This is a genomic window from Streptomyces sp. NPDC001858 (assembly GCF_053594615.1).
This window is the reverse complement of the sequence record NZ_JBSFEV010000009.1, coordinates 55,085-111,629: the sequence shown is the minus strand read 5'-3', so window position 1 is coordinate 111,629 and position 56,545 is coordinate 55,085. Positions and strand designations below refer to the sequence as shown.

51 protein-coding genes and 1 pseudogene (2 of these 52 cut by a window edge) are annotated in these 56,545 nt (G+C 71.9%); 18 read left to right on the top strand and 34 right to left on the bottom strand.

The genetic code is table 11. The features are described from left to right. A protein-coding gene (locus ACWCPF_RS15590) for an SLATT domain-containing protein (protein WP_451045719.1) crosses the window boundary here: on the top strand, positions 1-487 show its 3' portion. It extends 245 nt beyond the left edge of the window; only the last 487 of its 732 coding nucleotides appear in the window; its start codon lies beyond the left edge, outside the window; it ends in the stop codon at positions 485-487. A gap of 39 nt (positions 488-526) precedes the next feature. Here ACWCPF_RS15590 and ACWCPF_RS15585 read toward each other — a convergent pair whose 3' ends face one another. The 5 genes from ACWCPF_RS15585 to ACWCPF_RS15565 all read right to left on the bottom strand — a co-directional run bounded on the left by ACWCPF_RS15585 (position 527) and on the right by ACWCPF_RS15565 (position 5,687). Further along, a complete protein-coding gene (locus ACWCPF_RS15585) occupies positions 527-2,068 on the bottom strand; it encodes a substrate-binding domain-containing protein (protein ID WP_451045555.1) in 1,542 nt (513 codons plus the stop codon). 98 nt (positions 2,069-2,166) lie between these two features. Beyond that, a complete protein-coding gene (locus ACWCPF_RS15580; RefSeq protein ID WP_451045554.1) occupies positions 2,167-4,056 on the bottom strand; it encodes a protein kinase domain-containing protein in 1,890 nt (629 codons plus the stop codon). A gap of 94 nt (positions 4,057-4,150) precedes the next feature. Beyond that, positions 4,151-4,462 (bottom strand): hypothetical protein, encoded by a 312-nt coding sequence (locus ACWCPF_RS15575; RefSeq protein ID WP_451045553.1) that lies wholly within the window; start codon positions 4,460-4,462, stop codon positions 4,151-4,153. A gap of 92 nt (positions 4,463-4,554) precedes the next feature. Further along, on the bottom strand, positions 4,555-5,043 hold the full coding sequence (locus ACWCPF_RS15570; protein ID WP_451045552.1) for a MarR family winged helix-turn-helix transcriptional regulator: 489 nt from the start codon (positions 5,041-5,043) through the stop codon (positions 4,555-4,557). Further along, positions 5,040-5,687 carry a type 1 glutamine amidotransferase family protein gene (locus ACWCPF_RS15565; RefSeq protein ID WP_451045551.1) on the bottom strand — a complete coding sequence of 216 codons (648 nt, stop codon included), beginning with the start codon at positions 5,685-5,687 and terminating at the stop codon, positions 5,040-5,042. Before ACWCPF_RS15565 ends, ACWCPF_RS15570 begins: the two co-directional genes overlap by 4 nt. 169 nt (positions 5,688-5,856) lie before the next feature. Between ACWCPF_RS15565 and ACWCPF_RS15560 the strand changes: the two genes are divergently transcribed. The 4 genes from ACWCPF_RS15560 to ACWCPF_RS15545 all read left to right on the top strand — a co-directional run bounded on the left by ACWCPF_RS15560 (position 5,857) and on the right by ACWCPF_RS15545 (position 11,307). After that, positions 5,857-7,212: an aminotransferase class III-fold pyridoxal phosphate-dependent enzyme gene (locus ACWCPF_RS15560; RefSeq protein WP_451045550.1), complete on the top strand. Its 1,356-nt coding sequence runs from the start codon at positions 5,857-5,859 to the stop codon at positions 7,210-7,212. 211 nt (positions 7,213-7,423) lie between these two features. Then, positions 7,424-8,125, top strand: coding sequence for a GntR family transcriptional regulator (locus ACWCPF_RS15555; RefSeq protein ID WP_451045549.1), 702 nt, complete (start codon positions 7,424-7,426; stop codon positions 8,123-8,125). After that, positions 8,122-10,581 carry a glycosyltransferase gene (locus tag ACWCPF_RS15550; protein ID WP_451045548.1) on the top strand — a complete coding sequence of 820 codons (2,460 nt, stop codon included), beginning with the start codon at positions 8,122-8,124 and terminating at the stop codon, positions 10,579-10,581. The genes ACWCPF_RS15555 and ACWCPF_RS15550 overlap by 4 nt, the downstream gene beginning before the upstream one ends. Positions 10,582-10,656: 75 nt before the next feature. Then, positions 10,657-11,307, top strand: coding sequence for a hypothetical protein (locus ACWCPF_RS15545; protein WP_351910298.1), 651 nt, complete (start codon positions 10,657-10,659; stop codon positions 11,305-11,307). 53 nt (positions 11,308-11,360) lie between these two features. Here ACWCPF_RS15545 and ACWCPF_RS15540 read toward each other — a convergent pair whose 3' ends face one another. Together ACWCPF_RS15540 and ACWCPF_RS15535 are read right to left on the bottom strand one after the other, a co-directional pair. Continuing rightward, complete coding sequence (locus tag ACWCPF_RS15540; protein WP_451045547.1) at positions 11,361-11,654, bottom strand: hypothetical protein; 294 nt, start codon at positions 11,652-11,654, stop codon at positions 11,361-11,363. Positions 11,655-11,783: 129 nt separating this feature from the next. After that, entirely contained in the window at positions 11,784-13,067 is a 1,284-nt protein-coding gene (locus ACWCPF_RS15535) for an adenylosuccinate synthase (protein ID WP_451045546.1), read from the bottom strand. Positions 13,068-13,276: 209 nt separating this feature from the next. On the opposite strand from ACWCPF_RS15535, the gene ACWCPF_RS15530 reads away from it, so the two are divergent. Beyond that, the gene (locus tag ACWCPF_RS15530) at positions 13,277-14,158 is read left to right on the top strand and encodes a diacylglycerol kinase family protein (protein WP_451045545.1); all 882 of its coding nucleotides are present in this window, start codon (positions 13,277-13,279) and stop codon (positions 14,156-14,158) included. Between the two features lie 190 nt (positions 14,159-14,348). Then, positions 14,349-15,857 (top strand): APC family permease, encoded by a 1,509-nt coding sequence (locus tag ACWCPF_RS15525; protein ID WP_451045544.1) that lies wholly within the window; start codon positions 14,349-14,351, stop codon positions 15,855-15,857. A 58-nt stretch (positions 15,858-15,915) separates the two neighbouring features. On the opposite strand, the gene ACWCPF_RS15520 is transcribed toward ACWCPF_RS15525, so the two are convergent. Beyond that, entirely contained in the window at positions 15,916-16,452 is a 537-nt protein-coding gene (locus tag ACWCPF_RS15520; protein WP_451045543.1) for a GbsR/MarR family transcriptional regulator, read from the bottom strand. 73 nt (positions 16,453-16,525) lie between these two features. Between ACWCPF_RS15520 and ACWCPF_RS15515 the strand changes: the two genes are divergently transcribed. The 3 genes from ACWCPF_RS15515 (at position 16,526) to ACWCPF_RS15505 (ending at position 19,347) form a co-directional block, all read left to right on the top strand. Further along, complete coding sequence (locus ACWCPF_RS15515; RefSeq protein ID WP_451045542.1) at positions 16,526-17,410, top strand: ABC transporter ATP-binding protein; 885 nt, start codon at positions 16,526-16,528, stop codon at positions 17,408-17,410. Further along, positions 17,410-18,978: an ABC transporter permease gene (locus ACWCPF_RS15510; protein WP_451045541.1), complete on the top strand. Its 1,569-nt coding sequence runs from the start codon at positions 17,410-17,412 to the stop codon at positions 18,976-18,978. Before ACWCPF_RS15515 ends, ACWCPF_RS15510 begins: the two co-directional genes overlap by 1 nt. A gap of 63 nt (positions 18,979-19,041) precedes the next feature. After that, positions 19,042-19,347 (top strand): hypothetical protein, encoded by a 306-nt coding sequence (locus tag ACWCPF_RS15505; protein WP_451045540.1) that lies wholly within the window; start codon positions 19,042-19,044, stop codon positions 19,345-19,347. Between the two features lie 21 nt (positions 19,348-19,368). Here the strand turns inward: ACWCPF_RS15505 and ACWCPF_RS15500 are convergent, their stop codons facing one another. Beyond that, positions 19,369-20,586, bottom strand: a complete 1,218-nt coding sequence (locus ACWCPF_RS15500; RefSeq protein WP_451045539.1) for a cytochrome P450 — start codon at positions 20,584-20,586, stop codon at positions 19,369-19,371. A gap of 165 nt (positions 20,587-20,751) precedes the next feature. Here ACWCPF_RS15500 and ACWCPF_RS15495 point away from each other — a divergent pair, with 165 nt between their 5' ends. After that, the gene (locus tag ACWCPF_RS15495; RefSeq protein ID WP_451045538.1) at positions 20,752-21,273 is read left to right on the top strand and encodes a GNAT family N-acetyltransferase; all 522 of its coding nucleotides are present in this window, start codon (positions 20,752-20,754) and stop codon (positions 21,271-21,273) included. 48 nt (positions 21,274-21,321) lie between these two features. Here the strand turns inward: ACWCPF_RS15495 and ACWCPF_RS15490 are convergent, their stop codons facing one another. From ACWCPF_RS15490 to ACWCPF_RS15405, 18 genes are all read right to left on the bottom strand, one after another. Next, on the bottom strand, positions 21,322-21,990 hold the full coding sequence (locus tag ACWCPF_RS15490; RefSeq protein ID WP_451045537.1) for a response regulator: 669 nt from the start codon (positions 21,988-21,990) through the stop codon (positions 21,322-21,324). After that, on the bottom strand, positions 21,987-23,390 hold the full coding sequence (locus ACWCPF_RS15485; RefSeq protein WP_451045536.1) for a histidine kinase: 1,404 nt from the start codon (positions 23,388-23,390) through the stop codon (positions 21,987-21,989). The genes ACWCPF_RS15490 and ACWCPF_RS15485 overlap by 4 nt, the downstream gene beginning before the upstream one ends. A 157-nt stretch (positions 23,391-23,547) precedes the next feature. Then, positions 23,548-24,225, bottom strand: coding sequence for a response regulator (locus ACWCPF_RS15480; protein ID WP_451045535.1), 678 nt, complete (start codon positions 24,223-24,225; stop codon positions 23,548-23,550). Further along, entirely contained in the window at positions 24,222-25,685 is a 1,464-nt protein-coding gene (locus tag ACWCPF_RS15475) for a sensor histidine kinase (protein WP_451045534.1), read from the bottom strand. The genes ACWCPF_RS15480 and ACWCPF_RS15475 overlap by 4 nt, the downstream gene beginning before the upstream one ends. Positions 25,686-25,695: 10 nt before the next feature. Continuing rightward, a complete protein-coding gene (locus ACWCPF_RS15470; protein WP_451045533.1) occupies positions 25,696-26,934 on the bottom strand; it encodes an acyltransferase family protein in 1,239 nt (412 codons plus the stop codon). Beyond that, the gene (locus tag ACWCPF_RS15465) at positions 26,927-27,979 is read right to left on the bottom strand and encodes an alpha/beta hydrolase (RefSeq protein ID WP_451045718.1); all 1,053 of its coding nucleotides are present in this window, start codon (positions 27,977-27,979) and stop codon (positions 26,927-26,929) included. The genes ACWCPF_RS15470 and ACWCPF_RS15465 overlap by 8 nt, the downstream gene beginning before the upstream one ends. 438 nt (positions 27,980-28,417) lie before the next feature. Further along, positions 28,418-29,326 carry an alpha/beta hydrolase gene (locus tag ACWCPF_RS15460; RefSeq protein WP_451045532.1) on the bottom strand — a complete coding sequence of 303 codons (909 nt, stop codon included), beginning with the start codon at positions 29,324-29,326 and terminating at the stop codon, positions 28,418-28,420. Positions 29,327-29,697: 371 nt separating this feature from the next. Further along, positions 29,698-30,915, bottom strand: a complete 1,218-nt coding sequence (gene kynU / locus ACWCPF_RS15455) for a kynureninase (RefSeq protein ID WP_451045531.1) — start codon at positions 30,913-30,915, stop codon at positions 29,698-29,700. After that, on the bottom strand, positions 30,908-31,753 hold the full coding sequence (locus tag ACWCPF_RS15450) for a tryptophan 2,3-dioxygenase family protein (RefSeq protein ID WP_451045530.1): 846 nt from the start codon (positions 31,751-31,753) through the stop codon (positions 30,908-30,910). The genes kynU and ACWCPF_RS15450 overlap by 8 nt, the downstream gene beginning before the upstream one ends. 161 nt (positions 31,754-31,914) lie before the next feature. Further along, positions 31,915-32,328 (bottom strand): DUF3151 domain-containing protein, encoded by a 414-nt coding sequence (locus ACWCPF_RS15445; RefSeq protein ID WP_351910245.1) that lies wholly within the window; start codon positions 32,326-32,328, stop codon positions 31,915-31,917. A 134-nt stretch (positions 32,329-32,462) separates the two neighbouring features. Continuing rightward, positions 32,463-33,929 carry an MFS transporter gene (locus tag ACWCPF_RS15440; protein WP_451045529.1) on the bottom strand — a complete coding sequence of 489 codons (1,467 nt, stop codon included), beginning with the start codon at positions 33,927-33,929 and terminating at the stop codon, positions 32,463-32,465. Positions 33,930-34,033: 104 nt separating this feature from the next. Beyond that, positions 34,034-35,065: a class II fructose-bisphosphate aldolase gene (gene fbaA / locus ACWCPF_RS15435; protein WP_451045528.1), complete on the bottom strand. Its 1,032-nt coding sequence runs from the start codon at positions 35,063-35,065 to the stop codon at positions 34,034-34,036. A gap of 150 nt (positions 35,066-35,215) precedes the next feature. Further along, positions 35,216-35,770 carry an orotate phosphoribosyltransferase gene (pyrE, locus tag ACWCPF_RS15430; protein ID WP_451045527.1) on the bottom strand — a complete coding sequence of 185 codons (555 nt, stop codon included), beginning with the start codon at positions 35,768-35,770 and terminating at the stop codon, positions 35,216-35,218. A 10-nt stretch (positions 35,771-35,780) separates the two neighbouring features. Further along, a complete protein-coding gene (locus ACWCPF_RS15425; protein WP_451045526.1) occupies positions 35,781-36,578 on the bottom strand; it encodes an aldose epimerase family protein in 798 nt (265 codons plus the stop codon). Positions 36,579-36,774: 196 nt separating this feature from the next. Continuing rightward, a complete protein-coding gene (locus tag ACWCPF_RS15420; RefSeq protein ID WP_451045525.1) occupies positions 36,775-37,539 on the bottom strand; it encodes an SRPBCC domain-containing protein in 765 nt (254 codons plus the stop codon). 183 nt (positions 37,540-37,722) lie between these two features. Next, positions 37,723-39,369 carry a polyamine aminopropyltransferase gene (locus ACWCPF_RS15415; protein ID WP_451045524.1) on the bottom strand — a complete coding sequence of 549 codons (1,647 nt, stop codon included), beginning with the start codon at positions 39,367-39,369 and terminating at the stop codon, positions 37,723-37,725. Positions 39,370-39,431: 62 nt separating this feature from the next. Continuing rightward, positions 39,432-39,962 (bottom strand): DUF2617 family protein, encoded by a 531-nt coding sequence (locus ACWCPF_RS15410; protein ID WP_451045523.1) that lies wholly within the window; start codon positions 39,960-39,962, stop codon positions 39,432-39,434. Between the two features lie 470 nt (positions 39,963-40,432). Further along, on the bottom strand, positions 40,433-40,705 hold the full coding sequence (locus ACWCPF_RS15405) for a hypothetical protein (RefSeq protein ID WP_451045522.1): 273 nt from the start codon (positions 40,703-40,705) through the stop codon (positions 40,433-40,435). A 141-nt stretch (positions 40,706-40,846) separates the two neighbouring features. Here ACWCPF_RS15405 and ACWCPF_RS15400 point away from each other — a divergent pair, with 141 nt between their 5' ends. Together ACWCPF_RS15400 and ACWCPF_RS15395 are read left to right on the top strand one after the other, a co-directional pair. Continuing rightward, positions 40,847-42,043 carry a pyridoxal phosphate-dependent aminotransferase gene (locus ACWCPF_RS15400; RefSeq protein WP_451045521.1) on the top strand — a complete coding sequence of 399 codons (1,197 nt, stop codon included), beginning with the start codon at positions 40,847-40,849 and terminating at the stop codon, positions 42,041-42,043. 184 nt (positions 42,044-42,227) lie between these two features. Beyond that, the gene (locus ACWCPF_RS15395) at positions 42,228-43,142 is read left to right on the top strand and encodes an aromatic prenyltransferase (RefSeq protein ID WP_451045520.1); all 915 of its coding nucleotides are present in this window, start codon (positions 42,228-42,230) and stop codon (positions 43,140-43,142) included. 126 nt (positions 43,143-43,268) lie between these two features. Here ACWCPF_RS15395 and ACWCPF_RS15390 read toward each other — a convergent pair whose 3' ends face one another. Then, positions 43,269-44,333, bottom strand: coding sequence for an alkene reductase (locus ACWCPF_RS15390; protein WP_451045519.1), 1,065 nt, complete (start codon positions 44,331-44,333; stop codon positions 43,269-43,271). 268 nt (positions 44,334-44,601) lie between these two features. Further along, positions 44,602-45,150 (bottom strand): YbjN domain-containing protein, encoded by a 549-nt coding sequence (locus ACWCPF_RS15385; protein WP_451045518.1) that lies wholly within the window; start codon positions 45,148-45,150, stop codon positions 44,602-44,604. A 142-nt stretch (positions 45,151-45,292) separates the two neighbouring features. Between ACWCPF_RS15385 and ACWCPF_RS15380 the strand changes: the two genes are divergently transcribed. Next, positions 45,293-45,505 (top strand): hypothetical protein, encoded by a 213-nt coding sequence (locus tag ACWCPF_RS15380; protein ID WP_451045517.1) that lies wholly within the window; start codon positions 45,293-45,295, stop codon positions 45,503-45,505. A 93-nt stretch (positions 45,506-45,598) separates the two neighbouring features. Here the strand turns inward: ACWCPF_RS15380 and clpB are convergent, their stop codons facing one another. Next, a complete protein-coding gene (gene clpB, locus ACWCPF_RS15375) occupies positions 45,599-48,220 on the bottom strand; it encodes an ATP-dependent chaperone ClpB (protein WP_451045516.1) in 2,622 nt (873 codons plus the stop codon). A 217-nt stretch (positions 48,221-48,437) separates the two neighbouring features. Here clpB and ACWCPF_RS15370 point away from each other — a divergent pair, with 217 nt between their 5' ends. Beyond that, complete coding sequence (locus ACWCPF_RS15370) at positions 48,438-48,851, top strand: pyridoxamine 5'-phosphate oxidase family protein (protein ID WP_451045515.1); 414 nt, start codon at positions 48,438-48,440, stop codon at positions 48,849-48,851. A 196-nt stretch (positions 48,852-49,047) separates the two neighbouring features. On the opposite strand, the gene ACWCPF_RS15365 is transcribed toward ACWCPF_RS15370, so the two are convergent. Together ACWCPF_RS15365 and ACWCPF_RS15360 are read right to left on the bottom strand one after the other, a co-directional pair. Next, positions 49,048-49,383, bottom strand: a complete 336-nt coding sequence (locus tag ACWCPF_RS15365; protein ID WP_069768324.1) for a Rieske (2Fe-2S) protein — start codon at positions 49,381-49,383, stop codon at positions 49,048-49,050. After that, positions 49,380-49,640, bottom strand: coding sequence for a hypothetical protein (locus ACWCPF_RS15360; RefSeq protein ID WP_451045514.1), 261 nt, complete (start codon positions 49,638-49,640; stop codon positions 49,380-49,382). Before ACWCPF_RS15360 ends, ACWCPF_RS15365 begins: the two co-directional genes overlap by 4 nt. Before the next feature lie 277 nt (positions 49,641-49,917). Between ACWCPF_RS15360 and ACWCPF_RS15355 the strand changes: the two genes are divergently transcribed. Together ACWCPF_RS15355 and ACWCPF_RS15350 are read left to right on the top strand one after the other, a co-directional pair. After that, positions 49,918-50,766: a helix-turn-helix transcriptional regulator gene (locus ACWCPF_RS15355; RefSeq protein ID WP_451045513.1), complete on the top strand. Its 849-nt coding sequence runs from the start codon at positions 49,918-49,920 to the stop codon at positions 50,764-50,766. Between the two features lie 70 nt (positions 50,767-50,836). Then, positions 50,837-51,925 carry a helix-turn-helix transcriptional regulator gene (locus ACWCPF_RS15350; RefSeq protein WP_451045512.1) on the top strand — a complete coding sequence of 363 codons (1,089 nt, stop codon included), beginning with the start codon at positions 50,837-50,839 and terminating at the stop codon, positions 51,923-51,925. A gap of 496 nt (positions 51,926-52,421) precedes the next feature. On the opposite strand, the pseudogene ACWCPF_RS15345 reads toward ACWCPF_RS15350, so the two are convergent. Both ACWCPF_RS15345 and ACWCPF_RS15340 read right to left on the bottom strand, forming a co-directional pair. Beyond that, a pseudogene (locus ACWCPF_RS15345) lies at positions 52,422-53,402 on the bottom strand (LuxR C-terminal-related transcriptional regulator); the annotation flags it as partial. Between the two features lie 305 nt (positions 53,403-53,707). Further along, positions 53,708-54,817 (bottom strand): sugar ABC transporter substrate-binding protein, encoded by a 1,110-nt coding sequence (locus tag ACWCPF_RS15340; RefSeq protein ID WP_451045511.1) that lies wholly within the window; start codon positions 54,815-54,817, stop codon positions 53,708-53,710. Positions 54,818-55,345: 528 nt separating this feature from the next. On the opposite strand from ACWCPF_RS15340, the gene ACWCPF_RS15335 reads away from it, so the two are divergent. Then, positions 55,346-56,545: the 5' portion of a hypothetical protein gene (locus ACWCPF_RS15335; RefSeq protein ID WP_451045510.1), read on the top strand. Its footprint extends 78 nt past the window's final position; the window shows 1,200 of its 1,278 coding nt (coding positions 1-1,200); its start codon is at positions 55,346-55,348; its stop codon lies beyond the right edge, outside the window.

Here is a 56,545-nt window from a genome sequence, read left to right as displayed (position 1 = left end):
CGCGGCGGCGCTGCCGTTGCTGGACCTCACCCGGGTGCTGGGCGGGGTCGCCCCCTGGGGGTATCTGGCGCTGCTGCTGGCGGTGGCCTGTGTGGGGGCGGACCGGTTCTTCGGCGTGACGTCCGGCTGGATAAGGGACGTGGCCACCGCGCAGGCCGTGCAGCGCCGGCTCCAGGTGCTCCAGTTCGACTGGGCGTCGGAGAGCGTCCGGGAGGTGCTGGGCCCGGCCGACGGCACGGCGAGCGAGGCGGCCGAGCGGTGTTTGGCGGTGCTGCGGCGGTTCTCGGAGGACGTCACGGACCTGGTGCGCACGGAGACCGCCGACTGGATGGTGGAGTTCCGGACCGGGCCCACGCCCATGGGGATCCAGGCGGCGGTCGCCTCCGGCGTCCGCGCGGACGGCTCGGGCTCGGGCCGCTTCCCGATGCCCCCCGGGGTGAACGCCCGCCCGAACATGCCCAGGCAGCGCCCGCCGGAGCCGAGGTGACGCCGGTCGCCCCGGCCCGCCCGTCACACGGTCACGCCGTCACGGGCGCGCCTCGTCGGCGCACAGCCGTAGGCCTTCCGACGTCCAGCACGGTAGATGGCCGTGGGTGCGGATCACGTCCTGGCCGTTGCCCCGGGTGAGATAGGTCAGCAGGCTGGAGGCCAGGGAGTCGGCCGGGGGGCGGCCGTAGGTGTAGGCGTACTCGATCTCGCGGTACGGGTAGGCGCTCGTGCCGTGTTCGATGGCGTCCGCGGAGGGCGCCTCGCCGTCGAGGTCGACCGGGTGCAGTCCCTTGGCGTCGTCGGCCAGGTTTAGCTCGCTGTAGCCGATCGCGCCCGGGGTGGCGGCGACCATCGACAGCACCTGGTCGGTGGAGTCGAGTTCGCAGCGCACGACGGGGGCCGTCGGATCGTCCTTGCGGCGGCAGTCGACGGACGAGTTCGCGATCTCGCCCCGGCCGCCCAGCACCCGCCGCTGGAACACCTGCCGGGTCCCGGAGTTGGCGTCCCGGCTGACCAGGACCACCGGCAGACGCGGGCCGCCCACCTCGATCCAGTCGGTGATCTCACCGCGATACAGCCGCCGCACGTCCGCCGTGGAGAGGTTCGTCAGCTTGATGCCGTCGTGGACGACCAGCGCGAACACGGACACCGCGACACGGTTCTCGCTCAGCTCGTCGACCCCGATCGGCTTGGGGCCGTCGGAGAGGGCGACGACCGGCGGCGAGCCCTTCTTCCGCTCGGCGCCCGCCGCGACGAGTTCGCGGATGCCGGCCGTCGAGCCGTGCGGGTCCACGGTGAGGTGCGCGCCCTCGCAGTCGCGTTCGTACTTGGCCGCGACCTCCCGGATCACCGGGGCGAACGCGGTCGAGCCGGTGACCGTGAGCGTGCCGCGCGCGCAGCCGATCGGCGGCGGGTCGTCCCGGACGACGACGATCGCCGCGAGGGTGACCACGCAGACCGTGAGCAGGATGGAGATCAGCCGGGACGCGCGGCTGAACAGCGGCGGGGTGTCGTCCGGGGTCGCGCTCCGGTTGGGGTGCACCTCGCCGTCGCGCAGACCGCCGTAGAGCCGGATGCCGCGGCCCACGTCGCCGCCGGACAGCAGCACCAGCAGCTTGAAGTGATCGCGGGGGTTGAGCGGGACGCGCGGGATGCGCAGGGTGTCGCCGTCGTAGCCGAAGCCGCGCTCCGCGATGAAGTGGTCCATCAGATGGCCGGACTCTGTGGGCTGGGTGACCGACACCCCGCGGATGGTGCGGTCGGTGAACACGGCGGTCAGGCCGTGGAGTTCGGGGCCGGTGTAGTCGTCGCGGGCGATGCCCTGCGAGCCGTCGTTCTCGATGCGCAGCAGGACGAGCGTCGCGTCCGACATGCCCGGCGCCTCGTCGAAGAGGCCGAGCCTGCGGTTGGGCCGGCCGGATCTGACGTCGTCGCCCACCGGGTTGTCCATCTGCACCCGGTAGCCCACCCTCTTGCGCCGCGGTGTCCGGCGCTCGAACCAGACCATGATCCCGGACGCGACGATGCCGACGAAGGCCGTTCCCACGGCCACGATGTTCTCCGCGTTCAGCCAGTCCACTGTGGGTGCCCCCGCAATTCCCGACAGTCGGTCGTGAGTTCACCGTACGGGTGTTCCAGTGCGGGGGTCGGCGAGGTCGTCGGACGTTCGCGGAACGTTCATCCGCGGCGGTAGGTGAGCTTCTCCCCCGTGCCGGTGTTGACGCGTTGCAGCCGGCCGTCGGCGAGCAGGGTGACCTCGGAGGCGGCGCCGGGGCTGCACGAGGAGAGGGGCTCGCCGGCGGTGACCTTGGAGGGGCCGATCGCCAACGGGCCCTGGCCGCCGGGCCGTTGGGACAGGGTCGCGCTGAACTCGCAGTGGTAGGCGTCCCCGTCGGCGACGAGCACGAGCACGGCGTCGCCGACCTGGCCCTGCGAGATGGTCAGCCGGCGGGTGTTCGAACCGGTCTCGTTCTCGATGGTGGTCGTCCAGACGCCGAGATAGCGCGCCGGGACGACCCCGTCCGTCGCCGAGGCGGAGGCCGACGCGGAGGGCGAGGCGGACTCGGACCCGCCCGGGGTGGGCAGCGCCGAGGCCTTCGGCGAGGAGGACGTCGACGGTCCGGGCGCCGGGTTCGCGGTGGGGTCGCCGTCGCCGTTCATGAACGCGTACACCGAGCCGCCGGCGGCGATCGCGACCACCAGGGCGACCAGGACCAGCAGGGCGGTCGCCCGGCCGCTGCGGCGCGGCGGCTCCTCGGGGTCGACCGGACCGGCGGGTCCGGCGGGCCCGGCGGGCTGCCCGTAGGGGTCGTAGGGGTCGTAGGGCGGGGTGCCCCCGGCGGCGTACGGGTTGTAGGGCACCGGCCCGCCCGCCGGCTGCTGCTGCTGCTGCTGCGGGTAGCCGTAGCCCGGGGTCCGGGCCTGGGCCTGGGTCGCGGCCGGATGCGGCTGGGGGTGGCCGTACGCCGGATGGGCCGGGCCGACGTCCGCGCCCGGCGGGGGCGGCTGCGACGGGATGCGGCCGAACCCGGCGACCAGCGTGGGGCGGTGGTCCGGCGCGAGCGCGTCGCCGCGCGGGCCGGAGTGCTCCGGCGCGGCCTCGGGGGAAGCCTCCGGGTACCCGGCGGGGTACCGCTCCGCGCCCTCGGGGTCCTCCACCTCCAGCAGCCGCACGGCGTGCCGACCGAGCTGGGCCACCAGCGCGCCGGGCAGCCAGGGGTCGCGGGAGCGGCCGTCGGAGACGGTGTCGTCGACGCCCGTCAGCTCCAGGATCCGGTCGAGGGAGGGCCGGGCGGCCGGGTCTTTGCGCAGGCACGCGCGGACCAGGTCGGCGATGCCCTCGGGGACGCCCGACAGCTCGGGCTCCTCCTCTGCAATGCGGAACATCAGCGCGTGCACCCCGCTGTCGGCGGAGCCGAAGGGCAGGGTGCCGGTGGCGGCGTAGGCGATGACCGAGCCGAGGCAGAAGACATCGCTGGCCGGGGTGATCCCGTCGCCGCGCAGCTGCTCGGGGGCCATGAAGCCGGGCGAGCCGACCACCGCGCCGGCCTCGGTCAGCGGGCCCTCGCCGGTCACGCTCTCCAGCGCCCGCGCGACGCCGAAGTCGATCACCCGGGGTCCCTCGATGGTGACCATCACATTGGACGGCTTGAGGTCGCGGTGGACGATCCCGGCCGCGTGGATGTTGGCGAGCGCGTGCGCGAGCCCGGCGGCGAGGATGCGCACCGACCGCTCGGGCAGCGGACCGTGGTCCTGGCCGACCACCTGCTGGAGGCTCGGCCCGGCGACATAGCCGGTGGCGACCCAGGGCACGGCGGCCTCGGTGTCGGCGTCCAGGACGGGCGCGGTCCAGAACCCGCCGACCCGCTGCGCGCTGCGCACCTCCTGCCGGAACCGCGCCCGGAACTCCTCGCGTGCGGCCAGCTCCCGCCGGACCAGCTTCACGGCGACCGTGCGCCCCCGGTCCGAGCGGGCCAGGTAGACCTGTCCCATGCCGCCCGCCCCGAGCCGCGCGAGCAGCCGGTAGCCGCCGATGCGCTGCGGGTCCCCCGGGCCCAGCTTCTCCATCGCAGCGCCGCCTTTCCCCCACATGTGTGATCGAGACATGTGTATTTCCAGCCGAGAATAATCCGGCCGTTCGGGGAGTAGGGCCGCACGGTGTCTACGGTTCCGTAACGGGCCCATCCCCGACGAGCCGCTCCGCGGCAGGCGGTTCCTCGGCAGGCCGTTCCTCGGCCGTCGGTTCCGCGGCAGGCCGTTCCATGGCAGGCGGTTCCGGGGCGGACGGCTCCTCGGCCGTCGGTCCCTCGGCGGGCCGTTCCTCGGCCGTCGGTCCCTCGACGGGCCGTTCCATGGCAGGCCGTTCCTCGGCAGGCCGTTCCGGGGCAGGCGGTTCCGGGGCGGACGGTTCCTCGGCCGTCGGTCCCTCGGCGGGCCGTTCCTCGGCCGTCGGTTCCTCGACGGGCCGTTCCATGGCAGGCCGTTCCGGGCCGACGATTCCTCGGCAGGCCGTTTCGTGGCGGACAGTTCCTCGGCCGACGGTTCCTCGGCAGGCCGTTCCGCGGCCTACGGTTCCTCGGCGGGCCGTTCCGTGGCCGTCGGTTCCTCGGCGAGAGCCGCGAGGTTGTCCAGGGCCTTGGACAGGCGTTCCAGTAGGCGGACTGCCTCGGCGAGCTCCGCCTCGCCGAACTCCTGCGCCAGCCGGTCGGCGAAGGCCGTGTGCCCGGGGTCGATGCGGGCGATCGCGGCCCGCCCCTGCACAGTGGGCGCGAGCAGCTTGGCGCGCCGGTGGGCGGGGTTGGGCCGGTACTCGGCGAGACCGCGCTCCACCAGCACGTCGGCTATGCGCTGCACGCTCTGCCGGGTGATGCCCATGGCGCGGGCGATGCCGGACACCGGCAGCGGATCGCCCAGCACCGCGCCGAGCACCTGCCACCGGGCGGCCGAGAGCCCGGCGGGCCCGGCGAGCTCCTCCGCGACGGCGAGGAACTGGCCGTTCAGCCGGAAGACCCCGAGGGCGCTGCGGCTGAGCAGGTCCTGACGTTCCCGGCTCACTGGACCCCGGCCTTCGCCAGCACCTCGTACGCCTCCGCGTCGGAGTCGTGGAACAGCCGGTACCAGGCGTCCAACACCTCGCCCTCGTACACGCCGAGGAGCCGGAGGATCTCGCGCGCGAAGGCGACCGGCTCGGTCGGACCCGCGGTGATCAGACCCCGATCGGTGACGGCGTCCGCGTCGACGTACCGCTCGCCGCCCGCGTAGCCGGTGGCGGCGAGATAGAAGGAGACGGCACTGGTGTGGTCGCGGTCGTCCAGCAGGCCCTCGCGGGCGAGGCCGGCGGTGGCCCCGCAGATCGCGGCGACGGGCGTCCCGGCGTCGAGGAACGCGCGCGCGGTGCGGGCGAAGGGGGCCAGGTCGTCGGAGGTGTCCCAGAGGTCGCCGCCCGGCAGGATCAGCAGCCGGGCGTCCTCGGGGCGGACGTCGGCCAGGGCCAGGTCGGGCCGGATGCGCAGACCGCCGACGCTGACGACGGGTTCGCGGGTGGGGCCCACGGTCCGGATCTCGTGTCCGGCACGGGCGAGGTACGCCGTGGCGTGGCCCGTCTCCCAGTCGGCGAGGGCGTCGTACACGGCCAGGTACACCGGCTTGCGGTCCCCGTCGTGGCCGCGGTCGTCGTGGGCGTTGTAGGCGCTGTTCATGGCTCCTCCTCGGACGGCAATCTCTATGACAGCATGCTGTCACTTAGGCAGCATGCTGTCAATGCCTTCCCGGCTCCTCCCATGCCCGACAACCTGTCGCGGAATCGCCCCCGCCACCGCACAGGACGCCGATATCCCTTCCGCATCGCGGACTTCTACGCTCGCCGGCATGACCCCTCAGACCGACTCCCGGACCGGCGCCGCCGTGAAGGCCGCGGACCGCGCGCACGTCTTCCACCCCTGGTCCGCCCAGGAGCTCATCGACCCGCTCGCCGTGGCCGGCGCGGAGGGGTCCTACTTCTGGGACCACGACGGCAACCGGTACCTCGACCTGACCAGCGGGCTCGTCTACGCCAACATCGGCTACCGGCACCCGAAGGTCGTCGCCGCGATCCAGGAGCAGGCCGCGACGCTGGCCACCTTCGCGCCCGCCTTCGCGATCGAGGCCCGCTCCGAGGCCGCCCGGCTGATCGCCGAGCGGACCCCCGGCGACCTGGACAAGATCTTCTTCACCAACGGCGGGGCGGACGCCGTCGAGCACGCCGTGCGCATGGCCCGGCTGCACACCGGGCGCGCCAAGGTGCTCGCCGCCTACCGCTCGTACCACGGCGGCACCCAGCAGGCCGTGAACATCACCGGCGACCCGCGCCGCTGGGCCTCCGACACCGCGACGGCCGGGGTCGTGCACTTCTGGGCCCCGTACCTGTACCGCTCCCGTTTCTACGCGCGGACCGAGGAAGAGGAGTGCGCCCGCGCGCTGGAGCACCTGGAGACGACGATCGCGTTCGAGGGGCCGGGGACGATCGCCGCGATCATCCTGGAGACCGTGCCGGGCACCGCCGGGATCATGGTCCCGCCGCCCGGCTACCTCGCCGGGGTCCGCGCCCTGTGCGACCGGCACGGCATCGTCTTCGTCCTGGACGAGGTGATGGCCGGGTTCGGCCGCACCGGCGAGTGGTTCGCGGCCGACCTCTTCGACGTCACGCCCGACCTGATGACCTTCGCCAAGGGCGTGAACTCCGGATATGTGCCGCTGGGCGGCGTCGCGATCTCCGGCGCGATCGCGGACACCTTCGCCAAGCGGCCCTACCCGGGCGGTCTGACGTACTCCGGGCACCCGCTGGCCTGCGCGGCCGCCGTCGCGACGATCGGCGTCATGGCCGAGGAGGGCATCGTCGACCACGCCAGGAACCTCGGCGCGTCCGTCGTCGGACCGGGGCTGCGGGCGCTGGCCGAGCGGCACCCGTGCGTCGGCGAGGTGCGCGGGGTCGGCATGTTCTGGGCCCTGGAGCTGGTGCGGAACCGGGAGACGCGCGAGCCGCTCGTGCCCTACAACGCGGCCGGCGAGGCCAACGCGGCCATGGTCGCCTTCGGCGCGGCCGCCAGGAAGGCCGGGGTGTGGCCGTTCGTCAACATGAACCGCACCCACTTCGTGCCGCCGCTCAACGCCTCCGAGTCCGAGGTGAAGGAGGGCCTCGCGGCCCTGGACACGGCGCTCTCGGCAGCCGACGAGCACACCGGGTGAGGGGTACCTCAGGCACTGATCTGTCCCTGATCTGTCCCTGATTTTGTCCCTGATCTGTCCGTGATCAAGGACTGATCAGGGACAGATCAGGGGCGACTCCGGGCCGTTACGCGTACAAGGCCTTGATTTCGTCGAACGCGTAAGGTGGCGTGCTCGTACATACCGACGAGCAGGTCACTTTCCCGCCCCCGACGATGGAGACGCCCCGACGATGCCCGGCAGCACCGGCAACGGAGCCGTGACGCGCAGCACCCTGCGACAGCAGATCGCCGACGCGTTGCGCGACGAGGTGCTGGCCGGGCGGCTGCAACCGGGCCAGGAGTTCACGGTGAAGGAGATCGCCGAGCAGTACGGCGTCTCCGCGACCCCCGTCCGCGAGGCCCTCGTCGACCTCTCCGCCCAGGGCCTCCTGGAGGCCGACCAGCACCGGGGCTTCCGCGTCCACGAGTACTCCGTCGCGGACTACAAGGGCATGATCGAGGCGCGCAGCCTGATCATCGAGGGGATGTTCCTCGCCCTGGAGCAGGGCCGCCATCGCCAGCGCAACTTCCAGGAGCCGCGCACGGCGGCCGCCATCGCAGGCGTGCGGCGGCGCGGCGACGAGGCGCAGCGGGCCGCGTCCGCCGGCGACCTCACCGTCCTGATCGGCTACGACCTGCGGTTCTGGCGCGAGCTGAGCGCCCTGTTCGGCAACCCCTATCTCGCCGACTTCCTGCACCGGCTGCGCGTGCAGTCCTGGGTGTGCACGGTGCAGCACCTGCGCCGGCTGACCGACCTGCGCGGCTCGCTGTGGTCCGGCCACACCGAACTGGCCGACGCCCTGTACGCCCGCGACACCGCCGCCGCCCGCGTGATCCTCGCCGCGTACAACGACGACTCCATAGCCCTGCTCGAACGACTGGCGGCGGAATGAGGGCGGACGCCCCCACCGCTTCCGTGGAGCTGTCCGTCGTGATCCCGGCCTACAACGAGGAGCGCCGGCTCGGCCCCACCCTGGACGCGGTCGGCCGCCACCTCGACGCGACCGGGAGCCACTGGCGGACCTGGGAGATCCTGGTCGCCGACGACGGTTCCACCGACGCCACCCGCGAACTCGTCACCGTCCGCCGCGACCCCCGCATCCGGCTCGTCACCGGCGCCGGCGCGGGCAACCGGGGCAAGGGCCACGCCCTGCGCCTCGGCGTCGCCGCCAGCCGGGGCCGCCATGTCCTGGTCATGGACGCCGATCTCGCCACCCCCGTCGAGGAGCTGGAGCACCTGGAGAAGGCGCTCGCCGACGGACACGCGGCGGCGATCGGATCGCGGGCCGTGCCCGGCGCGACCCTCGGCAGCCGCCAGCACCGCATCCGCGAACTCCTCGGCACCGCCGGCAATCTGCTCATACGCCGGACGACCCTGCGCGGGATACGCGACACCCAGTGCGGGTTCAAACTGTTCGAGGGCGACAAGGCCCGCGCCGCGTTCGCCGCCTCCCGCCTCAACGGCTGGGCCATCGACGTCGAGGTGCTGCGCCACTTCCAGCGCGTGGGCTGGCCGGTCGCCGAGGTGCCCGTGCACTGGTCGCACCAGCCCGGCTCGAAGATCCGCCCCGGGGACTACCCGCGGATGCTGCGCGACCTGGTCCGGCTGCGGATACCGGTGCCCGGACCCGTGGACGTCCTCGCCGTCGTCCTCTTCCTCGCGATGGCCGTGACGCTCTACTCCGGCCGCTTCTTCGACCCGGACCACCGCTACCTCACCGACTCCCTCCAGGACCAGAACCAGTGGGAGTGGTTCTTCGCGGTGACCGCCGACAACATCGCCCACCTGCGCAATCCGCTGTTCACCGACCTCCAGGGCTTCCCCGACGGCGTGAACCTGATGGCCAACACGACGATGCTCGGCCTGTCGGTGCCGCTCACACCCCTCACCCTGCTCCTCGGCCCGGCCCTCGTCCTCAGCCTGGTGATGACGCTCGGCCTCGCCGCCACGGCCGTCGCCTGGTACCGGCTGATCGTGCGGCGGCTGGTCCGCCAGCGCGGGGCCGCCTTCGCCGGGGCCGCGTTCGCCGCGTTCGCGCCGCCGATGGTCAGCCACGCCAACGCCCACCCCAACTTCGTCGTGCTGTTCATGATCCCGCCGATCATCGAGCGCGCCCTGCGGCTCACCACCGGCAGGCGGGTCACCCACGACGCCGTCGTCCTCGGCCTGATGACGGCCTACCAGTTCTTCCTCGGCGAGGAGCCGCTGCTGCTCGCCGCGATGGGCATGGCCCTGTTCGCCGTCGCCTACGCCGCCGTGCGCCCCGACGTCGCACGCAGCGCTGCCCGTCCGCTGCTGAACGGTCTGGCGATCGCCGCCGCCGTCTGTCTCCCGCTCGTCGTCTACCCGCTGGCCTGGCAGTTCTCCGGCCCGCAGAGCTATGCCGGCATCGACCACGGCAGCGCGCCCGGCGTCGCCAACTCCGTGCGCGCGCTGTTCTCCTTCGCCGAACGCTCGGCGATCGCGGGCGACGCCGACACCGCCGACGCCCTCTCCCTCAACCCGACCGAACAGAACGCGTTCTACGGCTGGCCGCTGGCCCTGCTCGCCTTCGCGATCACCGTCCGGCTGTGGCGGCAGCCGGCGGTCAGGGCGCTGGCCTGCACGGCGACGGCCGCGGCGGTGCTGTCCCTGGGCCCGCGCATCCCGCTGCCCCTCACCGACACGACCTTCCCCGGCCCCTGGTCCCTGCTCGCCGGCCTCCCGCTCTTCGAGTCCGTCATCGAGAGCCGGATCGCGCTGGTCTGCGCCCCGCCGCTGGGCATGCTGCTGGCCCTGGCGATCGGCGGGCTGGCGCACAGCCGCCGGCTCCTGACCCAGTACGCCGCACTGCTGGCCATGTGCGCGGCGCTCCTCCCCGTCGTCCCGGCCCCCCTGAAGTCCGAACCGCGCGCCGAGACGCCCGCCTTCTTCACCGACGGCGTCTGGAAGACGTACGTGCGCGACGGCGAGACCCTGGTCCCGGTCCCCCTGGCCGAACCCGAGGACGCCGAGGCCCTGCACTGGCAGACGGCAACCGACCTCGGCTTCGAGATGCCCGGCGGCTACTTCAACGGCCCTCTCGGCGAGGGCGACCGCACCGGCGTCTACGGCGTCCCGCTGCGCTTCACGGCGAGTCTGCTGCGCGACGTGCGGCAGACGGGCGTCGTCCCGGTGATCGACCCCGCCGCCCGGGCCGAGGCCCGCGCGGACCTCGCGTACTGGCGGGCGGGCGCCCTGGTGCTGGCCCCACAGCGGTACGCGGACCGGCTGCGTGAGACGGTGGACAAGCTCGTGGGCCTGCCGGGTAGGCGGGTGGCCGGAGTATGGGTATGGGACCTGCACCAGGGAACGCAGGAGGGGAGCTGACGTGAGCCACACCGATTACCCTTCCCCTTACCCTGCCCCACGGGACCGAGCAACGCGCTGAGTGAGGAGCTCTCTTTGGCCTGTGACCTGTGGCTGGTGCCGCTCGTCGACGTGTTGTGCCACACCCCCGACAACCCCTTCGCCGACGAACTCGCCCAGTACAACAAGGTGCTGGCCGAGGCGGGGCTCCCGCCCGTGCCGGTGTACCAGTACATGCCGGGCCTGTCCGGCGAGGTCGCCCCGGTGGCGGGCTTCGACTACGACGCGCTGCACTTCCTGCGCCGCGCCTACCTGCTCCAGGTGTGCCAGCTGCCGGTGACTCCGGTGGACGAACTGGGCGGTGACTACGAGCAGCTCCTGGAGATGTTCGAGGCGACGGCCCAGCAGTCCCACCTGGTCTGGCACTACGACCACGCGGGCGCGTACGTGCCGGTGGACTTCCCGCAGCCGCTCTCCAACGACGATCTGCTCGCGGGCGGCGGACCCCTCGGCTCCTCCCAGTCCCTCCTGCGGGAACTGGAGTTCGTGGCCCCGTCCCTCGGCATCGATCCGGCCAATCCGCCGACGGCACCGCAACCGCCCGCCGGTCCCACGGAGTTGGAGGAACCGGCCAATCCCGCGCCGTACGATCCCAGCCCCTTCGCCCGCGAACGGCACGTGTGGCTCGGCCTGCACGCGGCGGCGACGCGGAGCCTGGCGCAGGGTTCGATGATCGTGTTCAGCTGACCGGACCGACTGTCCGCGACGCCGGCACGGCGACGCCTACACGGCGACGGCGGTCAACGGCCCAGCTGGGCGAGCCCCTTCTGTACGTCCTCCATGTCCATCACCGGCGTGTAGGTGATCTCCGCCCCGAGGTTGAGGAAGAACGGCTCGCTCAGCGCGGGCATCTCCCAGCTGTCCGTCATGTCGAAGAACACATAGGCGGTCCGCCGGCCGTGATCGGTGGTGAAGTAGGCCGCTTCGGGCTTGATCTGCTCCATCGACTCCTGGATCAGCTTCCCGAGCGTCCCGTTCCGGATGGCCTCGTTGGCCTTCTCGGTGTCCATGGACGCCTTGAGCATGACGCGCATCGCACTCACCTTCTTCTGGTCGACGCACGCATACGTACTACTTCAGGATATGTCCGACCACGGGCCGGTCAAGGATGTCCAAGACCGGCCCGAGCCGACGTGCTGTGCCTGTGCGGCTTACAGGGCGGTTTACAGGAACGAGTTGATCTCGATCGTCTCGTCCCGGCCCGGGCCCACGCCGATCGCGGAGATCGGGGCGCCGGACATCTCCTCCAGGGCCTTCACATAGGCCTGGGCGTTCTTCGGGAGGTCGGAGAACGACTTCGCCTTGGTGATGTCCTCGGACCAGCCCGGGAGGGTCTCGTAGATCGGCTTCGCATGGTGGAAGTCCGTCTGCGAGTACGGGAGTTCCTCGACGCGCCTGCCGTCGATCTCGTACGCGACGCAGACCGGGATCTCCTCCCAGCCGGTCAGGACGTCCAGCTTGGTGAGGAAGAAGTCCGTGAGGCCGTTGACCCTGGTCGCGTAGCGCGCGATGACCGCGTCGAACCAGCCGCAGCGGCGGTCGCGGCCGGTGGTGACGCCCCGCTCGCCGCCGATGCGGCGCAGCGCCTCGCCGTCCGCGTCGAAGAGCTCGGTCGGGAAGGGGCCCGAGCCGACGCGGGTCGTGTAGGCCTTCAGGATGCCGATGACCCGGCTGATCTTCGTCGGGCCCACGCCCGCGCCCGTGCAGGCGCCGCCCGCGGTCGGGTTCGACGAGGTGACGAAGGGGTACGTGCCGTGGTCGATGTCGAGGAGGGTGCCTTGACCGCCCTCGAAGAGGACGACCTTGTTCTGCTCCAGGGCCTGGTTGAGGACCAGGACGGTGTCGGTGACGTACGGAGCGAGCTTCTCCGCGTAACCGAGCAGTTCCTCGACGACCTGGTCGACCGCGATCGCGCGGCGGTTGTACAGCTTGGTGAGCAGCTGGTTCTTGGCGTCGAGCGCCGCCTCGACCTTCTGCGTGAGGATCGACTCGTCGTAGAGATCCTGGACGCGGATGCCGACCCGGTTGATCTTGTCCGCATATGTCGGACCGATACCCCGGCCGGTCGTGCCGATCTTGCGCTTTCCGAGGAAGCGTTCCGTCACCTTGTCGACAGTGACGTTGTAGGGCGTGATGATGTGCGCGTTGCCGCTGATCAGCAGCTTCGACGTATCGACGCCGCGCTCGTTCAGACCGCTCAGCTCGGAGAGCAGGACCGACGGGTCGACGACGACACCGTTACCGATGACCGGCGTACAGCCGGGGGACAGGATTCCGGAAGGGAGCAGGTGGAGTGCGTACTTCTGGTCGCCCACGACGACCGTGTGACCGGCGTTGTTGCCGCCCTGATAGCGCACTACGTAGTCCACCGAGCCACCGAGCAGGTCGGTGGCCTTTCCCTTGCCTTCGTCACCCCACTGAGCACCGAGCAGCACAAGTGCGGGCACGCGCGTACACCCCTTCCGGGTGGGGCATGTCCAAGGTCAGGGGCGTACACGGTGGCTCTTTCCACCGCGTGCACCACCGCACGCACGGCGACCGCCGTTGGTCGCCGCTTGTCGGACCCGGATGCCCCGGAATAGACCAAGCCCCTGGCGCAATAGCGCAAGGGGCTCTTGCACAAAGATGCTACCCGAGGAAGCGAGGCAGGACCGAGGTGGCGACTTCTCCGACGTCCGATCAGCTGCTGGTGATCATCGATCCGGTCGCCCTGCGCACGGACGGGGAGTCCGTACGAATCGCGAAAGACGTGCTCAGCGCGGGTGCGGCGAGCACCAAGGTGTGTCTGCCGCAGGACCCCGAGGAATTCGCCCGGGTGCTGTCCCGGCGGGGCTCGCGGCGGCCGGTGGTGATCGGCGACGACCGTGCGCTGACCCGGGCGGTGGCCCTGCTGCACCGGCAGCGGGCCCTGGCCGAATGTGTGCTGTCGGTGGTGCCGGTGGGCTCGATGCTGGGCGTCGCGCAGGCCCTGGGGGTGCCCACGGGGGCCGTGGCGGCGGCCCGTGCGGTCCTGGACGGCGCCGAACGCCGGCTGGACGTCCTGGTGGACGACAGCGACGGAGTGGTGCTGGGCGCGCTGCGGATCCCGCCCGTGCCGCTCGCCCCGCAGGACGCCGGGGACGAGGCGAACGGGGTGGACGGGGCGGAGGCCGGCGGCCGGCTCTGGCTGCGGACGGCCCAGTCGCTGGTGCGGACCCTGGTGCCCGCACGGCCGTCCCGGATCTCCCCCGCCACCGCCCCGCCCGGTCCCGCCCGGCTGCGCATCGAGGTCGACGGCGTGACGCTGATCGACCTCGACCAGCCGGTGGAGGCGGTGTCGGTGACCCCCGGCACGGGCGCGTCCGGCACCGCGTCCGTCGAGGTGCGGCCGCTGTCCCTGGGCGCGGAGGCGGCTCCCCTTCAGGCCCGGGGGCGGACGGTGACCGTCTCGGGCGCGGACTTCCGCTACCGGTCGGACACGGCGATCGCGGGGCCGGTGCGGCGGCGGACGTGGACCGTGCGGGAGGGGGCGCTGGGGCTGATGCTGCCGGGGCGGTGAGCCCGGAATCCCGTCCAGGCGCCGTCGCCCGTGGACCCGCCCCGGGCTGCCGTTCGCCCCGATGTTCTAAAGGTCTGGTTGACAAATATTTAACCGGTCCGGCCCCTTGAACGACTCATTGCGGCTGCACCATCCTCCTGCATCAGGGCGTCGATCCGACGCGCGCGGCGGCAACGGAAGGGGCCACCCGATGGCAGTGCAGGAGGACGTCGCCCCCGAGGCGGGCACGGGCGGCGACGAGACCGTTCACCGGCTCAAACCCAACGCCATCGGGTTGCTCGGCGTGGTCTTCATGGCCGTCGCGACGGCCGCGCCGATCACCGCGATGACGGGCAACGTGCCCTTCATGGTGTCGTCGGGCAACGGCGTCGGGGCCCCGGCGAGCTACCTCGTCGCAATGGTCGTCCTGGCGATCTTTTCCGTCGGCTTCACGTCGATGGCGAAGCACATCACCTCGACGGGCGCCTTCTACGGCTTCATCTCCTACGGCCTCGGCCGCTCCGTCGGCCTCGCCTCGGGCCTGCTCGCGACCTTCGCCTACGTGGTGTTCGAGCCGGCGCTGATCGGCATCTTCTCGTCGTTCGCCACCACGACCCTCAAGGACCAGACGGGCCTGGACATCCCGTGGTGGGCGTTCGCGGCGCTGATGCTCGCCGTCAACGCGACGGGCACCTGGTTCGGCGTGTCCGTCGCCGAGAAACTGCTGGTCGTGCTGCTCGCGACCGAGGTGACGGTCCTCGCGGCGATGGCGATCTCGGTCGCGCTCCACGGCGGCGGCCCGGACGGCTTCGGCCTCGACCCGGTCAACCCGGTCAACGCGTTCAAGGGGACCAGCGCCGGGCTGGGGCTGTTCTTCGCCTTCTGGTCGTGGGTCGGCTTCGAGTCGACGGCGATGTACGGCGAGGAGTCCCGCAACCCGAAGAAGATCATCCCCAAGGCGACGATGATCTCGGTGCTGGGCGTCGGCGTCTTCTACGTCTTCGTCTCCTGGATGGCCATCTCCGGCACCGGCGAGTCGCAGGCCGTGAAGGTCGCCACCGACAACCCGCTGGGCCTGTTCTTCGGCCCCACCGAGCGGTACGTCGGCCACTGGGCGGTCGACGTCATGCAGTGGCTGATGATCACCGGGTCGCTCGCCTGCGGCATGGCCTTCCACAACTGCGCCGCCCGCTACCTGTACGCGCTGGGCCGCGAGGGCGTCCTGCCCTCCCTGCAGCGCAGCATCGGCCGCACGCACGCCCGGCACGGCTCCCCGCACATCGCCGGCCTGGTCCAGACGGCCGTCTCCGCCGTCCTGATCGGCGCGTTCTGGGCGGCCGGCAAGGACCCGTACACCGGGACGTACGTGCTGCTCGCGATCCTCGGCACGATGGCGATCCTGGTGGTGCAGGCGGTGTGCTCGTTCGCGGTGCTGGTGTACTTCCGCTCCCACCACCCCGAGAGCCGGCACTGGTTCCGGACCTTCACCGCGCCGCTCCTCGGCGGGGTCGCGATGCTCGCCGTGGTGGCGCTGCTGGTGTCCAACATGGCCGTCGCGGCGGGCCCGGAGTCCGGCTCCCTGGTCCTGAAGGCCACCCCGTGGCTCGTCGCACTGATCGCGGCGGCCGGTCTGGGCTGTGCCCAGTACCTCAAGCGACGGTCCCCGCAGCGGTATCTGCTGCTGGGGCGGACGGTGCTGGAGGAGACGAAGGAACGCTGACCCACGTCAGGCCACTGACCCACGTCAGGCCACCGGCCCGGGCCGGTCCTGGCGCGGGTCAGGGGCCGAAGGTCTTGGCGCGGTGCTCCCGCCAGCGTTCCATCAGCCGGGTCAGCTCGCCCTCCAGGTACTCGAAGAAGGCGAGCGTCTCGGCGATCCGCTGGCCGCCGGGCGTCGCCACGCCGAGGCTTTCGACGCCCTCGCGCAGGGTCTTGCCCCACCGTGTGAGCACGGCGTCCCGGTTGGTCAGCGCCTCGTACCACTGATCGCTGTGCACCCGGTAGCGCTCGCGCCGCGAACCGGGTTCGCGCTCGCGCGAGACCATGTGCACCTGCGAGAGATAGCGCACCGCCCCGGAGACGGCGGCCGGGCTGACCTGGAGCTGCTCGCCGAGTTCGGCGGAGGTCATGGCCCCGGCGTCGGAGGCGAGCAGCGCGGCGAACACCCGGGCGGCCATCCGCTGCATCCCGGCCTCGACGAGCTGCGCCGCGAACGACTCGACAAACCTCGACAGGGCCTCGGCGTCCCGCCCTGTCGCCGCGGCGTTCCGCCCCGTCTCCTGGGCGTCCCGGCCGGCCTCGGGTGATTCCGTCATGCGTTCATCCTATCCGGGCTTCATACGCTTCCTTAACTTCACAAATTTCTGAAAGAAGCGTACGTTCTGAAGCATGACGAAGGCCATCACGGTGTCCGGACTGCACAAGTCCTTCGGCCGCACCCACGCGCTCGACGGCCTCGACCTGGAGGTCGAGACCGGTGAGGTGCACGGCTTCCTCGGCCCCAACGGCGCCGGCAAGTCCACGGCCATCCGCGTCCTGCTCGGCCTGCTGCGCGCCGACTCCGGCGCCGCGCAGATCCTCGGCCGCGACCCGTGGACCGACGCGGTCGAGGCCCACCGCCGGATCGCCTACGTACCGGGCGACGTGACCCTGTGGCGCAACCTCTCCGGCGGCGAGGTCATCGACCTGTACGGGCGACTGCGCGGCGGTCTGGACACGGCCCGCCGCGCCGCGCTCATCGACCGCTTCGAGCTGGACCCGACGAAAAAAGGCCGCACGTACTCCAAGGGCAACCGGCAAAAAGTCGCCCTGGTCGCCGCGTTCGCCTCGGACGTCGACCTGCTCATCCTCGACGAGCCGACCTCGGGCCTGGACCCCCTGATGGAGGAGGTCTTCCAGGCCTGCGTGGAGGAGGAACGCGACCGCGGCCGGACGATCCTGCTGTCCTCGCACATCCTCAGCGAGGTCGAGGAGCTGTGCGACCGCGTCAGCATCATCCGCAAGGGCCGCACCGTGGAGACGGGCTCGCTGGCCGACCTGCGCCATCTGACCCGCACCAGCGTCACGGCCGAACTGGCGAGCGCGCCCAACGGGTTGGCGCACCTGCCGGGCGTCCACGACCTCGACGTACAGGGCCGTCGCGTCCGCCTCCAGGTCGACACGGACAAACTCGACGCCGTGCTGCGGTCGTTGACCGGCTCGGGGGTGCGCTCGCTCACCTCGACGCCGCCGACGCTGGAGGAACTGTTCCTGCGCCACTACCAGGAGGCGTGATGACCTCCCTCGTGGGCACGGGAGTGCTGCTGCGCTTCAACCTCCGCCGCGACCGGGTCATGATCCCGGTGTGGGTGGCGGTGAACACCCTCATGGTCCTGTCCATGCCGGGCACCCTCAAAGGCCTCTACGCCACCGACGCCGAGCGCGCCGACCTGCTGCACCAGGTCGCCGCCAACTCCTCCCTCCGCGCCCTGATCGGGCCCGTCTTCGACGACTCCCTCGGCGCCCTCACCGCCTGGCGCGTCGGCGTCTACGCGGGCCTGCTCGCCGCCGTCACCGGCCTCCTCGTCGTCGTACGGCACACCCGGGACGAGGAGGAGAGCGGCCGGCACGAGCTGATCGTCTCCGGCATGGTCGGGCGTCGCGCCTCCCCGACGGCGGCCCTGCTGGCGGCCGGCGTCGCCGGCGGCGCACTGGCGCTGCTGGTCACGGCGGGCCTGGCGGGACAGGGGGCGGCCGGGGCGCTGGCCCTGGGCCTCGGCCTCGCCGGGGTGGGGATGCTGTTCGCCACCATGGCGGCGATCGTCGCGCAGCTCACGGAGAGCGCGCGGCTGGCGCGCGGTCTGACGGCCGCCCTGCTGGGCGCCGCGTTCGTGCTGCGGGCGGCCGGCGACTCGTCGAGCGACGGCGGCACGTCCGTGCTGACCTGGCTCTCCCCGCTCGGCTGGCTGGAGAACCTGCGGCCCTACGCCGACGAACGCTGGTGGGTGCTGCTGCTGTTCGCGGCGGCGATCGTGGCGCAGGGCGCGCTGGCCTACGCGCTGACCGGCCGCCGGGATCTGGGACTGAGCTTCCTGTCGACCCGCCCGGGACCGCCCACCGGACGGCTGGGCACCGCCTTCGCCCTGGCCTGGCGGCTCCAGCGGGGCAGCGTGCTGGGCTGGAGCATCGGCTTCTTCCTCGCGGGCGTCGTCTACGGCGGCCTGACGGAGGGCGCGGCCGACCTGGTCGGCGACAACGACCGCGCGCGCGAGATCTTCGAGCGGATGGGCGGCCAGTCGGGGCTGACGGACGCGTTCCTCGCCTCGATGATCGGCGTGCTCGGCCTGATCGCCGCGCTCTACGTCGTCGCCTCCGTGCTGCGGCTGCACGGCGAGGAGACCTCCGGGCGCGCGGAACCGGTGCTGGCCAACGCCGTGGGCCGGCTGCGCTGGGCCGCCGGGCATCTGGCGATCGCCTTCGGCGGCGCCGTGCTGATCATGCTGCTCGCCGGACTGGGCTTCGCCCTCGGCTACGGCCGCGAGCTCGGCCCGATCCTGGGCGCGTGCCTGGTGCAGGTGGCCGGCGTCTGGGCCGTCGGCGCGCTGGCAGTGCTGCTGTACGGGCTCGTCCCCCGGGCGGCGCCGGCGGCCTGGGCGGCGGCCGGGGCCGTCCTGCTGATCGGCTGGATCGGCCCCGCGCTGGACGCTCCCCAGGCAGTCCTGGACCTCTCCCCCTTCGGCCACCTCCCCAAGCTGCCGGGCGGGGAGATGGAGTGGGGGCCTGTGCTGGTGCTGGTGCTGGTGGCGGCGGCGATGGTGGGGGCGGGGCTGGCCGGACTGCGACGGCGTGACGTGACGACGTGAGGCGGGGTGAGGTGAGGCGGGGTGACGTGAGGCGGGGTGACGTGACGTATCGGGGAGCACTCGGTGGACCGGCCGGTGAACCGGGTGCGGGCAGGACTCGTCTCCCCTCACATGAACCGGAATGCGGTGACGTGCGGTGGCTGTGTGCTGTCGGTGGCGGGCGCGCTGACGGCCACGTCCGTGTGGCTCTCCTCGGCGCCCACCCGGATCCGGCTGGGCCGCGGCTTCGAGAGCGAGGGCATGGACCTCACCGTCCTGTTCACCCAACTCCCGCTGGTGTTCCTCGCGGGAGCCGCCGTCCCGGCCGTCGCGTACGCGACGGTCACCCGCCTGCTGGGCGGCAGACGGACCCAGGACGACGACGCATGACACCTCAGAAGCTTCAGGCTGTCAGACGGTGACGGCGAGGCCCTCCAGCCCCCGGATCACGAAGTTGGGCTTCCGTTGGGGCTCCGCCGCCAGCGCCAGCGTCGGGGCCTTCTCCAGCAGCGCCGTCATGGAGGCCGCCAGCTCGATCCGGGCCAGGGGCGCGCCGATGCAGTAGTGGATGCCCGCGCTGAACGAGATGTGCGGGTTGTCCTGACGGCTCAGATCGAGCCGCGCGGGGTCCCGGAAGACCTCCCCGTCATGGTTCGCGGACCCGAAGAGCAGCGCGATCTCCGCACCCCTCGGGATCGTGGTCCCGGCGATCTCGATCTCGTCCAGCACCCACCGCTCGAAGAGCTGGAGCGGGGTGTCGTAGCGCATCAGCTCCTCCACGGCGGTGGGGACGAGGGAGTGGTCCGCGCGCAGGGACGCCAACTGGTCGGGGTTGCGGAAGAGGGCGTACCAGCCATTGACCGTGGCGTTCACCGTGGCCTCGTGGCCCGCGTTCAGCAGCAGCACGCAGGTCGAGATCATCTCCTGCTCGGTGAGCCGGTCGCCCTCGTCGTGCGCGGCGATCAGACCCGAGATCAGGTCCTCCCCGGGCTCCTTGCGCCGCGCGGCGATCAGCTCCCGCAGATACTCCGAGAACTCCACCGACGCCCGCACGGCCCGCGCCGCCGTCTCCTCGCCGGGGTTCAGCTCGTACATCCCGCAGATGTCCGCGGACCAGGGCCGCAGCGGCGCCCGGTCCGACTCCGGGATCCCCAGCATCTCCGCGATGACGGCGACGGGCAGCGGCTCGGCGACATCGCTCAGCAGATCGCCCCCGCCCGCCGCCACCAGCCGGTCCACCAGCTCCCCGGCCAGCCGCCGCACATACGGCTTCAGCTGCTCCACCGTGCGCGGGGTGAACGCCTTCGACACCAGTCGCCGGATCCGGGTGTGGTCCGGCGGCTCCAGGTCGAGCATCCCGTGATCGTTGAGCGTGTGGAACGGCTCCTGCTCGGCGGGCGGCGCGGTCCGCCCGAAGTCCTCGTGCGTGAACCGGTGCTGATACGTCCGCCCCAGCCGCCGTTCCCGCAAGAGCGCGGACACATCCGCGTGCCGCGGCACGAGCCACTGGTCGGTCGGCTCGTAGTAGATCACCCGCCCCCGCCCCCGAAGCTCGGCGTACGCCGGATACGGCTCCGCCACGAACGCGGGATCCCAAGGATCGAAGGACAGGTCATCAACAAAAGCCATAAACGGACGCTAGCCCGCCACACGGCGTCCTGACCAGGGGGGCCTGGCAAGACGACGAGCCGCCCGCCGATGCCCAGGTCGAGAATCCGGAATCCGGGATCGGGGATCGGGGATCGGGAATCGGGAATCGGGGATCGGGGATCCGGGATCGGGAAGGATCACTGCATGAGCACCCAACCCTTTTCCGTCGAACGGCTCCCTCACTACACCCAGACCGAGCGGGACGAGATCACCGGCGGTGTCGACGACCCCGCCGGGGTTGGCGGGACCGGGCTTGTCTGGCGGGGCAAGGATCTTCACTTCGGGGTTCGGCAGGACGGTCGGCTCGTCGCGCACGCCGGGCTCATAGAGGCGGTGGTGTCGGTCGGGGGCCGCTCGCTGCCGGTGGTCGGGCTCGGGGGTGTCGTCGTGGCGCCCGGGCTGCGGGGCAGCGGGCTGGCGCGGCTGGTCGTGACGGCCGCGATGGACCACGCCCGTGGCACGGACGCCGAACTCGGGCTCCTCTTCTGCTGGCCCCGCCTGATCCCGCTCTACGAACGCCTCGGCTGGCGGGCCCTGGACGGCGAGATCGAGGCCGAACAGCCCGACGGTCCGGTCACCATGCCCCTGCGCCACATGTGGACCCCGCTGACCGAGGACGCCCACTGGCCGGCCGGCCCCGCGCGGCTGCTCTCGCTGCCGATGTGACGCTCCGGTGCGCCAGGGGCCCGCAAGTCACACTCCCCTGGCGCAGCCCTAGCCCGGGGTCACCAGTCTTGCCTCGTAGGCGAACACCGCCGCCTGGGTGCGGTCCCGCAGGCCCAGTTTCACCAGGATGCGGCTCACATGGGTCTTGATGGTCGACTCCGCCACCACCAGCCGCTCGGCTATCTCCGCGTTCGACAGGCCATGGGCGATCAGGACCAGTACCTCCGTCTCCCGTTCGGTCAGGTCGCCGTAGGACGCCTGGGCGGCCGTGCGCGACAGGCTCGGGGTGTCCGTGAGCTTGGCGAACTCCGTGATCAGACGCTTGGTGACGGAGGGCGCCAACAGGGCCTCGCCCGCCGCCACCACACGCACCCCGTCGGCCAGTTGGCGGGCCGAGGCGTCCTTCAGCAGAAAGCCCGAGGCTCCCGCGCGCAGCGCCTGGTAGACGTATTCGTCCAGGTCGAACGTGGTGAGCACCAGCACCTTCGCCGTGCCCTGCGCCGCGACGATCTCCCTGGTCGCCTCGATGCCGTTCAGCTCCGGCATGCGGATGTCCATCAGGACGACGTCGGGAGTCAGTTCGCGGACCCGGTCCACCGCCTCCCGGCCGTTGACCGCCTCGCCCACGACCTCGATGTCCGGCATCGCGTTCAGCAGGACCGAGAAGCCCTCGCGCACCATCATCTGGTCGTCGGCGATCAGTACCTTGATCGTCATGCCCCATCCTCATCGGCGGCACGCGCGGGAGCGGACGGGCCGGCGGAGGGCACGGCGACCATCGGGACCGGCAGGAACACCGTCACCTCGTAGCCTCCCTCCCGCGTCGGTTCCGCCGTCATCTCGCCGTTCAGCATCGTGACCCGCTCCCGCATTCCGGTGATGCCGTGACCGGCGCCGGGTGAGGGCTTGATCAGGCTCGGGTTGGGCGGGGCCCCGTTGACTATGCGCAGGCCCAGACCGCCGAGGACGTACCCGACCTCCACCCGCGCGGACGCCCCGGGCGCGTGGCGGAGCGTATTGCTCAGCGCCTCCTGGACTATTCGGTAGGCCGACAGCTCCACACCCTGCGGCAGTTCGCGCACCGCGCCGGTGACCCCCTTCTCCACGTCCAGGCCGGCCTCCCGCACGTTGGCGAGCAGCCCGTCCAGCTCGGCGAGCGTGGGCTGCGGGGCGTCCGGGACCTCGTAGTCCTCGGCGCGGACCACGCCCAGCACCCGGCGCAGCTCCGTGAGGGCCGCCACCGCGTTCTCGCGGATCGTCGCGAAGGCCTTCTCCAGCTCCGGCGGCGGGTTCTGCACCCGGTAGGGAGCGGCCTCCGCCTGGATGGCGACCACCGACATGTGGTGCGCGACCACGTCGTGCAGTTCGCGGGCGATCGTGGTGCGCTCCTCCAGCAGGGTGCGTCGGGACCGCTCGTGCGCCGTCACCGTCTCCTGGGCCGTCACCTTCTCCTCTGCCTGGAGGCGGATGTGCCAGACCGTGATCGTGAGGAGGATGATCGCGGAGAAGACGAGCATGGGCGCGGTGTTGGTGGTGTAGTGGCCCCACCCGAAGGCCGTCTCGGCGACGAAGCCGTAGGCCGCCGTCAACAGCCACATCCACGCCGCCGTGCGGGGACGGGTGCGTATCGCCACGACCGTCAGGACCATCAGGTGGGAGGCGAAGCTGCCGGGGAGCCACGGCCATTCGCCGTAGGTCTCGCCGACCAGGGCCACCACCGTGGTCGCGGCGAGGGACAGCCAGAACGCGCCGATCGGCCGCACCAGCGTCATCAGCACCGGCGCCAGGGCGAGCAGCCCGAGCACGGCGGACAGACTCCCTCCCCCGTTGTCGACCGAGGCGATCATCATCGCCAGGACGCCGCCCGCCCCGACCACCGCGTGCCGGGACCAGGTCGCGTACTCCCGCCTGCGGCCCTTCAGCCGGCCCAGGACGGCGCCGGTGGGCTCCTTGCGGGGCAGCGGGCGGTAGGCGAAGGCGTCGTGGATCAGGTCCTGTCGCAGGCCGCGCAGGGCTTCCGCGGCCGCCCGGAACTCCGGGCTGCGCGGCCGATAGGCCTCGAAGGAGTCGCCCGGGTCCTCCGGGTGCGCGGTGTGCGTCTGCGTCGTCTCGGTCACGTTCAAAACCGTAGGCGCAGCCGGGGGTCGCGGTCGTCACCAGTGAGAGGGGTTCCCGTGCATCCCTCTCAAGTACTACGGGTCGCACGGGGGACCCCCGGAGCAGGGCCGCTCGGTAACCCGCCGCTCAGTACCCGGGTACTTGGTCCCCCGCCGCTCAGTACCCGGCCGGTCGCACCAGCCCCGACTCGTAGGCGAACACCGCCGCCTGGGTGCGGTCCCGCAGGCCCAGTTTCACGAGGATGCGGCCCACATGCGTCTTCACCGTCTGCTCGGCGACGAAGAGGTGGCTCGCGATCTCCGTGTTGGACAGGCCCTGGGCGATGAGGGTGAGCACCTCCGTCTCGCGTTCCGTGAGGTCGCCGACGCGTTCCTTCAGCGGAGCCCTGGGCTTGCCGTCGAGACGGGAGAACTCGGCGATCAGCTTGCGGGTGATGCCGGGGGCGAGCAGGGCGTCGCCGGCCGCGACCACCCGGACCGCCTCGGCCAGTTGGTCCGCGGAGGCGTCCTTCAGCAGGAACCCGGACGCGCCGGCCCGCAGCGCGTCGTACACATACTCGTCGAGATCGAAGGTGGTGAGCACCAGCACCTTGATCTGGGGGTGGTCGAGGGTGATGCGGTGCGTGGCGTCGATGCCGCCGAGCACGGGCATGCGGATGTCCATCAGGACGACGTCCGGGGTGAGTTCGGCGACCTTCGCGATCGCCTCCAGGCCGTCCACCGCGTCCCCGATCACCTCGATGCCGGGGTGCGCGTTGAGAAGCACGGTGAAGCCCTGCCGGACCATCTGCTGGTCGTCGGCGATCAGTACGCGGATGGTGCCGCCGGTCGTCATCGGTTTCCTTCGCGGGTCGGGGGCGGACGGTCCGGGCCGTCGGGGTCGATCCGGAAGACGACTTCCGGGCCCTCCGGGAAGAAGAGTGTCAGGCCCTGCGGCGTTCCCGGGTCGTCGGATTCGTCGGAGTCGTCGGAGTCGTCGGGAGGCGGCGCCGTGCCGTCCCTGGGCAGGAACGCCGTGACCGCGAAGCCGCCGTGCAGGGTGGGATACGCGTTGACGTGGCCGCCCAGCATCACCGCCCGCTCGCGCATGCCGAGCAGACCGTGTCCCGCGCCCGGGGAAGGCCGTACGGGTTCGCTCGGGCGGGAGTTGATGACCTCCAGGTGCAGGCCCCGAGGGCTATGGGTGACCTCGACCCGTACCCGGGAACCCGGCGCGTGCCGCAGGGCGTTGCTCAGCGCCTCCTGGACGATCCGGTACGCCGACAGCTGCACGCCCGGCGGGTACACGGGCGCCTCGCCCTCGACGGCGGCGACCACGTCCAGTCCCGCGGCGCGGGTGTTCTCCAGCAGGGCGTCGAGTCGGTCGAGCGTGGGCTGCGGGGCGTCCGGCGCGGTTCCGGTGCCGGACGCGCCGAGGCCGTAGGGGTCGTCGGGGTTCTCCGAGCGCAGCACGCCGAGCACCCGGCGCAGTTCGGCGAGCGCCTCCAGGGCGTTCTGCCGGATGCCGGCGAGGTTCTCCTTGAGTTCCTCGGACGGGTTCTCCACCAGGTGCGGGGCGACCTGCGCCTGGATGGAGATCACCGACATGTGGTGGGCGACCACGTCGTGCAGCTCGCGGGCGATCCGGTTGCGCTCCTCCAGCAAGGTGCGGCGGGCGCGTTCCTCGGCGGTGATCGTCTCCTGTTCGACGAGCTGGGTGCGGGCCTCGCCGAGGCCGCGGAAAGCGGTGCCGACGAGGACGACGGCCCCGAACACCGCGACGGCCGTGGTGCCCGTCGAGGTGTACGTGGCCCCGCCGACGAGGCCCTGGACCACCCAGGTCATCAACACCGTGGCGGCCAACGCCGCGAAGGCCACGCGCGGGCGCGTGCGGAGCGCCAGGAACAGAAGCACGAGGGCGTGGGCGAGGATCTCGGCCACGTTCCACGGCCAGTCGGGGCCCGGCAGCGGGTGCCCGACGAGAATCGGTCGCCCGGCCACGGCGGCGACGACTACGCCGGCCAGGGACAACGCCCACGCGGGCACCGGCCACCACAGCGCGAGCACGACAGCCGCGCCCTGCGCGAACGCGGTCAGCGTTCCCAGTGGCGTGCCCAGGCCGTAGCGACCCATCTGCTCGGTGCCGGCCAGTGCGATCCCTAGGGCGATCCAGCACACCACCACGTACCCCGGCAGCCGCAGCCAGCGCAATCCCCGCCGGACGAAGGCCCGACTGCGGGCCGCGCCGGTGGGGGCGAGCGCCGCCGCGCCGTCGAGTGGGGTGCTGCCCTCAGCGGAGCTCTCCTCGCCGGTCACGGGCTCAACCCTAGGCACTGCGGGCCGCCTTCGTCTCCGGCCGGCCGGAACGGTGGTGGACGCGGATCACCCGGGTGCCCCGGCCGTCGGCGCGGCGTGACCCTCGTCCGCGCCCCCGCTCGTAGGAGTGGAACGCCGCCCAGCACACCCCCAGCGCCAGCGCGAAGACCGGCAGCCAGAGCAGTCTGGCCGCCACCCAGTCCAGCCCGTCGGGGACGGTGTGCAGGCCGGGGAGGCGGCCGACCGGGAGGCCGGTCGCGGTGGTCGCCATCATCGCCGTCTGATGCCAGAGGAACACGGTCATCGCGGAAAGGTTGACCAGCGCCACTCCCGCCCAGACCACAGGACGGGTCATGGTCCGGCGCAGTCGGTCGCGCAGCAGCAGGGCCAGTCCGCACTGGGCGATTCCGAAGGTGACGGCGGCCAGGGTCGGCGGGTTCAGATTGGACACCGCCGCGCCTGGCACGCCCACCATCGACGCCGGGTAGCCGGCGAAGCCGACCAGCAGGGCCGTCGCCGTCGCACCGCCGACCAGCAGCGTCCAGCCCGCGCGGGGGCGCTCCAGCTCGCCGCGGGTCCAGGCCGCGCCCAGGGTGTACGGCACCAGCCAGCCCGCCGCCAGGTTCACCCAGCCGAGCCCGTCCGGGCCGTCCAGACCGAAGCGCAGCACGTCCACGTGGAGGACGACGGCGAGTGGCCACAGCGGGTTGAGCCGGGCCAGCAGCGGGGTCGCCGCCGTCAACGCGGCGAAGACCAGCAGGAACCACAGCGGGGACAACGCCAGCTTGACCACGGTGTGCAGGGTGACGAAGGAGACGCCGCCGAGCAGCAGGCCCAGCGCGGCCGCCGTCCACACCGCGAGGACGGCCACGACCGGCTTGAACAACCGGGCCAGGCGGGCCCGTAGCCAGGTCGGGTAGGTGCCGCCCCGCGCGCGGGTCGACGCGAGGCTCCGGGTCGCCACATGGCCGCCCACCATGAAGAACACGGCGAGCGTCTGGAACACCCAGGAGACCGGCGCCAGCCACGGCAGCGGACCGAGCGGGCTCGCGGCGCGCAAGGTGCCGCCGTCGGCGACCAGGGCGGTCACCAGCCAGTGGCCCAGCACCACGCCGAGGATCGCGAACGCGCGCAGGGCGTCGACGGCGCGGTCGCGCTGCGGGGGCGTCGCGGCGTCGATGCGAGCAGCCACACCGGCCGCCGCCCGCCGCGGCCCGGGCAGTCGGCGTACCTGAGGTGTCTCACGCATCGGTGACCTCCGAGGTCTCGCCGAGGACGATCCGGGCGATGTTGGCCAGCGCGGCCGAGCCCGGCCGGAAGTAGTCGCTGTGGCCGCCGTCGCCCGCCGCGAAGACGTGGGCGCCGAACGACGGGGACATCGGGTCGGCGCCGAGGCCGACCGTCGTGCCGAACAGATCCGCGCTGACGTGCGGGACGTCCGCCACCCAGTCGTCGGCGCCCCGGGCCGCCCAGACCCGCGCGCGGGTGCGCAGGTCTGCCGCCGTGTCCACGCCCGTGCCGGGGCTGCCGAGCAGCACGAGGTCGGACACGTCCAGGCCGGGGGCCGCGCGGCCGCACACGACCGTGCCGTACGAGTGGCAGAGGAGAGCGACACGGGTGTCCGGGCCGGTGAGGGTGCGCAGCCCGCGGACGAACTCCCGCAGCTCGGGGGCCGCTTCGTCGGCGCGGGCCGGCGTGATCACCGTCGTGCTGACCGTGGCCGGTGTGGTGTAGCCGAGCCACGCGACGACGGCCGTGCGCGCACCCGCACCCGCCTCCCGGCCCGCACCATGGCCCGTACTCGGCTCCCGGCCCGCACCCGGCCCCTGGCCCGTACCCAACTCCCCGCCCGTGCCCGGCACCGGGCCGATAGCGGATTCTCCGGGTGCGCCCGACTCCCCCTCAAGTCGCGCGTACAGCGCGGCCGCTCCCGCTCTGAAGCGGGCGTAGGTGTCCAGTGAGGTGTCGGAGCCCGGTATCAGGATCGCGACGCGGTCGGCGTGGGCGAGGTCCCCGAACACCTCGGTCGCGCGCCCCTGGCCACGCCCGTCGAAGGCGAGCAGGGTGCGGGACGGGGACGCGAACCCCGCGTCGGCGGCGGCGCGGTGGCGGTCGCCGTGCGCGGCGGCCATCCGGGAGGCCAGTGCGGCGTTGGCCCGGTTGGCGGCGTACGCCTCGTTGAGCGTCGCCGCCGTCACCGGGGAGAGGGCGGCCGGAGCCGGGGCCGGGATCTGCGGACTGGCCGCGGCGGCCGTGAGAGGGACGACGACTGCGGCCGTGATGAGGACGGCCAGCAGGGCGCGGACCCAGCGCCGTGCCCGGGGCGTTGCCCCTTCGCCGCTCCACCGCTCTCGAAAGCGCCGTGCCCTGGGTGTTGCCCCTTCGCCGCCCCACCGCCCGCGAAAGCGCCGTGCCCGGGGTGTTGCCCCTTTGCCAGGCCCCCGCCCGCGAAAACGAAGCTCCGCCATCCCGCCGCTCCCCCGCCCGTTCGCCCGGCCATCGGGCGTCACAGGTTGGGAAGTTACGGATCGGCGCTCGTCGTTCGCGTCCCACCGGGGAGCTCTTCTGCGACGTAGCTCTCAGGTACTACGGGTACGACAGGTCCGCACACCTACGGGAGGCACGGGCCCCCAGCAGGGGGCTACCCAGTGACCGACCTCACCACGCAGCCAGGGGGCAACTCACCGACCGGCCCCACCACCCCAACCCAGGGGGCCACCCACCCACCGACCTCACCAAGCCAGCTGTGCGATCTCCTCCGCCACCACCGCGCAGGCGTCCGCCGCCGGGTCGATCAGGGGGAAGTGGCCGACGTCCTCCAGGAGGGTCAGGCCCACGACCTCGCCCGCCTTCGCCGCCGCGTCCGCGTACGCCTCGGCGACCGCCTGCGGGACGACCAGGTCGCTGCGGCCCTGGACCAGCGTCGTCGCGATGCCGGTCGGCAGCAGCAGCGCGGGGTCGGCGTACGGCCGTCGCTCGTCGAACTGCGCCTCGCCGCCCAGGAGTTGACGGGAGGCACCGCCGCACACGTCCAGCTTCTCGGCGACCGCGAAGTCGGCGATCGGGGCGAGTGCGACGACGCCCCGCAGCGGGACGGGACCGCCGGTGCGCCAGGGGGCGTCGGCGGGCAGCACATGCCGGGCCGCCGCCCACAGGGCCAGGTGGCCGCCGGCCGAGTGGCCCACGAGCACCATGCGGCGCGCGTCGGCGCTCGGCACGGCCTCCCGGACAAGGGCGGGAAGCGCGTCGAGGGCCGCGGCGACGTCGTCGAAGGTGTCGGGCCAGCGCCCCGCGATCGGGGATGTCCCCTCCGGAGCCGGAGCCGGAGCCGGAGCCGGGGCCGGGCTCTCGGCGCCGCGCCGGTACTCCACGTTGGCCACGGCGAACCCGCGCCCCGCCAGGTACTCCGCGAACGGCGTGACGTGCCGCCGGTCGTAGGGCGCCCGCCAGGCCCCGCCGTGCAGCACGACCACGAGCGGGACGGGACCGCCCGGGCCCACCTCCACTCGGGGAAGGTAGAAGTCGATCACCTGGTCGGGGTGGTCTCCGTAGGCCGCGGTGACGTCGGGGTCGACGGGGGGATGCCCGAAGGCCGACTCCTCCTCGGCGACGGCCCGGGCTGCGACAACGTCGTCCGGCATGCTCCAACCTCTCAGCGGCGAAACGGATTTGGCGGACCAGGAGAGAATTCGGCCGTTGGCCGGGACGGTATCAGGCCCGTGACGTGCGCGGACACGCGGATATCACGCTCGGTGAGGGGCAAAACGGTTCTGCCGGGTGAACTACCGGGCGAACCCGGCAGCCCCGCACCTCACTGTGCCCGGCCGGCGAGCAGTCCTGCGCCCAGCCGACAACAGTCGTGCACCCACCGACGACAGTCCCGCACCGGGCCCCGCACCAGCCCAGCGGCAGCCCCGCACCAGGCCCGGCACCAGCCCCGCACCAGCGTTTACGCCTACGCCAGCCCCTCCGGCAGCCCTCCGACAGCCCTCCGACAGCCCTCCGCCGGCGCCTACGCCAGCACCTCCGCCAGTGCCCGGGCCGCCCGTTCCACGTCCGTGAAGCCGACGTACAGCGGGGTGAAGCCGAAGCGCAGGACGTCCGGGTGGCGGAAGTCACCGACGATCCCGCGCTCGATCAGCCGCTTCATGACGTCACCCGCGTCCGCACAGCGCAGCGCGACCTGGCTGCCGCGCTCCTCGTGACGCACCGGAGTCAGCGACTCGACCCGCCCCTCGGGGACGTACGCGGCCACGCACTCCAGGAAGAAGTCCGTAAGGGCCAACGACTTCGCCCGGACCGCCTCGATCGGGACGCCGTCCCAGACCTCGAGCGCCGCCTCCAGGGCGAGCATCGACAGGATGTCCGGGGTGCCGACCCGCCCACGCAGCGCGCCCCGCGCCGGCTCGTACGCCGCCCGCATGCCGAAGGGCTCGGCGTGCGAGTTCCAGCCGGGCAGCGGGGAGTCGAAGCGGTCCTGGAGGCCCTTGCGCACATAGAGATACGCGGGTGAACCCGGGCCGCCGTTGAGGTACTTGTAGGTGCAGCCGACCGCGAGGTCGACGCCGTGCTCGTCGAGGGCCACCGGCAGCGCGCCCGCGCTGTGGCACAGGTCCCAGACGGCGACCGCGCCCGCCGCGTGCACGGCGGCGGTGAGCGACGGCAGGTCGTGCAGCCGCCCGGTGCGGTAGTCGACGTGGTTGAGCAGCACGGCGGCCGTCCGTTCCGACAGCGCGGCCGGCACCTCGCCGGGCGTCACCGGGCGCAGTGTGCGGCCGGTCAGCCGGGCCGCGGACTCGGCGATGTAGCCGTCGGTGGGGAAGGTCGTCGCGTCGACGAGGATCTCGTTCCGGGTGCCGCTGCCGCTGCCGCCGGCGCCGTTCTCCGCGATCCGGACCGCGCCCACGAGGGCCTTGAAGACGTTGACGCTCGTCGAGTCGCCGACCACGATCTGGCCGGCCGCCGCGCCCACCAGCGGGGCGATGCGGTCGCCGATCCGCTCGGGGGCGGTCCACCAGCCGCTCTCGTCCCAGGAGCGGATGCGCAGCTCGCCCCACTGGCGGCGGACGACGTCCGCGACCCGGTCGGGGACGGCGGCGGGCAGCGCGCCCAGCGAGTTGCCGTCGAGGTAGACGCCGTCGTCGAGCACGAACCGGGCGCGCAGGCCGGCGAGTTCGTCGGCGGCGTCCAGCTCCTTGGCCGTGGTCGCCTTGAAGGCCGGGTCAGACATGGGACCTCGCCGTCCACAGCTCGGGGAAGACGTTTTTCTGCGCGCGCTTCTCCAGCCAGGCCACGCCGGCCGAGCCGCCGGTGCCCGCCTTGGCGCCCATCGCTCGGCGGGTGGCCACGAGGTGGTCGTTGCGCCATCGCCAGACCAGTTCGGCGACGTCCGTCAGCGCCTCGCCGAGGCGGGCGACGTCGTCGGACTCGTCCGCCGAGTAGACGGCCGTCCACACCGACTCGACGTCCGTCGAGGGCTCGTAGCGCTGTGCGACGTCCCGGTCCAGGACGGCGGCGGGGATCGGGTGGCCGCGGCGGGCCAGCAGGCCCAGCACCTCGTCGTACAGGCTCGGCTCGTGCAGCGCCTTCTCCAGCTCCGCGTGGACGCGGGGCGCGCCGCGGTGCGGGACGAGCATGGACGCGGACTTCTCGCCGAGCAGGAACTCCATGCGCCGGTACATCGCCGACTGGAAGCCGGAGCCCTCGCCGAGCGCGGAGCGGTAGGAGTTGAACTGGCCCGGGGTCAGCTGCCCGAGCGGCTTCCAGGAGGCGTTGAGCGCCTCCAGCTCGCGGACGGAGCGCTTCAGCGCGTCGATCGCCACCGGGACCCGGTCCTCGCGCAGAGCCTGCGCGGCGGTCTCCCACTCGTGCACGATGACGGTGAACCACAGCTCCATGACCTGGGTCGTGACCAGGAAGACCATCTCTCCGGGGTCGTCGGAGAGGGTGTGCTGGAGGTGGGTGAGGACGTCCGCCCTGACGTAGTCCTCGTACGGCGTCGTGCCGGCGAAGTCGAGATGCGGAGTCTCGGGCTCCGAAGCCTCGTGAGGCTGAGCCTGCTGGGACATCGCTGTCTCCTGTTATGTACTCCGGGTAGCGGTCCGCCCCTGCCGTTACCGACACGGGGGCCCCGGTCCCCACCGGCATCCTGCGCAATCGGACACCGAAAACGCAAGGCCCGTCCGGTCGCACCAGGACCGGACGGGCCATCCGCACCACCCCTAGGGGGTCAGCCCAGGGTCTGGGCGGCGGTGGGCGAGGAGTCCTTGAGGAACTGCGTGCAGCGCTCGTACTCCGCCTGCTCGCCGATCGCCTGCGCGGCGCGGGCCAGGCCGTGCAGGGCGCGCAGGAAGCCGCGGTTGGGCTCGTGCTCCCAGGGCACCGGGCCGTGGCCCTTCCAGCCGCCCCGGCGCAGGCTGTCCAGGCCGCGGTGGTAGCCCGTACGGGCGTAGGCGTACGACTCCACCACGCTGCCCCGCTCGAACGCGTCGTCGGCGAGCTGGGCCCAGGCCAGGGAGGACGTCGGGTACTTGGCGGCGACGTCGGCGGGCGCGGTGCCGCTCGCCAGGAGCTCGCGCGGCTCCGGGTCGTCGGGGAGGTGGGTCGGGGGCGGGCCCCCGAGGAGGTTTTCGTGAATGGACATGGGTCCAGTCTGCTCCACCGCCCGCCCACCGTTCCACGCACGCCGACCAAGCCCCTCGCGAACCCGTCCACCCCACAGCCCCGACCACCACCAGCCCGGCAACCACCACCCCACCAGCCGCCCGGACGCCCGCGCTAACCGAGCCGCTTGTGGGCCTGTTCACCCTCCAGTGGGGGTGACAGCACGCTGCCGTGCCGCAGGCACTCCGGGTGGGTGCAGTCCGGCGCCGGACGGCGGACCGTCGCGAAGGCCACCGCCGCCCCGGCGACCAGCAGTCCGGCGCACCAGCCCATCGCCTGGCGGAACGCGTCGTCGAAGGCGGTCGCCGAGCGGTAGGCCTCCGGGCCCATGCCGGTGAGGAGCGGCAGCGCGGCCACCGCGACCAGTCCGGCGACCCGCGCCGCCGCGTTGTTGATCCCGCTGGCCAGCCCGGCCCGGCCGACGTCCACCGAGGCCAGGACGGTCGCGGTCAGCGGGGCGACCAGGGTGACCAGGCCGAAGCCGAGGACCAGCACGGCGGGCAGCACGTCGGCGAGGTAGGAGGCGTCGGGCCCGACCCGCAGCATCAGCAGCATGCCGACGGCGCACAGCAGCGGTCCGACGGTGAGCGGGATGCGCGGGCCGATCTGCTCGGCCAGCGCGCCCGAGCGGGCCGACAGCAGCAGCATCAGCACGGTCGTCGGCAGCAGCGCCGTGCCGGCGGCCAGCGCCGACCAGCCGGACACCACCTGGAGCTGGAGCGCGGCGAGGAAGAAGAACCCGCCGAGGGCCGCGTACACGCACAGCGTGACCAGGTTGACGGACGTGAACTGGCGGGAGGCGAAGATGTCCGGCGGCATCATGGGGTCCGGCCGCCGCCGCTCCACCAGCACGAAGGCCACCCCCGACGCGACCCCCGCGACGGCCGTCGGCGCCACCAGGGCCGACCCTCCGGGGGCCTCGATCAGCGCGTAGGTGACGAGCGCGAGCGCCAGCGCGCCCAGCGCCGCGCCCAGGACGTCGAAGCGGCCGTGCGTCAGCTTGTCCCGCGACTCGGGGACGTGCCGCAGCGCCACCGGCACGCACACCACGGCCAGCGGCACGTTCAGCAGGAACACCCACCGCCAGCCCGGCCCGTCCACCAGCCAGCCGCCGAGGAAGGGGCCGACCGCCGCTCCGATGCCGCCGAAACCCGACCACAGGCCGACGGCCCGCGACCGGTCGTCGGGGTGGAAGGAGGCCTGGATCAGCGCCAGCGAGCCGGGGGTCAGCAGCGCGCCGCCGATGCCTTGCAGGGCGCGGGCCGCGATCAGCACCCCGGCGTTCGGCGCGAGCCCGCACAGCAGGGAGGCGGAGGCGAACCACACCACGCCGATCACGAAGATCCTGCGGCGCCCGTAGCGGTCGCCGAGGGAGCCGCCCAGCAGGATCAGCCCGGCCAGCGTCAGCATGTACGCGTTGACCGTCCACTGGAGCACGGCCAGGTCCGCGTCCAGGTCACGGCCGATGCGCGGCAGCGCGACGTTGACCACGGTCGAGTCGAGGAGAACCATGCTGGAGCCGAGCACGGTGGTGACCAGGATCCATCTGCCCTGGGCCGAGTCCATCCGGATGTCCGCCATGTCCCAGGTATACAGCGAGCCCGGCGCCGTCGACAGACGGACGCCGGGCTCACGGAACAGCGACTACGACAGGACCATGCCGCGACTACGGCACGACCAGCGGGTTACTTGATCTTCTGGCCCGCCGAGCGGAGGTGCTGCGTGGCCTCGACGACGCGCGCGGCCATGCCCGCCTCGGCCAGCTTGCCCCAGGTCCGCGGGTCGTAGACCTTCTTGGAGCCGACCTCGCCGTCGACCTTCAGGACGCCGTCGTAGTTGCGGAACATGTGGTCGGCGACGGGACGCGTGAAGGCGTACTGCGTGTCCGTGTCGAGGTTCATCTTGACGACGCCGTTGTCCAGCGCGGTCGCGATCTCCTCGGCCGTGGAGCCGGAGCCGCCGTGGAAGACGAAGTCGAAGGGCTGCGAGCCGGCCGGCTTGCCGTACTTGGCGGCGATGCCCTCGTTGAGCTCCTTGAGCAGGTCGGGGCGCAGGACGACGTTGCCCGGCTTGTAGACGCCGTGGACGTTGCCGAAGGACGCGGCCAGCAGGTAGCGGCCCTTCTCACCGAGGCCGAGCGCCTCGACCGTGCGGATCGCGTCGTCGACCGTCGTGTAGAGGGAGTCGTTGATCTCGTGCGAGACGCCGTCCTCCTCGCCGCCGGTCGGGGTGATCTCCACCTCGAGGATGATCTTCGCGGCGGCCGCGCGGGCGAGCAGTTCCTGCGCGATGGCGAGGTTGTCGGCGAGGGTCTCGGCGGAGCCGTCCCACATGTGCGACTGGAACAGCGGGTTGCGGCCGGCCTTCACACGCTCCTCGGAGACGGCGAGCAGCGGGCGTACGTACCCGTCGAGCTTGTCCTTCGGGCAGTGGTCGGTGTGCAGGGCGACGGTCACCGGGTACTTCTCGGCGACGATGTGCGCGAACTCGGCGAGGGCCACGGAGCCCGTCACCATGTCCTTGCTGTACTGGCCGCCCAGGAACTCGGCGCCACCCGTGGACATCTGGATGATGCCGTCGCTCTCCGCCTCCGCGAACCCGCGCAGAGCAGCGTGCAGGGTCTGGGTCGAGGTGACGTTGATGGCCGGGTAGGCGAACTTGCCTGCCTTCGCCCGGTCGAGCATCTCGTTGTAGACCTCGGGGGTTGCGATGGGCATCTGTCCGCTCCTTGGTATCTGCGGGTTGGCGATCTGGCGCGTGCTACGGCCCTGACCTAGACCTTGGCGTTCGACGTCGTCGTCGTCCCCATCTTTCCAGACATGCGCGGTTGCTCCACAAGCCGCCCATGTCCGGATCGAAGCGGCCGGTCAGTCCAGTCCGAGTTCGTCCTTCGAGAAGGCGAACAGGTAGGGCACCCCCGCGCCCTCGCGGATCTTCCGGTCGGCGCCGGTGGCCCGGTCCACGATGGTCGCCACGGCCACCACCTCGGCGCCCGCCTCGCGCACGGCCTCGACGGCGGCCAGCGGCGAGCCGCCGGTGGTGGAGGTGTCCTCGACGACCAGCACGCGCCGGCCGGCGATCTCGGGACCCTCGACCCGGCGCTGCAGTCCGTGCGCCTTCGCCGCCTTGCGCACGACGAAGGCGTCCAGCCGGCGTCCGCGCGCGGCGGCCGCGTGCAGCATGCTCGCGGCGACCGGGTCGGCGCCCATGGTCAGCCCGCCGACGGCGTCGAACTCCAGGCCGTCGGTCAGGTCGAGCAGCACCTGACCGACCAGCGGAGCGGCCTCCCCGTCGAGGGTGACGCGGCGGAGGTCGACGTAGTAGTCCGCCTCCAGGCCCGACGACAGGGTCACCTTGCCGTGCACCACGGCCTTGTCCTTGATCTGCTGCAGCAGCGCGCCGCGTACATCCACGTCCGTCATGCCCCTCAGCTTAGAGGCGGGTCCAGGACCAGGTCGTGGTGGCCTCCAGCGGCTCCAGCATCGTGACCAGGCGCGGGAGGGTGTTCAGACCGTCCGGCGGACCGGTCTGCGGCTCCACGCACACGGCCGCCTCCTGCTCGTCGTAGACGACGACCCACTCCTCGGGGCTGGTCACCTTCAGCGCGAGCTGTCCGGGCCAGGTGAGGGTGACGTCGACGCCGCCGGGCATGCCGAAGCAGTCGTCCCAGGGGCCGGGCTTCGGCTCGATGCGGTTGCCGGTCGGCAGATGGTCGTCGCCGCGCTCCTCCTGCCAGGCGGGGTCGAAGGCGACCCGCACGTCCTGGCCGTCGGCGCCGCCGAGGTTGCGGTTGAACCAGGGGTGCCAGCCGAGCTGCGCCGGGAAGGACGAGTCCCAGGCCTCGACGGCCATGTGGATCGTCAGGGCGTCCTCGGTCAGCGCGATCTCCTGGGTGACGCGGCCGGCGTAGGGCCAGGGCTCCACCAGGTCGTACGTCAGCACGACGCCGTCCGCCGAGCGCCGCGCGACCTTCCAGGCGCCGTCGCGGGCGGTGCCGTGGATGGCGTTCGGCGCGGCGTTGAGCGGCATCTGGTGGACGGCCCCGCCGTCCCGGAACCGGCCGTCGCGGATCCGCCCGCACCAGGGGACCATCGGGAAACAGCCGAACCGCGGGCCTTGGCGCAGCAGTTCGAGGCCGCCGACGCGCAGCCCACCCACCCGGCCGCCGTTGCCCGGCTGCACGGTCGCCTCCGCGTCACCCGCGGTCAGCGTGATGTCTTCGTCACTCACGGGACGACCCTACTGGGACGATCACCACAAGGCTGCGACGCCTGCGCTAAGCGCTCCGCTGGAGTTGCCGCGAGGTGCCGTCGTTCCGCTGCGGCGCCGTCGTGGCTGGTCGCGCCCGCGCGGCGGAGCCGCAAATGTCAGCGCCCCGCGCCCCTTCAGGGCGCTGCCGAACCGCAACCGACTTCGCCCGGCCTGTTCAGCCCCGTCGGCGCAGTGCCCTGCCCACGACGATCGCCGACGCCACGACCAGCGCGGCCGCCGGGGCGGCCCAGCGCAGTGCGCTGTTGGGGGCGACGGTCTGCGGGGCGGGGACCGGCGCGTAGCGTCCGCGCGGCGGGGCGTGGTCCACCTCCTCGGCGCTGCGCCCGATCATCGTGCGGCGCGCGTGCGCGGCTTCGGCGGGCGGCTCCGAGGGGCCGGTGAGGTCCTCGAAGACGGTCTCGGGGACGGCGACCTCGTCGGGGACGGCGACCTCGTCGGGGACGTCGATGTCATCGACCGTGTCCTCCTCGGGGTCCTCCGGCTCCTCGGGGTCCTCCGCCGCCGCCGTCGCCAGGTTGTCCGCGACGCGGTTCAGGAGTCGGGCGATCGCCGGGCCGACCGCCTCCGGGGGGAGCTCCGCGACCCGGCCGTCCGCCGTGGCGGTCCCCTCGAAGGTGAGGGTCGTGCCGGCGTCGGTCTCGCGCAGCCGCAGGGTGAGGGCCAGTTTCACCGAGCCGCTGCCGCGGGCCTCGGTCGCGTCGCCGGTCACCGCGTACGTGCCGTCCTCGCGCGGTGAGACGCGTACCGCGCCCCGGTAGGTGATGGTGTGGCCGCCGATCCGCACCTTCAGCCGCCCGGCGACGGGCTCGGTGCCGACGTCCTGCTGGAGCCCGGGGACCGCCCGGGCCACCTGCGCGGGGTCGGCGAGGGCCGCCCTCAGCCGCTCGGCCGGAACCGGAACGAACACCTCTTGCTCCATGAGTGCGGAGCCTACCCAGCGAGTACGGGAAAGCACCTGCCGAAACCGGGATTCGGGTGGCAGCGCCCTGAAGGGGCGCGGGGCGCTGACATATGCGGCTCCGCCGCGCGGGCGCGACCGGCCACCATGGCGCCGCAGCCGAACGACGGCACAGCGCGGCACTTCAGCGGAGCGCTCCGCGCGTCAGTAGCGGGGATGGATCAGGGTGGAGGGGCGGACTCCGGTCACCCGGGTCTGCTCCACCGCTCGGGCGTCCGCCGTCAGGGCCGCCTGGGTCAGCGTGTGCAGCGGATGTTCATGCCGGTCGAGGCTGAGGACGGGGCGGGGGCCGGCGGTGGCCAGGACGAAGCCCCAGTCGCGGGGCGCCCGGGCGGCGTCGGCGGTGCGGTCGGGGCCCGCGGTGAAGCCGGTCTCGCGGCCGTCCACCCGGTAGGGGGCGGTGTGCAGGCCCGCCGCGCGCAGCGTCGCCTCGACCGTCCAGAACACGCGCGGCCGGGTCGCGACCGGGCCGGCGTGCACGACCAGGCGGCCGCCGGGGGCGAGGGCACGCCGGGCGAGGCCGTAGAACTCCTCGGAGTAGAGCTTCGTGCTCGCCGTGATGCCGGGGTCCGGCAGATCCGCGACGACCACGTCGTACGACGCCGGCCGCGCCCCGCGCAGCCAGTGGAAGGCGTCGTCCGTGGCGACGTGGACGCTGCGGTCGCCGTAGGCGTGCTCGTTCAGGCGGGACAGCGCCGGGTCGGTGCGGGCCAGCCGGACCAGGCCGGGGTCGAGTTCGACGAGGTCGACGCGGCGCACGCCGGTGTGGGTGAGGACCTCGCGGGCGGCCAGGCCGTCGCCGCCGCCGAGGATCAGCACGCGCGCGTGCGGGCCGTTCATCGCGGGGTGGACGAGGGCCTCGTGGTAGCGCCGTTCGTCGCGGCCGCCGACGCGCAGCCGGCCGTCCAGGTAGAGGTCGAGGGGGCGGCCGTCGCCGCCGGTGAGGACGATCTCCTGCACGCCGGTCCGCACCGCCACCCGCACGTGGTCGCCGTACACCGCCTGGCGCGCCGCCCGCTCGAAGTCGTCGACGAGGACGGCGGCGGAGGCGAGGACGCCGAGGACGGCGAGGTTGGCGACGAGCAGCAGGCAGCGGGCCCGGCAGGTGAGGTCGCGGCGGAACAGGCCGAGCACCAGGGCGGCCCCGGCCACCACGTTGACCGCGCCGGTCAGCAGGGAGCTGGTGAGCTGGCCCAGGAACGGCAGCAGCAGGAAGGGGAAGGCGAGGCCGCCCACGAGTGCGCCGACGTAGTCCGCGGCGAAGAGGTCGGCCACCGCGCCGCCCGCGTCCTGGCGGCGGACGCGCTGGATGAGCTCCATCAGGAGGGGGACCTCGGCGCCGATGAGCAGGCCGATGGCGAGCGAGAACGCGACGAGCAGGAGGCGGGAGCCGCCCGCCCACAGGCCGCCCCAGTCGCCCGTCCAGGCGAACATCGCGTACAGCGCCATGGCACTGCAGCCGCCGACCAGGGCGAGGGTCGCCTCCAGGGCGCCGAAGCCGGCCGCGGCGAACCGGCGCAGCCGTTTGGCGGCGAGGGAGCCGATGCCCATCGCGAAGACCATGACGGACAGCACGACGGAGGCCTGGGTGACGGAGTCGCCCATCAAGTAGGAGGCGAGGGCGACGAGTTCCAGTTCGTAGACGAGACCGCAGGCCGCGCAGACGAACACGCAGGCGAGGACCAGGAACCGCCCGGTGTCCGGCCGGACGGGCAGCGGCGCGGGCCCGCGCCAGGGCGGCTCCCCGTCCGGCCGGACACCGGGCGGGGCTGGCGCGTGCGGTTCGATCACGACTGCGACGTTACGTCACGGCCGTCGCACGCTTCGTCACCCACACGTGTGGAACCTGGGCGTCAAACCCTTGACTCCGCGCCGGTTCGCGCGCGTACGCCGACCCGGGTTCTGGTCGCCACCAACTGGCCGTCCTGCGGATACGCGTGCCAGGTGCGCCAGTGCACCTGGCCCTCGTGGTGGTGGGCGAGCAGGGCGGTGAAGGCGTGCGGGCTGCCGGGGAACACGCCGGCGAGGCCGTGCGGATGCTCGGAGACGAGGGCCAGGAGTTCCTGGGCGCGGCCCGCGAACTGGCCCGGCGAGAGCACCTCGACGCGGGCCGCGAACTCGTACTCCCAGTCGCCGACCCGCTTGGCGACGCCGAGCGGGAGCGGGGTGCTGCTGCCGGGGATGCAGGCCACCGTCTCCGAACAACAGCCCTGCTCCTCCTCCAGCAGCACCTGGTGCGATGCGCCGAGCAGTCTCAACTGCAGGTTGGCACCGTTCAGTTCGAGGTCGAGTGTGGCGAGGGCAGGCAGCGGTTCGCGCCCCAGTGCCCAGGCGAGATCGGCCGCGCGCGTATCGGTGTAGGAGGTGTTCAGGGTCGTGAGCATGGGTCGGCTCCGCGGAGACGCAAAGAAAAGAGGGTAGGTACGGCGCACCCCGGTCGGCACCGGGGAAACGGCCCCGGTCAGCCCGGTCTGGGAAGGTCGTCCGCTCGGGACGTCCGAAGGGGTCCGAGGGGCTGCGTTGATGTTTTAGAGGGAATCATGAACTGTGGTGCCGCCACAGCGTTTTTACCCAACTTCGTGGGGTTTCCATCCCTCGGGGGGCTCCCCAGCTCAACTGTTCAACCGCGGCGTGCGCCGGGCGGGCCGGCAAGCCCCCTTCGCGCCCGCCACACGCATATACCGCGTGCATGGACGCCCGTAACCGCGTACATGGATGCCCGTGTACCGCGTGCATAGATGCCGCATACCCCCGTGCTTGGACGCCCCGCGCGTGGTGCGACCGCGGAGCCCGTGGTCGGTCGGGCCCCGCGGTCCGGATGCGGCTCCCCCCGCGGGAGCTCAGCTGCCCCGTGTCAGCTGCCTCCGCCGCATCCGCCGCCTCCGCCGCAGGACGACCCACCGCCGCAGGAGTGGCCTCCGCCGGAGTCGCCGCCTCCCCCGCCGGACCACCAGCTGCCGCCGTCGCTGCCGGTCGCACCCGCACCGGCGGCCCCGCTGCTGGTGCTGCCCCCGCTGCGCGAGCGGCCGCCGCGGTAGGAGCGCTGGGCGCTGTGCCTGCGGGCGTTCGTGACCAAGGTCGCCACGAACAGGATTGCGATCACTGCCAGGATGATGCCGAAGACCATGGCGTCACCCTCCTTCCGTGTCCCCCGAAGCGGCCCCCCGTGGGCGCCTCGCGTGGTGCGTCGGCGCCCACGTGAACGGGGGATGCCCGCCCGTCTCGCCTGCCAAAGCAGAGTTGAGGAAGTCCAGAGCTTCGGCGCAGGATGGCGGGCATGACCTCCACCGCACGCCCCTTCCTCAACCGCCGTCTCGCCGAGTTCGGGACGACGATCTTCGCCGAGATGTCCGCCCTCGCGCTGGCGACCGGCTCGATCAACCTGGGTCAGGGCTTCCCCGACACGGACGGCCCCGAGGAGATCCGCGAGGCGGCCGTGCGGGCGCTGCGCGACGGCCGCGGCAACCAGTACCCGCCGGGCCCGGGCGTGCCCGAGCTGCGCACGGCGATCGCCGGCCACCAGCAGCGCCGCTACGGCCTCACGTTCGACCCCGACACGGAGGTGCTGGTCACCGCGGGCGCCACGGAGGCCATCGCGGCCACCCTGCTGGCCCTGCTGGAGCCCGGCGACGAGGTCGTCGCCCTGGAGCCCTACTACGACTCCTACGCGGCCTGCATCGCGATGGCGGGCGCCACGCGCGTGCCGGTCACCCTGCGCCCGGACCCCGGGCAGGCCCGGTTCCGCCTCGACCTGGACGAGCTGCGCGACGCGGTCACCGACCGCACCCGGCTGCTGCTGATCAACACCCCGCACAACCCGACCGGGACGGTCCTGACCCGGGCGGAGCTGACGGCGATCGCCGAGCTGGCCGTCGAGCGGGACCTGCTGGTCGTCGCGGACGAGGTGTACGAGCACCTGGTCTTCGACGAGGCCGAGCATCTGCCGCTGGCGACGCTGCCGGGCATGCGGGAGCGCACGGTCACGATCGGCTCGGCCGGCAAGACGTTCTCGTTCACCGGCTGGAAGGTCGGCTGGGTCACGGCGGCGCCCGGTCTGGTCACGGCGGTGCGGTCGGCGAAGCAGTTCCTGACGTATGTGTCGTCCGGCCCGTTCCAGTACGCGGTCGCCGAGGCCCTGGCCCTGCCGGACAGCTACTTCGACGCCTTCCGGGCGGACATGCTGGCCAAGCGCGACCTGCTGGCCACGGGGCTCGCCGAGGCCGGCTTCGCGGTCTTCCGGCCGGCCGGCACCTACTTCATCACCACCGACATCCGCCCCCTCGGCGAGAGCGACGGCTTCGCGTTCTGCCGCTCGCTGCCCGAGCGGGCGGGCGTGGTCGCCATCCCCAACGCCGTCTTCTACGACCACCGCGAGGAGGGCGCGCCGTTCGTGCGGTTCGCGTTCTGCAAGCGGAACGACATTCTCGCCGAGGCCAGCAGCCGCCTGAAGCGCCTGACGTCCTGACTCCGTGACGCCGTGACGCCGTGACGCCCTGACGCCTGCCGTCCCGCCGCATCCCTGGCCGGCCGGAGAGCGCCCGATCACACTGAGACCAACCGTTGATCGCACGGAACACACCGTGTGATCAGTGGCACACGCTCTTGCGCTCCCGATCGCGGGGATAGTTACATTGCGTAGATCATCTTGCATGATCGAAAACGGACGGAAATTGCGCATGTCCATTGAAACTGGCACCGATCTCGTTCAATTTCGCGCAGACCTCAAAAGGTATGCGGATATAGCCGAAGTCGATTTCAATGACCGGGCGGTGGAACAGCTGGTCGACGTCTTCGCCGAACAGTTCGCCACGGGAACCATCACGGTCCGCACGACGACACACGACGCCTCCAGGCGCAGCGTCAACTTCCGTTATATGACGCCCGACATGCCTCACGACCCCGTCGCGATCGCGCGCGAGCACGGGCTGCTCCCCGACAGCACGCACCCGCTGAACAAGCTGCTGGACGAGGTCACCGAGAAAATCCCGTTGTGGTGGGGGCTGGACGCGTCCGTCGGGCTCGGCATGCAGAAAGTCTGGGCGTTCTTCGAGCAGCCGCTGGAGTTCGACGCCATCGCCGCTCTCGAGAACATACCCGCCTCCGTACGCAATCATCGTGAGCGGTTCACCAGGGCCAGGATCAATAAATTCGCCATCCTGGGAATGGATTTCCGGAACAACACGATGAACCTGTACTCGGAGATGCTCACTCCGGGCTACTTCTCGCGGGACGAAGTCGCCGAGATGATCCGCGACATGGAATCCCCGCTGCCCAGCGACGAGGAGCTCGGGCGCGACACCGAAAACATCAACACCTATTACACCTTCGACTGGGACTCCCCCGCGGCCCGCAGGCTCTGCTTCACCGTTCCCTCGACCGGGGAGAACTTCCCGTGCCACTGGCACCCGCTCGCCGCCCGGTTCGCCACCGAGGCGCCGTTCCAGGCGGCGCAGCGAGGGATGATCTTCAACACCACCTACGGTCCCACCGGGGGCTACATGAAGATGGAGGCCGACTACACCGGGGACGCGGCGACCCGGGTCTTCGGCCACTGGAACCGGTGACGGGGCGACCCGCTCCGAAGGGCTGACGAGAAACAGACCGACGGGAAACGGAACGGCCGGCCCACCGAGCCGCCCCGGAGACGGGGCGGGTCGACGGGCCGGCCGTGGCCGTACCGGGTGCGGAGGTCAGGCGGAGGTGACCGACGGGTAGTCGGTGTAGCCGGTCGCGTCGCCCCCGTAGAAGGTGTTGGGGTCGGCCGTGTTGTACGGGCCCTCGGTCTTGAGGCGGGCGACGAGGTCCGGGTTGGCCAGGTACGGGCGGGCGAAGGCCACGGCGTCCGCGATGCCTTCCTCGAAGACCTCGGCCAGGGCCTTGTGCGGCGCGTCCACGTCGTACAGGGGGTTGAGGACGAACGGCCCCGACCAGGCGGCGCGCACCTTGCGCGTCAGGTCGCGATCCCGGGTCTCCCGCATGTGGACGTAGGCGAGCGGCAGGTCCGACAGGGCGTCCAGCAGCGCGGCGTACAGCTCGGCGGGGTCGTTCTCGACGATGTCCTGGTCGGTGCTGCCGGGCGAGATGCGCAGGCCGACCCGGTCCGCGCCGATGGCCGCGGCGACGGCCTTGACGACCTCGACGGGGAAGCGGACACGGTTCTCGACGCTGCCGCCCCAGCGGTCGTCACGCAGGTTGACGTTGTCGGACAGGAACTGCTGGAGGAGGTAGCCGTTGGCGCCGTGGATCTCCACACCGTCGAAGCCGGCCTCGATGGCGTTGCGGGAGGCGGTGACGTGGTCCTCGATCGTCTGGAGGATCTCTTCCTCGGTGAGCTCGTGCGGGACGCCGTTCTCCGTGGGGCCGTCCGCGGTGTACGTGACACCGGGCGCCTTGACCGCGGAGGGGGCCGCCGGCGAGTGCCCGGTCAGGAGGGTGTGGCCGATCCGGCCCGCGTGCATGATCTGCGCGAAGATCGTGCTGCCGGCCGCGTGGACGGCATCGGTGACGGGCCGCCACGAGGCGACCTGTTCCGCGTTGTGCAGACCGGGCGTGGCGATGTAGCCCTGTCCGACCACGCTCGGCTGGATGCCCTCCGTGACGATCAGTCCGGCGCCGCTGCGCTGCGTGTAGTACGTGACCATGACATCGGTGGCCAGCCCGTCCAGACTCGCGCGGTTACGCGTCATCGGGGCCATGAACACACGGTTCGCCGCGGTGGTGGCGCCGACGGTGACGGATTCGAATGCGTGAGTCACGACTGTTCCTCTCCTGGCACCCGGACAGGTGGTGATCCGGGGGACGGCGTGGGGCGACCCTCGCACGGGTTGGCGAGGGCCTTGTCCTCAAGTAGTTTACGGCTCAACTAAGTTGAGCGCAAACAGCTCCCCAACTCCTCCCACCCACCGTGCTCACCGCCGCCGCGGCAAGGCGCACCGGGCGACCGCGGGGCAAACGTGAGCGGGCGCCCGTCCACAGGGTGTGGACGGGCGCCCGCCGTTCGGCACTCGGGCCGGGTCGTGCGACCTACTCGTCGCCGTCCTCCGGCTGCTCGTCGGACTTCGCCTCGGCGTCGTCGACGTCCTTCTCCAGGCCCAGCTGCTCCACCAGCCACTTGTCGAACTCGATGGCCGCCCGCACCCAGCTCACCGTCGAGGAGACGAACAGCTCGATGTTGACGCCGGCGCCGACCAGCAGCTGCGCCTCGCCGATGAGGCGGACGGTGCCGTCGTCGTGGGTGTGGGTGTAGACCTTGGGCCACAGGGTGCGCCGGTTCCAGTCGTCGATCGACTCGAGGAGCTGCGCCTTGTCGTCGATCTGGTGGGGCCGGTCGTAGAACGTCCGCACCGAGTAGACCGACTGGTCCCCCTCGCCGCGGAACATGAAGTACGTACGGAACTCCTCCCACGGCGCCGCGAGGTCACCCTCGTCGTCGACGACGTACTTCAGCTCCATCTGGTCGAGGAGCTGCTTCACGAGATCCTGATCCGGGACGACGGGGCCCGCCGGTCCACCCTGGGGCTGCGGCTCGGGCTGGCCCCCGAAGTTCGGAATCGAGGACGGGTCGATGCTCACCGTGTTTTTCCCTTCGTACGGATCCCGCCATCCTCCCCCATGCGGGGAGGGGGGTGGCAAGCCCGGCCGGGACCTGTCAGCCGTGAGCTGACATGATCCGGCCTGTAGGGGGCAGCGACGGTTGCCGGCGGAGGGGAATCGTATGACGAGCGAACGAACCAGGGTGGAAGAGCAGCCGGCGCCGCGGGGCGGGACGCGGTGGGGGGTGCTGGCGGCGATCCTGGCGCTGCCCGTGCTGCTGGTGGTCGGTCTGCTGGTGCTGATCGCCGTCTGGGTGCTGACCGAGGACTCCTCCTCCGGCACCTCCGAGCACGGGGCCGGCCGGAACCCCTACGTGAACGCCGAGACCGCGTAGGCGCGGGTCTCGGCGTTCACGGCACGGTCGGGCGGGCGGGCGGCGCGGGACGGCCGTGGCCGCGGCGGGGCGCCGGCGCGGCTGCCGCGACCGCTACGGCGTCTTGCCGGTCGCCGGGCCCACGATCAGGCCCTCGCCGAAGGCGTCCACGCGGACCGTGTCGCCGTCCTTCACCTCGCCCGCCAGGATCTCCTTGGCCAGCCGGTCGCCGATGGCCGTCTGGACCAGGCGGCGCAGCGGTCGGGCGCCGTACGCCGGGTCGTTGCCCTCGTCGGCGAGCCAGGCCAGGGCCGCGTCGCTGACCTCCAGGGTGAGGCGGCGTTCGGCGAGCCGCTTGGCGAGCCGGTCGATCTGGAGGCGGGCGATCCGGCCGAGCTCCTCTTTGTTGAGCGCCGAGAAGACGACCAGGTCGTCGAGCCGGTTGAGGAATTCCGGCTTGAAGGAGGCCCTCACCACCTCCAGCACCTGCTGCTTCTTCTGCGCCTCGGTGGGCACCGGGTCGACCAGGTACTGGCTGCCCAGGTTGGAGGTCAGCACCAGGATCACGTTGCGGAAGTCGACCGTGCGGCCCTGGCCGTCGGTGAGCCGGCCGTCGTCCAGGACCTGGAGCAGGACGTCGAAGACCTCCGGGTGCGCCTTCTCCACCTCGTCGAGCAGGACCACGGAGTACGGGCGCCTGCGGACCGCCTCGGTGAGCTGGCCGCCCTCCTCGTAGCCGACGTAGCCGGGCGGCGCGCCGACCAGGCGGGCGACGCTGTGCTTCTCGCCGTACTCCGACATGTCGATGCGGATCATGGCCCGCTCGTCGTCGAAGAGGAAGTCGGCGAGGGCCTTGGCCAGCTCGGTCTTGCCCACGCCCGTCGGGCCGAGGAAGAGGAAGGAGCCGGTGGGGCGGTCGGGGTCGGAGATGCCCGCGCGGGCGCGGCGGACGGCGTCGGAGACGGCCTGGACGGCTTCGCTCTGGCCGATCAGCCGGCGGCCCAGCTCGTCCTCCATGCGCAGCAGCTTCTGCGTCTCGCCCTCCAGGAGGCGGCCGGCCGGGATGCCGGTCCAGGAGGCGACGACGTCGGCGATGTCGTCCGAGCCGACCTCCTCCTTGACCATGGTGTCCCTGGCGCCCCCGCCGGAGGCGGAAGATGTCAACGCCTCCTCGGCCTCCGAGGCCTCTTCCAGGTCGCGTTCCACGGCCGGGATCTCGCCGTAGAGCAGCTTGCTGGCGGTGTCGAAGTCGCCGTCGCGCTGGGCGCGCTCGGCCTGGCCGCGCAGTTCGTCGAGCTTCTCCTTGAGCTCGCCGACCCGGTTGAGGGACTGCTTCTCCTTCTCCCAGCGGGCGTTGAGGCCGCGCAGCTCCTCCTCCTTGTCGGCGAGGTCGCGGCGCAGCTTGTCCAGGCGCTCACGGGAGGCGGCGTCGGTCTCCCTGCCGAGGGCCAGCTCCTCCATCTTGAGCCGGTCCACGGACCGCTGGAGCTCGTCGATCTCGACCGGGGAGGAGTCGATCTCCATACGGAGGCGGGAGGCCGCCTCGTCGACGAGGTCGATGGCCTTGTCGGGCAGGAAGCGGGAGGTGATGTACCGGTCGGAGAGGGTCGCGGCGGCCACCAGGGCCGCATCCGCGATCTGCACCTTGTGGTGGGCCTCGTAGCGGCCCTTGAGGCCGCGCAGGATCGCGATGGAGTCCTCGACGCTCGGCTCGGCCACCAGCACCTGCTGGAAGCGGCGCTCCAGCGCCGGGTCCTTCTCGATCCGCTCGCGGTACTCGTCGAGCGTGGTCGCGCCGACCATGCGCAGCTCGCCGCGCGCGAGCATCGGCTTGAGCATGTTGCCGGCGTCCATCGCGGAGTCGCCGCCGGCGCCCGCGCCGACGACCGTGTGCAGTTCGTCGATGAAGGTGATGATCTGGCCGTCGGAGTTCTTGATCTCGGCCAGGACGGTCTTCAGGCGCTCCTCGAACTCGCCCCGGTACTTCGCGCCGGCCACCATCGCGCCGAGGTCGAGCGAGACCAGCCGCTTGTCCTTGAGGGACTCCGGCACATCGCCCTTGACGATCCGCTGCGCGAGCCCCTCGACGACGGCGGTCTTGCCGACGCCGGGCTCGCCGATGAGGACGGGGTTGTTCTTCGTGCGGCGGGAGAGGACCTGGACGACCCGCCGGATCTCCTGGTCCCGCCCGATGACCGGGTCGAGCTTGCCCTCGCGCGCGGCGGCGGTGAAGTCGGTGCCGAACTTCTCCAGGGCCTTGTACTGCCCCTCGGGGTCGGCGCTGGTCACCCGGCGCGTGCCGCGGGCCTTCTGGAAGGCCTCCTGGAGCCGCTTGGCGCTCGCGCCCTGCTGGGCGAGCACCTCGCCGGCCGCTCCGCCCTTGGCGGCGATGCCGAGCAGCAGGTGCTCGGTCGACAGGTACTCGTCGCCCAGCTCGCGGGCCCGGTTCTGGGCGTCGGCGACGACGGCCAGCAGCTCGCGGTTGGGCTGCGGGGGCGCGACGGTGGACCCGGTCACGCTGGGCAGCGCGCCGAGCGCCTTCTCGGCTCCGGCGCGCACGGCGGCCTGGTCGGCGTCCACGGCGGCCAGAAGGTCGACGATGTTCTCGTTGTCCTGCCCCTGGAGCAGCGCGAGCAGCAGATGGGCAGGGGTGAGGTCGGCGTGTCCCTGGGACACGGCTCTGCTGCTGGCCGCGTTGATCGCGTCCCGGCTCCGGTTGGTCAGCTCGGCGTCCACGTTCGCTGTTCTCCTCCTTGCGTCAGCGCTCTCCCGTACTGCACTGCCTCAGCACTGCACTGCACTGCTTCAGTACTGACTCAGTCAGCGTACACAAAGTTGAGTCTATTCCGCTCAAGGTTCGCGAAGATCGTTCGTGAGGTCGTTCGCGAAGACCGTTCGCGAAGGCTGCTCCGTGGCGTGCGCCGGGCGCCCGGAACGGGCTAGGTTCCGAAGCATGGCCGCACACACACAGGACCCGGGCGCCCCGGACGACGCATATCTCGCCTTCTGGCGCGAACGACATCTGTGCACGCTGACCACACCACGCCCGGACGGCAGTCCGCACGTGGTTCCGGTCGGAGTGACATACGACCCCGAGAGCCGTCTCGCTCGGGTCATCACCTTCAAGACGAGCACGAAGGTGGGCAACATCCTGGCGGCGGGCCCGGCCGGCGTGCGGGTCGCGGTGTGCCAGGTGGACGGCGGGCGCTGGGCGACGCTGGAGGGCCGGGCACGCGTGCGTACGGAGCCGGACCGGGTCGCGGACGCGGAACGCCGGTACGCGGAGCGCTACGGGCGCACGCCGACGCCCAACCCCGCGCGCGTGGTGATCGAGATCGAACTGACGCGGGCGATGGGGCGCGGATGACGGGACACGGGTGACGGCACGCGGGTGAGACGGGCGGCGTGACCGGATCCGTCCCCGTCGATTTCCGGCCAAGGCTCAACCGGGCGCATAGCCGGAAATATCCCCGGAAACTGCAGCGGCGTCACCGTGTTCAGGTCACGGTGACGCCGCTGCGGGGGGAAGTACCTGAGCGATCTGTTACGACGGGGGAATCGCGTCAGGCACTGCGGGGGGTGGCTGAGATGGTCTTCAGGGGCGGGGCCTCGGGCTCGACGAGCCGGTGGTCCCGCTGATCCAGGTTCACAAAAATCATTCCGTAACGAATGGCGCACCGCACGGGCTGCGGCGCTCCCCGGGGCTTGCGAAGGCACCGGTAGGCCCGTACGTCCTCGTCCTCGTCGCGCGTGACGACCACCGGCTCGCCGAACACCGTCACCATCAACGAGTCACCACTGTGGGGGATGGCGGTGACCAGATCGATGAAGTGCCAGCCGGAGCGGTAGGCGGTCGCCATTTCGCGGCGGAAGGAGCGGTCGTCGGGTGGCGTCGTCATGACTCGGCGGCCCACGTACTGTCGCCGTCGCCGATCGGAGCGACCCAGGTGCTGTCGCCCAGCGCGTCGGACGCCGTGACGACCCACGTGCTGTCCTTGAGCGTGGTGGACCACGTGCTGTCGATCGCCGAGACGCTTCCGGCGTCCGGGCTCCACGTGCTGTCTCCCGCCGCGTCGCCCGTCGTCCCCGTCAGGCCGCTCAGCGCCGCGAAGGCAAGGGCGGCGGAGAAGGCGGCGGCAAGCGCCGAGCGAAGCATTCTCTTATGCATAGTCGGCTTCGTCCTCATTTGAAGGTCACCTCTCCCCCGTCGACTACGACGATGGCCCATTCGGGCACGTCATGGCCACACAATCGATGCATCATGTTCCTGCACGTTCAGGACCCTGGGGGGTGGAGATTTGACGAAAAATGAGACAAAGCAGACACATCCTCATGCGTCGACTGAGCTGTGCGAGGAAGGTCGCCGTCTCTATGGGAACGCTCTTCGGACGGGACGCATCGCCCGTGCGGACGTGGAGCCTGCTCCGTGTTTGATGGAGTTCGCCCTGCTTCATGCCGACCCGGACGACGCGAACTGGCTGCGCCCGGTGCCCCCGTCGATCGCGCTGTCCCAACTGCTCAACCCGATCGAACGCGAGATAACCCAGCGCAGACGGCTGTCGGTGGAGCTCGCCGACGCTTTCGAGCCGTTCATGACCCTCAGCGCCCAGCCGACGCCGACGACCCACTCGATCACGGTGCTGGAGGGCATCGACCGCATCAACGCCGCGCTCGACCTGGCCACGGCCCAGTGCCAGACCGAGATGCTCACCGTCCAGCCGAGCCGCCGCCGGCTGGAGCACACCCTGATCCAGGGGCTCGAACGCGACCGGCCGCTGATCGAACGCGGCTGCCGCATCCGGACCCTCTACCAGCACACGGCCCGCTACAGCCCCGAAACCATCGCCTACGTCTCCCAGTTCACCGACGGCAAGGTGGAGTACCGCACCATCGACGAGCTCGTGGAGCGGCTGATCATCTGCGACGAGACCGTGGCCTTCATCCCCACCCGCGACGACGGCCAGGTCGCCCTCGAACTCCGGCACCCGGGGCTCGTCCGCTACCTCATCAAGGTCTTCGAGTTCATGTGGGGCCGCGCGGTCCCGCTCGCCACCGGCGCCCCCTACGAGACCGCGCCCGACGGCATCACGGACATCCAGCACTCCATCGCCAAGCTCCTCGTCGAGGGGCACGTCGACGAGGCGATAGCCCGCCGGCTCGGCATGAACGTCCGCACCTGCAGAGCCCACATCGCCAAACTCGCCACCGCCCTGGGCAGTGGCAGCCGCGCTCAACTCGGGTTCCTGATAGCCCAGTCGGGGATCCTCAAGCAGGAGCCCTGAGCGCGGCCCCCCACACGTCCTTGAAACGTCCTCGAAGATCCGCACAGCTGGAACGGGAGGAAGAACCGCAGTGAACGCGCCGCCGCACCCCCACCACGGCGTGGAGCACCTCTGCGCCCCGGGCACGAGACTCTATGAGCAGGCCCTGCGCTTCGGACGCGTCAAGACCGAGGAGGCCGAGGCGACGGCCCCGTGCCTGCTCGCCCTCGGCCTCGTGCACCCGGCCGTGGACGACGCGGCCCAGCTCGAACCCGTCGCCCCGGCCCTCGCGCTGCACCGGCTGCTGCGCGCCTCGGGCACCCGCATCGCCGAGGAACGGCGACGCGAGGAGCAACTGGCGACGCTGTTCGAACCCCTCATGCGGCTCACCGGCGGCCGCACCGCCCCCACCGACCCCGCCTCGCTGCGGCTGCTCAGCGGCACCGACCGGATCAACGAGGCCATCACCGAGGCGATGGCCGAGGCGACGAGCGACGTGCTCTGCGTCCAGCCGCATGTGCACTACAGCGGGCCGCGCGGCGAGACCGCCCAGGGCGTCGCCATGGCCCGCGACCAGGCCCTGCTCGACCGCGGCTGCCGCATCCGCACCCTCTACCAGCACACCCAGCGCCATGTGCCGCTCGTCCTGGCCCGCTACGAGCAGCTGCGGGGCGACGCGGAGGCCCGCACCCTGGACGAGGTCACCGACCGCCTCATCGTCATCGACGGCGCGGTCGCCTTCATCCCCGCCGGCGAGGACGGCCGGCTCGCCCTGGAGGTGCGCCACCCCGCCCTGCTGACCTACTTCACGACCACCTTCGACCGGCTCTGGCGGCTGGCCACGCCGATGTACCCGCAGGCGGTCCAGCGGCTCTCCCGGGACGGCGTCACGCCCCGCCAGCAGGCCATCGCCGCCCTGCTCGTCGAGGGCTGCACCGACGCCGTCATCGCCGACCGCCTCGGCATGAACATCCGCACCGCGCGCGTGCACATCGCCAAACTCGCCGCCACCCTCGGCAGCGAGAGCCGCGCCCAACTCGGCTACCTCATCGGGCAGTCGGGGATCCTCGACCGGGAACAGCATCGGGTACGGAGCCGGGAACCGAACCAGCAGCCTGCCCAGAAGCCTGAGCGGGAGGCTGCGCAGGGGCCTGAGCAGGGATCTGCTCCGGGGCAGTAGCCGAGGCCGACGGCAGAGCCGGAGCCTGAGCCGGGGGCGGGGACGGGGACGGGGACGGGTGCGGAGCCTGGGCCGGGGACGAAGCCGGGGACGGCGGTAGAGCCGGGGCCGGGTGCGGAGCCTGGGCCGGGGACGAAGCCGGGGACGGCGGTAGAGCCGGGGCCGGGTGCGGAGCCTGGGCCGGGGACGAAGCCGGAGCCGGCGGTGGAGCCGGGGACGGGGACGAAGCCGGGGACGGCGGTAGAGCCGGGGACGGGGACGAAGCCTGGGCCGGGGACGAAGCCGGAGCCGGCGGTAGAGCCGGGGCCGGGTGCGGAGCCTGGGCCGGGGACGAAGCCGGGGACGGGGATGGAGCCGGGGACGGGACGCTGACGGACGGGGCCGCCTGACCTACCGGGTCTGCCTGACCTGCCGGGCTCGTCCGATCCGCCAGATCCGTGTGATCTGTGTGATCCGTCAGGCCCGGCGGCCCAGCCGTCCGCGTCTCCGCCTCTCCTGACGGGCCGTCGAGGCCGACCTGGGCTATCCGCACGCCCAGTTGGGTCCGGCTGGCCGCGCCCAGGGTCTCCGAGAGGCGGGCGATGTGCGCGCGGCAGGTGCGCACGCTGATGCCCAGGCGTTCGGCGATCACCGCGTCCTGGTGGCCCTCCGCCAGCAGCGCGGCGATGGACTGCTCGCGGTGCGAGATGCCCTCGATCCGGGTGTCGGGGAGCGGCGCGGTGAGCGGGACCGCCAGCCGCCACAGCCGTTCGAAGACCGTCACCAGGTAGGCGACCAGGGCCGGGTGGCGCAGCTCCAGGGCCATCGTGCGGTCGGCGTTGGCCGGGATGAAGGCGACCGTGCGGTCGAAGAGGATCAGCCGGTCGATGACCTCGTCCAGGGTGCGGGCCTCCACCGCGTCGCCCATCAGCTCCAGGTAGTTGAGCAGCCCCTGGCCGTGCCGGGCGACATGGTTGTAGAGGTCCCGCATGCGCACGCCCCGGCCGCGCAGTTCGAGCGCGCGGTGCAGGCCCTCGGACAGCTCGTGCTCGCGCCGGATGCCGCCGGGCTGCACGGTGAGGACCTCGGTCGTGCACGCCTCGGTGGCCGCGTCCAGGGCGGCCTGGATGCGGGAGGGGCCGTCCAGGACCCGGATCGCCGCGCCCTCGCCGGCCGTCGCGGCCCGCGTGGGACCGCCCAGTCCGGCGTACCACTCGAAGGCGGCGACCGCCGAGCCCATCCGCCGCTGGCTCGCGCTCACCTCGTCGTAGAGGCCGCGCAGCAGCCGGGTCATGACCTCCTGCGGGGAGGTCGGCACCAGCCAGTCCATGTCGTCGGGGTCAGGGTGCAGCAGCGCCAGTTCGAGCAGGCACGGGACCGGCTCGGCGTCGGTCCGCGCCACCCGACCGCGCCGCACGGCCCGGGAATACACGCGATCCCCGGCCTCGCACAGTCGGTCGGCACCGTGTGGATGGTCCTCCGTCCCGTGCCCGGCCATCGTCCATCCCACCCCCGCCGTACGCCTGTTCCGGAGCGCAACTATGCGCGGACCGGAGCGGCTCCGCAACACGGCTCCTCCGGCCAATGCCGAAGAAAACCACCCGTCTGGGTGAGTTTCTACCGGCCTCCTCCCCTCGCACTGCAACAAGCTGACGGTGGTGCCGGGCGTGCACGGCGGTGCATCGTGGGGTCCGGGGCTTTCCCCCGGGTGCTCCCCACTCGGGGGAAAGAAGAACCGACCCGGCCGGACCACGGGGGAGTCCGGCCGGGCCAGGGGTTTTCCGGCCGCGGGTGCGGCGACGGCTACTTCAGGCCGATGGCCTCGCAGGCGGCCTTGAACGTGGCGGTGCAGATGTCGGCGACGGTGTAGATGCCGTCGGCGACGACGGTCTGCTCGATGTTCTTCTTCGTCAGCGCGACCACGGACACCAGCTTGGCCGGAATGTCCTTGTTCGTCGGGCTGTCGACCCGGTCCCGGGTGAGTGCGTCGAACTGGATGTTGCGGCCCTGGACCTTGGCGACGGCCGCCTCGGCGGCGGCCTCGGCCTCGCCCGGGTACGGCTTGTAGACGCTCATGTACTGCTCGCCGCTGATGATCCGCTGCACGGCCGCCAGCTCCGCGTCCTGACCGGTGATCGGGGGCAGGTCGCTGTCGCTGACGCCCGCCGCCTTCAGGGCCTTGATGATGCCGGCGGCCATGGCGTCGTTGGCGGAGTAGACGCCGGCGATGTCGTTCTTGCCGATCGCGTCGATCGCCTTCGCCATGTTGGCCTCGGCGACCTCCGGGCTCCATTTGTCGGTGTCGTACGTCTTCGCGATCGTGACCCGGCCGTTGAGCTCGTTGAGCGCGCCCGCCTTGAACTGCCCCGCGTTCGGGTCGGTGGGCGAGCCGTTCACCATGACGATCTTGTCGCTGAGCTGGGGGCTGCCGATGGCCTCCACCAGGGAGCGGCCCTGCACCTCGCCGACCAGCTCGTTGTCGAAGGAGACGTACCCGTCGATCGGACCCTCGGCGAGACGGTCGTAGGCGATGACCGGAATGCCCGCCTTCTTGGCCTTCTTCACCATGCCGGCGATGTCGTGCGAGTCCACGGCGTCCAGCAGGATGACGTCGACCTTCTTGTCGATCATCTGCTGCATCTGGTTGTTCTGCGTCTTGGCGGAGGCGCCGGCGTTCGCGTACTCGGTCTTGCCCTTGTTCTGCGTGAGTTCGGCGACCTTCTTCTTGATGATGGGGTAGTCGAACTCCGCATAACGGGTGTTCGTCTCCTCCGGCATCAGAACGCCCACGGTGATCGCGTCGCTCCGGGTCGGTGTCGCACCGGTCGCGCTCTCCGAAGCCCCCAGCATCCCGCATCCGGCGAGCGAGAGGGACATCGTGGAGGCGACCACGGATATGGCGATACGACGCATTTCAGGAGCTCACTTCAGGTGCGTTCTGGGCGGTGCGGACCTGGGGTGCGACATCGGGACCCAGGTGTGTAAAAAAGACAACGCGGCACCGACCGCCTCCGTCAAGCCAAACCGCCTAACAAAGTAGCAACATCACATTCCGCTTATCGGTCGTCCGATACGTGAAGACGAGGCGGAGGCCACGCGGAGACGCCGGAGAGACACGGCGAAGAGCCGGCTGGGGAGCTGACTGGGGAGCCCGGTTGGGGAGCCGGCCGGCCGAGAACCCGTAATACGCCTGTGACCAGCGGAATTACCGCTTCCGGCGCTGTTGCGAAGCAGTGACAGAGCAACGGGTTGATCCGGCGTGAAGTCCGGGTGAAGATCAATGCACCGCGAGCCGCCGGGGGGACAGACAAGACCGGTCGGCGCGCAGGCACTTCTCTCTTCTCTGCTCTCCCTTTCTCTGCTCTGCGCATGCCTGCTCTTCGCATGCCTGCTCTTCGCTTCTCTGCTCTTCGTTCAGTTGATTCCTTGGGGGGATCCGTCATGTCCGTTCGTTCCGTCGCCGGCCACCGCATCCGGACCGTGGCCGCGACCGCCGTCGTCGCCGCTGTCGCCGGCACCGCCTTCGTCCCGGCCACCGCCCTCGCCGCCGACCAGGCGGGCGCGCACGCGCTGAAGATGACGCTCGGCGCGCCCTCTCCGGGGGCCCCGCTGAAGCGCGGCGGGGCGACCGAGTCGATGGTCCTCACCGTCGCCAACTCCTCGGACAAGGCGCAGAAGTTCCAGGCCTGGTTGCCGGGCGAGCCGGACGGTCCGAGCCCGGTGCTGAAGGACTCCATCGTCTTCGACGTGACCGCGATCGACGCACCCGCGACCAAGTCCCAGGTCGGACGGCAGGACGGTAACTTCCAGGGCCTGTTCTTCCCGGCCACCGGCACCGCGGCGTCCAGCTTCTCCATCCCGGCGAAGACCTCGTTCACCTGGAAGGTCACCGTCGGCCTCGGCGCCTCCTACCCGACCAACGACGGCGACTTCACCCTCACCGCCGGCCCGCTGACCGACAACGTGGAGGCGGACGCGGCCCACAACACCGTGGTCTTCAAGACCGACCCGGCCATCACGCCCGGCAAGCTGAACGTGGCGTGGCAGCAGAAGGCGGGCGCGGTGGCCCGGCCCGGTCAGCGTGCCGAGCTGACGCTGAACGCCACGGCCACCGGCCCGGGCGAGTTCCCCGCCGAGTTGAAGCGCACGGTGTCGGCCCAGCAGTTCCGCCACGGCGCGGGCAACCCGGACTTCATTCTGGAGGCCGAGATCGACGGCAGAATCGTGAAGCTGAAGGAGTTCAACGACAACGAGTGGGAGCTCCCCTCGATCGCCAAGGGCTTCAGCGCCGCCAAGGGCACCGAGGGCATCAAGCTCTACCTCTCGCTGGGCGAGAACACCGACATCAAGAAGGACACCGTCGTCCCGCTGGACGCGCTCTTCTCCCAGGAGGACTCCTGGGGCTTCAACGGGGCCGAGACCCGGGTGAAGGCCGGCCCGTCCCTCGCCACCACGCCGAGCGGCACGCCGTCCACCACGCCGTCCACCACCCCCACCGCTTCCCCGTCCGCCTCGCCGTCCCCGTCGGCCTCCGTCTCCCCGTCGGCCTCCCCCTCCGCCACCACGACCGGTGGCACCACGACCACGACGGGCGCGCTGGCCGACACCGGTGCGGGCAACGGCGCTCTCTACGGCGCCCTG

Excerpts from the sequence above, each read along its gene's own strand:
- ACWCPF_RS15420 (WP_451045525.1), bottom strand. The coding sequence starts at position 37,539 with ATGGAGCAAGAGGTGTTCGTTCCGGTTCCGGCCGAGCGGCTGAGGGCG.
- ACWCPF_RS15580 (WP_451045554.1), bottom strand. The coding sequence starts at position 4,056 with ATGGAGAAGCTGGGCCCGGGGGACCCGCAGCGCATCGGCGGCTACCGG.
- ACWCPF_RS15575 (WP_451045553.1), bottom strand. The coding sequence starts at position 4,462 with ATGGAACGGCCCGTCGAGGAACCGACGGCCGAGGAACGGCCCGCCGAG.
- ACWCPF_RS15380 (WP_451045517.1), top strand. The coding sequence starts at position 45,293 with ATGACGAGCGAACGAACCAGGGTGGAAGAGCAGCCGGCGCCGCGGGGC.
- ACWCPF_RS15560 (WP_451045550.1), top strand. The coding sequence starts at position 5,857 with ATGACCCCTCAGACCGACTCCCGGACCGGCGCCGCCGTGAAGGCCGCG.
- ACWCPF_RS15565 (WP_451045551.1), bottom strand. The coding sequence starts at position 5,687 with ATGAACAGCGCCTACAACGCCCACGACGACCGCGGCCACGACGGGGAC.
- pyrE (WP_451045527.1), bottom strand. The coding sequence starts at position 35,770 with ATGACGGACGTGGATGTACGCGGCGCGCTGCTGCAGCAGATCAAGGAC.
- ACWCPF_RS15470 (WP_451045533.1), bottom strand. The coding sequence starts at position 26,934 with ATGCGTGAGACACCTCAGGTACGCCGACTGCCCGGGCCGCGGCGGGCG.
- ACWCPF_RS15400 (WP_451045521.1), top strand. The coding sequence starts at position 40,847 with ATGGCGGGCATGACCTCCACCGCACGCCCCTTCCTCAACCGCCGTCTC.
- ACWCPF_RS15440 (WP_451045529.1), bottom strand. The coding sequence starts at position 33,929 with ATGGCGGACATCCGGATGGACTCGGCCCAGGGCAGATGGATCCTGGTC.
- ACWCPF_RS15490 (WP_451045537.1), bottom strand. The coding sequence starts at position 21,990 with ATGACGATCAAGGTACTGATCGCCGACGACCAGATGATGGTGCGCGAG.
- ACWCPF_RS15555 (WP_451045549.1), top strand. The coding sequence starts at position 7,424 with ATGCCCGGCAGCACCGGCAACGGAGCCGTGACGCGCAGCACCCTGCGA.
- ACWCPF_RS15460 (WP_451045532.1), bottom strand. The coding sequence starts at position 29,326 with ATGCCGGACGACGTTGTCGCAGCCCGGGCCGTCGCCGAGGAGGAGTCG.
- ACWCPF_RS15355 (WP_451045513.1), top strand. The coding sequence starts at position 49,918 with ATGGAGTTCGCCCTGCTTCATGCCGACCCGGACGACGCGAACTGGCTG.
- ACWCPF_RS15550 (WP_451045548.1), top strand. The coding sequence starts at position 8,122 with ATGAGGGCGGACGCCCCCACCGCTTCCGTGGAGCTGTCCGTCGTGATC.
- ACWCPF_RS15360 (WP_451045514.1), bottom strand. The coding sequence starts at position 49,640 with ATGCTTCGCTCGGCGCTTGCCGCCGCCTTCTCCGCCGCCCTTGCCTTC.
- ACWCPF_RS15520 (WP_451045543.1), bottom strand. The coding sequence starts at position 16,452 with ATGACGGAATCACCCGAGGCCGGCCGGGACGCCCAGGAGACGGGGCGG.
- fbaA (WP_451045528.1), bottom strand. The coding sequence starts at position 35,065 with ATGCCCATCGCAACCCCCGAGGTCTACAACGAGATGCTCGACCGGGCG.
- ACWCPF_RS15495 (WP_451045538.1), top strand. The coding sequence starts at position 20,752 with ATGAGCACCCAACCCTTTTCCGTCGAACGGCTCCCTCACTACACCCAG.
- ACWCPF_RS15525 (WP_451045544.1), top strand. The coding sequence starts at position 14,349 with ATGGCAGTGCAGGAGGACGTCGCCCCCGAGGCGGGCACGGGCGGCGAC.
- ACWCPF_RS15500 (WP_451045539.1), bottom strand. The coding sequence starts at position 20,586 with ATGGCTTTTGTTGATGACCTGTCCTTCGATCCTTGGGATCCCGCGTTC.
- ACWCPF_RS15405 (WP_451045522.1), bottom strand. The coding sequence starts at position 40,705 with ATGGTCTTCGGCATCATCCTGGCAGTGATCGCAATCCTGTTCGTGGCG.
- ACWCPF_RS15480 (WP_451045535.1), bottom strand. The coding sequence starts at position 24,225 with ATGACGACCGGCGGCACCATCCGCGTACTGATCGCCGACGACCAGCAG.
- ACWCPF_RS15510 (WP_451045541.1), top strand. The coding sequence starts at position 17,410 with ATGACCTCCCTCGTGGGCACGGGAGTGCTGCTGCGCTTCAACCTCCGC.
- kynU (WP_451045531.1), bottom strand. The coding sequence starts at position 30,915 with ATGTCTGACCCGGCCTTCAAGGCGACCACGGCCAAGGAGCTGGACGCC.
- ACWCPF_RS15540 (WP_451045547.1), bottom strand. The coding sequence starts at position 11,654 with ATGCGCGTCATGCTCAAGGCGTCCATGGACACCGAGAAGGCCAACGAG.
- ACWCPF_RS15370 (WP_451045515.1), top strand. The coding sequence starts at position 48,438 with ATGGCCGCACACACACAGGACCCGGGCGCCCCGGACGACGCATATCTC.
- ACWCPF_RS15410 (WP_451045523.1), bottom strand. The coding sequence starts at position 39,962 with ATGCTCACGACCCTGAACACCTCCTACACCGATACGCGCGCGGCCGAT.
- ACWCPF_RS15340 (WP_451045511.1), bottom strand. The coding sequence starts at position 54,817 with ATGCGTCGTATCGCCATATCCGTGGTCGCCTCCACGATGTCCCTCTCG.
- ACWCPF_RS15395 (WP_451045520.1), top strand. The coding sequence starts at position 42,228 with ATGATCGAAAACGGACGGAAATTGCGCATGTCCATTGAAACTGGCACC.
- ACWCPF_RS15450 (WP_451045530.1), bottom strand. The coding sequence starts at position 31,753 with ATGTCCCAGCAGGCTCAGCCTCACGAGGCTTCGGAGCCCGAGACTCCG.
- ACWCPF_RS15515 (WP_451045542.1), top strand. The coding sequence starts at position 16,526 with ATGACGAAGGCCATCACGGTGTCCGGACTGCACAAGTCCTTCGGCCGC.
- ACWCPF_RS15365 (WP_069768324.1), bottom strand. The coding sequence starts at position 49,383 with ATGACGACGCCACCCGACGACCGCTCCTTCCGCCGCGAAATGGCGACC.
- ACWCPF_RS15445 (WP_351910245.1), bottom strand. The coding sequence starts at position 32,328 with ATGTCCATTCACGAAAACCTCCTCGGGGGCCCGCCCCCGACCCACCTC.